The organism is Pseudarthrobacter sp. NPDC080039 (genome assembly GCF_040702335.1).
GTDB classification, from domain to species: Bacteria; Actinomycetota; Actinomycetes; order Actinomycetales; family Micrococcaceae; genus Arthrobacter; species Arthrobacter enclensis_A.
In genome coordinates this window covers 56,678-114,348 of the sequence record NZ_JBFBKY010000003.1, presented here as the reverse complement: position 1 = coordinate 114,348, position 57,671 = coordinate 56,678, and the positions used below count along the sequence as shown (strand labels likewise).

The 57,671-nt window shown below is 66.1% G+C and carries 50 protein-coding genes (2 of these 50 running past the window's edge); 34 read left to right on the top strand and 16 right to left on the bottom strand.

Translation table 11 applies throughout. The features are described from left to right. Both AB0313_RS04425 and AB0313_RS04420 read right to left on the bottom strand, forming a co-directional pair. Positions 1–149: the 5' portion of a Flp family type IVb pilin gene (locus AB0313_RS04425; RefSeq protein WP_366303872.1), read on the bottom strand. 49 nt of this gene lie to the left of the window's left edge; only the first 149 of its 198 coding nucleotides appear in the window; it begins with the start codon at positions 147–149; its stop codon lies beyond the left edge, outside the window. 270 nt (positions 150–419) lie between these two features. Then, positions 420–1,052: a prepilin peptidase gene (locus tag AB0313_RS04420; protein WP_366303870.1), complete on the bottom strand. Its 633-nt coding sequence runs from the start codon at positions 1,050–1,052 to the stop codon at positions 420–422. Positions 1,053–1,379: 327 nt separating this feature from the next. Here AB0313_RS04420 and rplM point away from each other — a divergent pair, with 327 nt between their 5' ends. Together rplM and rpsI are read left to right on the top strand one after the other, a co-directional pair. Next, entirely contained in the window at positions 1,380–1,823 is a 444-nt protein-coding gene (gene rplM / locus AB0313_RS04415) for a 50S ribosomal protein L13 (protein WP_043454696.1), read from the top strand. A 39-nt stretch (positions 1,824–1,862) separates the two neighbouring features. After that, positions 1,863–2,369 (top strand): 30S ribosomal protein S9, encoded by a 507-nt coding sequence (rpsI, locus tag AB0313_RS04410; protein WP_141942595.1) that lies wholly within the window; start codon positions 1,863–1,865, stop codon positions 2,367–2,369. A gap of 50 nt (positions 2,370–2,419) precedes the next feature. Here rpsI and AB0313_RS04405 read toward each other — a convergent pair whose 3' ends face one another. Beyond that, on the bottom strand, positions 2,420–4,351 hold the full coding sequence (locus AB0313_RS04405; RefSeq protein WP_366303867.1) for a glycosyltransferase family 39 protein: 1,932 nt from the start codon (positions 4,349–4,351) through the stop codon (positions 2,420–2,422). Further along, positions 4,348–5,583: a bifunctional glycosyltransferase family 2/GtrA family protein gene (locus AB0313_RS04400; RefSeq protein ID WP_366304248.1), complete on the bottom strand. Its 1,236-nt coding sequence runs from the start codon at positions 5,581–5,583 to the stop codon at positions 4,348–4,350. The genes AB0313_RS04405 and AB0313_RS04400 overlap by 4 nt, the downstream gene beginning before the upstream one ends. Positions 5,584–5,766: 183 nt before the next feature. Between AB0313_RS04400 and glmM the strand changes: the two genes are divergently transcribed. Continuing rightward, complete coding sequence (glmM, locus tag AB0313_RS04395; protein WP_307304245.1) at positions 5,767–7,128, top strand: phosphoglucosamine mutase; 1,362 nt, start codon at positions 5,767–5,769, stop codon at positions 7,126–7,128. A gap of 58 nt (positions 7,129–7,186) precedes the next feature. On the opposite strand, the gene mscL is transcribed toward glmM, so the two are convergent. From mscL to coaA, 3 genes are read right to left on the bottom strand one after another with little or no spacing between them, the layout of a single operon-like run. Further along, positions 7,187–7,588, bottom strand: a complete 402-nt coding sequence (gene mscL / locus AB0313_RS04390) for a large conductance mechanosensitive channel protein MscL (protein ID WP_141942582.1) — start codon at positions 7,586–7,588, stop codon at positions 7,187–7,189. 24 nt (positions 7,589–7,612) lie between these two features. Beyond that, on the bottom strand, positions 7,613–8,473 hold the full coding sequence (locus AB0313_RS04385; protein ID WP_366303865.1) for a M15 family metallopeptidase: 861 nt from the start codon (positions 8,471–8,473) through the stop codon (positions 7,613–7,615). Positions 8,474–8,478: 5 nt separating this feature from the next. Next, complete coding sequence (gene coaA, locus AB0313_RS04380; protein WP_174237603.1) at positions 8,479–9,474, bottom strand: type I pantothenate kinase; 996 nt, start codon at positions 9,472–9,474, stop codon at positions 8,479–8,481. Between the two features lie 117 nt (positions 9,475–9,591). Between coaA and glmS the strand changes: the two genes are divergently transcribed. The 8 genes from glmS (at position 9,592) to AB0313_RS04340 (ending at position 22,423) form a co-directional block, all read left to right on the top strand. Further along, a complete protein-coding gene (gene glmS / locus AB0313_RS04375) occupies positions 9,592–11,484 on the top strand; it encodes a glutamine--fructose-6-phosphate transaminase (isomerizing) (RefSeq protein ID WP_366303863.1) in 1,893 nt (630 codons plus the stop codon). A gap of 175 nt (positions 11,485–11,659) precedes the next feature. Next, positions 11,660–12,007 carry a holo-ACP synthase gene (locus tag AB0313_RS04370; protein ID WP_141942574.1) on the top strand — a complete coding sequence of 116 codons (348 nt, stop codon included), beginning with the start codon at positions 11,660–11,662 and terminating at the stop codon, positions 12,005–12,007. A 15-nt stretch (positions 12,008–12,022) separates the two neighbouring features. Beyond that, positions 12,023–13,618, top strand: coding sequence for an NAD(P)H-hydrate epimerase (locus AB0313_RS04365; protein WP_366303860.1), 1,596 nt, complete (start codon positions 12,023–12,025; stop codon positions 13,616–13,618). Between the two features lie 69 nt (positions 13,619–13,687). After that, the gene (gene glgX, locus AB0313_RS04360) at positions 13,688–15,946 is read left to right on the top strand and encodes a glycogen debranching protein GlgX (protein WP_141942570.1); all 2,259 of its coding nucleotides are present in this window, start codon (positions 13,688–13,690) and stop codon (positions 15,944–15,946) included. Beyond that, on the top strand, positions 15,943–18,270 hold the full coding sequence (gene treY / locus AB0313_RS04355; RefSeq protein WP_366303858.1) for a malto-oligosyltrehalose synthase: 2,328 nt from the start codon (positions 15,943–15,945) through the stop codon (positions 18,268–18,270). Before glgX ends, treY begins: the two co-directional genes overlap by 4 nt. Then, the gene (gene treZ, locus AB0313_RS04350) at positions 18,267–20,033 is read left to right on the top strand and encodes a malto-oligosyltrehalose trehalohydrolase (RefSeq protein WP_366303856.1); all 1,767 of its coding nucleotides are present in this window, start codon (positions 18,267–18,269) and stop codon (positions 20,031–20,033) included. Before treY ends, treZ begins: the two co-directional genes overlap by 4 nt. Positions 20,034–20,134: 101 nt before the next feature. Continuing rightward, positions 20,135–21,175 (top strand): L-glyceraldehyde 3-phosphate reductase, encoded by a 1,041-nt coding sequence (mgrA, locus tag AB0313_RS04345; protein WP_366303854.1) that lies wholly within the window; start codon positions 20,135–20,137, stop codon positions 21,173–21,175. Positions 21,176–21,337: 162 nt separating this feature from the next. Next, complete coding sequence (locus AB0313_RS04340) at positions 21,338–22,423, top strand: inositol-3-phosphate synthase (protein ID WP_331323196.1); 1,086 nt, start codon at positions 21,338–21,340, stop codon at positions 22,421–22,423. 80 nt (positions 22,424–22,503) lie between these two features. Here the strand turns inward: AB0313_RS04340 and AB0313_RS04335 are convergent, their stop codons facing one another. The 4 genes from AB0313_RS04335 to AB0313_RS04320 all read right to left on the bottom strand — a co-directional run bounded on the left by AB0313_RS04335 (position 22,504) and on the right by AB0313_RS04320 (position 28,082). Further along, positions 22,504–23,421, bottom strand: a complete 918-nt coding sequence (locus tag AB0313_RS04335) for an endonuclease domain-containing protein (RefSeq protein ID WP_141942560.1) — start codon at positions 23,419–23,421, stop codon at positions 22,504–22,506. A gap of 124 nt (positions 23,422–23,545) precedes the next feature. Then, positions 23,546–25,222 carry a formate--tetrahydrofolate ligase gene (locus tag AB0313_RS04330; protein WP_307311898.1) on the bottom strand — a complete coding sequence of 559 codons (1,677 nt, stop codon included), beginning with the start codon at positions 25,220–25,222 and terminating at the stop codon, positions 23,546–23,548. A 90-nt stretch (positions 25,223–25,312) separates the two neighbouring features. Beyond that, positions 25,313–26,578: a D-inositol-3-phosphate glycosyltransferase gene (mshA, locus tag AB0313_RS04325; RefSeq protein WP_366303851.1), complete on the bottom strand. Its 1,266-nt coding sequence runs from the start codon at positions 26,576–26,578 to the stop codon at positions 25,313–25,315. A 76-nt stretch (positions 26,579–26,654) separates the two neighbouring features. Continuing rightward, entirely contained in the window at positions 26,655–28,082 is a 1,428-nt protein-coding gene (locus AB0313_RS04320; protein WP_366303849.1) for a 6-phospho-beta-glucosidase, read from the bottom strand. An 80-nt stretch (positions 28,083–28,162) separates the two neighbouring features. Here AB0313_RS04320 and AB0313_RS04315 point away from each other — a divergent pair, with 80 nt between their 5' ends. Genes AB0313_RS04315 through tsaD form a run of 6 tightly spaced genes read left to right on the top strand, consistent with a single transcriptional unit; the run spans position 28,163 to position 33,416 of the window. Beyond that, positions 28,163–29,254 (top strand): carbohydrate kinase family protein, encoded by a 1,092-nt coding sequence (locus AB0313_RS04315; protein ID WP_366303847.1) that lies wholly within the window; start codon positions 28,163–28,165, stop codon positions 29,252–29,254. Positions 29,255–29,307: 53 nt separating this feature from the next. Beyond that, complete coding sequence (gene alr, locus AB0313_RS04310) at positions 29,308–30,546, top strand: alanine racemase (protein WP_141942550.1); 1,239 nt, start codon at positions 29,308–29,310, stop codon at positions 30,544–30,546. Then, positions 30,543–31,148, top strand: coding sequence for a tRNA (adenosine(37)-N6)-threonylcarbamoyltransferase complex ATPase subunit type 1 TsaE (gene tsaE / locus AB0313_RS04305; RefSeq protein WP_366303844.1), 606 nt, complete (start codon positions 30,543–30,545; stop codon positions 31,146–31,148). Before alr ends, tsaE begins: the two co-directional genes overlap by 4 nt. Beyond that, positions 31,142–31,813, top strand: coding sequence for a tRNA (adenosine(37)-N6)-threonylcarbamoyltransferase complex dimerization subunit type 1 TsaB (gene tsaB, locus AB0313_RS04300; protein WP_366303842.1), 672 nt, complete (start codon positions 31,142–31,144; stop codon positions 31,811–31,813). Before tsaE ends, tsaB begins: the two co-directional genes overlap by 7 nt. Continuing rightward, the gene (gene rimI / locus AB0313_RS04295; protein ID WP_307311917.1) at positions 31,810–32,328 is read left to right on the top strand and encodes a ribosomal protein S18-alanine N-acetyltransferase; all 519 of its coding nucleotides are present in this window, start codon (positions 31,810–31,812) and stop codon (positions 32,326–32,328) included. The genes tsaB and rimI overlap by 4 nt, the downstream gene beginning before the upstream one ends. Further along, positions 32,325–33,416 (top strand): tRNA (adenosine(37)-N6)-threonylcarbamoyltransferase complex transferase subunit TsaD, encoded by a 1,092-nt coding sequence (tsaD, locus tag AB0313_RS04290; RefSeq protein WP_141942541.1) that lies wholly within the window; start codon positions 32,325–32,327, stop codon positions 33,414–33,416. The genes rimI and tsaD overlap by 4 nt, the downstream gene beginning before the upstream one ends. Positions 33,417–33,529: 113 nt before the next feature. On the opposite strand, the gene AB0313_RS04285 is transcribed toward tsaD, so the two are convergent. Then, entirely contained in the window at positions 33,530–34,681 is a 1,152-nt protein-coding gene (locus AB0313_RS04285) for a glutamate--cysteine ligase (RefSeq protein WP_141942539.1), read from the bottom strand. A 373-nt stretch (positions 34,682–35,054) separates the two neighbouring features. Here AB0313_RS04285 and AB0313_RS04280 point away from each other — a divergent pair, with 373 nt between their 5' ends. Together AB0313_RS04280 and AB0313_RS04275 are read left to right on the top strand one after the other, a co-directional pair. Beyond that, on the top strand, positions 35,055–36,503 hold the full coding sequence (locus tag AB0313_RS04280; protein WP_366304245.1) for a glycoside hydrolase family 3 N-terminal domain-containing protein: 1,449 nt from the start codon (positions 35,055–35,057) through the stop codon (positions 36,501–36,503). A 63-nt stretch (positions 36,504–36,566) separates the two neighbouring features. Next, the gene (locus tag AB0313_RS04275; protein ID WP_307311943.1) at positions 36,567–37,364 is read left to right on the top strand and encodes a shikimate 5-dehydrogenase; all 798 of its coding nucleotides are present in this window, start codon (positions 36,567–36,569) and stop codon (positions 37,362–37,364) included. On the opposite strand, the gene AB0313_RS04270 is transcribed toward AB0313_RS04275, so the two are convergent. After that, entirely contained in the window at positions 37,348–38,613 is a 1,266-nt protein-coding gene (locus tag AB0313_RS04270; protein WP_366303839.1) for a class I SAM-dependent methyltransferase, read from the bottom strand. The two genes, AB0313_RS04275 and AB0313_RS04270, sit on opposite strands and share 17 nt — an antisense overlap. Positions 38,614–38,665: 52 nt before the next feature. On the opposite strand from AB0313_RS04270, the gene AB0313_RS04265 reads away from it, so the two are divergent. From AB0313_RS04265 to groL, 3 genes are all read left to right on the top strand, one after another. Next, complete coding sequence (locus AB0313_RS04265) at positions 38,666–39,046, top strand: hypothetical protein (RefSeq protein ID WP_366303837.1); 381 nt, start codon at positions 38,666–38,668, stop codon at positions 39,044–39,046. A gap of 255 nt (positions 39,047–39,301) precedes the next feature. Continuing rightward, the gene (gene groES / locus AB0313_RS04260) at positions 39,302–39,595 is read left to right on the top strand and encodes a co-chaperone GroES (protein WP_003805290.1); all 294 of its coding nucleotides are present in this window, start codon (positions 39,302–39,304) and stop codon (positions 39,593–39,595) included. A 78-nt stretch (positions 39,596–39,673) separates the two neighbouring features. Next, positions 39,674–41,284 carry a chaperonin GroEL gene (gene groL, locus AB0313_RS04255; protein WP_307311925.1) on the top strand — a complete coding sequence of 537 codons (1,611 nt, stop codon included), beginning with the start codon at positions 39,674–39,676 and terminating at the stop codon, positions 41,282–41,284. 187 nt (positions 41,285–41,471) lie between these two features. Here the strand turns inward: groL and AB0313_RS04250 are convergent, their stop codons facing one another. Then, entirely contained in the window at positions 41,472–42,074 is a 603-nt protein-coding gene (locus tag AB0313_RS04250) for a dihydrofolate reductase family protein (RefSeq protein ID WP_366303835.1), read from the bottom strand. 57 nt (positions 42,075–42,131) lie between these two features. Between AB0313_RS04250 and AB0313_RS04245 the strand changes: the two genes are divergently transcribed. Beyond that, positions 42,132–43,655, top strand: coding sequence for an ATP-dependent DNA ligase (locus tag AB0313_RS04245; RefSeq protein WP_366303833.1), 1,524 nt, complete (start codon positions 42,132–42,134; stop codon positions 43,653–43,655). A 12-nt stretch (positions 43,656–43,667) separates the two neighbouring features. Here AB0313_RS04245 and AB0313_RS04240 read toward each other — a convergent pair whose 3' ends face one another. Then, positions 43,668–44,636, bottom strand: a complete 969-nt coding sequence (locus tag AB0313_RS04240; protein WP_366303831.1) for a DUF389 domain-containing protein — start codon at positions 44,634–44,636, stop codon at positions 43,668–43,670. Positions 44,637–44,758: 122 nt separating this feature from the next. Here AB0313_RS04240 and AB0313_RS04235 point away from each other — a divergent pair, with 122 nt between their 5' ends. From AB0313_RS04235 to AB0313_RS04210, 6 genes are all read left to right on the top strand, one after another. Continuing rightward, the gene (locus AB0313_RS04235; RefSeq protein ID WP_366304243.1) at positions 44,759–46,831 is read left to right on the top strand and encodes an acyltransferase family protein; all 2,073 of its coding nucleotides are present in this window, start codon (positions 44,759–44,761) and stop codon (positions 46,829–46,831) included. A 213-nt stretch (positions 46,832–47,044) separates the two neighbouring features. Next, positions 47,045–48,556 (top strand): IMP dehydrogenase, encoded by a 1,512-nt coding sequence (gene guaB / locus AB0313_RS04230; RefSeq protein ID WP_141942523.1) that lies wholly within the window; start codon positions 47,045–47,047, stop codon positions 48,554–48,556. A 134-nt stretch (positions 48,557–48,690) separates the two neighbouring features. Beyond that, complete coding sequence (locus AB0313_RS04225) at positions 48,691–49,131, top strand: hypothetical protein (RefSeq protein WP_366303828.1); 441 nt, start codon at positions 48,691–48,693, stop codon at positions 49,129–49,131. 18 nt (positions 49,132–49,149) lie between these two features. After that, on the top strand, positions 49,150–49,467 hold the full coding sequence (locus AB0313_RS04220) for a hypothetical protein (RefSeq protein ID WP_366303826.1): 318 nt from the start codon (positions 49,150–49,152) through the stop codon (positions 49,465–49,467). Positions 49,468–49,509: 42 nt separating this feature from the next. After that, positions 49,510–50,223 carry an HNH endonuclease gene (locus AB0313_RS04215; RefSeq protein ID WP_366304241.1) on the top strand — a complete coding sequence of 238 codons (714 nt, stop codon included), beginning with the start codon at positions 49,510–49,512 and terminating at the stop codon, positions 50,221–50,223. 73 nt (positions 50,224–50,296) lie between these two features. Further along, entirely contained in the window at positions 50,297–52,156 is a 1,860-nt protein-coding gene (locus tag AB0313_RS04210; protein ID WP_141942519.1) for an ABC transporter ATP-binding protein, read from the top strand. Here AB0313_RS04210 and AB0313_RS04205 read toward each other — a convergent pair. Then, positions 52,153–52,758: a hypothetical protein gene (locus AB0313_RS04205; protein ID WP_307311935.1), complete on the bottom strand. Its 606-nt coding sequence runs from the start codon at positions 52,756–52,758 to the stop codon at positions 52,153–52,155. The two genes, AB0313_RS04210 and AB0313_RS04205, sit on opposite strands and share 4 nt — an antisense overlap. Positions 52,759–52,831: 73 nt before the next feature. Here AB0313_RS04205 and AB0313_RS04200 point away from each other — a divergent pair, with 73 nt between their 5' ends. From AB0313_RS04200 to AB0313_RS04180, 5 genes are all read left to right on the top strand, one after another. Then, a complete protein-coding gene (locus AB0313_RS04200; protein WP_366303824.1) occupies positions 52,832–53,968 on the top strand; it encodes a GuaB3 family IMP dehydrogenase-related protein in 1,137 nt (378 codons plus the stop codon). A 101-nt stretch (positions 53,969–54,069) separates the two neighbouring features. After that, positions 54,070–55,809, top strand: a complete 1,740-nt coding sequence (locus AB0313_RS04195) for a glycerol-3-phosphate dehydrogenase/oxidase (protein WP_366303822.1) — start codon at positions 54,070–54,072, stop codon at positions 55,807–55,809. A 56-nt stretch (positions 55,810–55,865) separates the two neighbouring features. Further along, positions 55,866–56,354, top strand: a complete 489-nt coding sequence (locus AB0313_RS04190) for a PTS sugar transporter subunit IIA (RefSeq protein ID WP_366303820.1) — start codon at positions 55,866–55,868, stop codon at positions 56,352–56,354. 64 nt (positions 56,355–56,418) lie between these two features. Next, on the top strand, positions 56,419–57,297 hold the full coding sequence (locus AB0313_RS04185; RefSeq protein WP_141942510.1) for an SURF1 family protein: 879 nt from the start codon (positions 56,419–56,421) through the stop codon (positions 57,295–57,297). Beyond that, positions 57,294–57,671, top strand: partial view of a DUF3817 domain-containing protein gene (locus AB0313_RS04180; RefSeq protein WP_307306500.1) — the 5' portion only. It continues 132 nt past the right edge of the window; the window shows 378 of its 510 coding nt (coding positions 1–378); it begins with the start codon at positions 57,294–57,296; its stop codon lies off the right edge, out of view. Before AB0313_RS04185 ends, AB0313_RS04180 begins: the two co-directional genes overlap by 4 nt.

The window sequence follows — 57,671 nt, the reverse complement described above, 5'->3', positions numbered from 1 at the left end:
CCGAGCGTCGCAACGATAACTACGATCACTGCAGCAATGAGTGCCACCAAGAGGCCGTACTCCACGGCCGTCGCACCCTTTTCATCACGAGTGAAGCGATCCTTGACGCCGGCGACGAAAGCCATCATCGAGACCATAAGAGAAGTCATTTTAGTGTCCTTAATTCGGTGAAATGAATGGATATTTTTATTCCAACGAATTTCCAGCTGCCCCCGTAAATCCTTAGCGGCTGGACTTCGCTAAGAAGAGATTGTCACTGCACGTATATAGCAACAATGCGTAGTAGTACTCGACTTTTAGCGGACGAGGCAAAAGTACGTACTCGAAAGATAGGGGGAGTACTTAGAAAGGTGAGCGGATGCCCTGCCGGCTACTTGGAAGTCGACGCTGGAGGGCCGGGTGGATTGAGGTGAAGGTCCTCAACCGGAGAAGAGTGCAATCGCGGCCAAAGCCCCCAGCATGGAGGGGCCATGCGGCACTTCTGTGGCTTGTTCCCGGCCTTTTCTGCGCAGTACCAGCACTGTGACAGCACCGTTGAGAACGAAGCCCAGTAGGCCCCCGTAGAGCAGTTGGGTCCAACCCAGGTACCCCAAGTAAAGGCCGACCGGTGCGGCTAGCTTCACATCACCCAGGCCAATGCCGCCGGGAGAGATAAGTCCCAAAACAAGGTACGCGGCAAACAAGATGACGGCTCCGAGGGCAGCTCGAAGCAAATGGTCAGGCTGCTTACTAACTACTGCCGGTAGGAATAGTAATAAAAAACCGCCGGCGAGCAGTATCAATACAAGGGGATTGGGCAGCAAGTGGAGCCCCACATCGATCCGGGCAAGCTGCACGCCGACTAACGCAAGGAATATGAAGGCCGGAAGGCTGTAGGTAATTCCAAAATGCAATGTGAAAGCGACGCATGCGGCGCTGGTGAGGGCGGCCGTCGCAGTCCGGACGCGTGGCGAAGGGGCCCGGCCGAGTCGCGGAAGGAGCTGTGCAATCAATGCTTCGGCGATGGGAGAGAGGAGGCCGCCTGCAAGGCCGGCCGCAAGGACCAGGAGCATGTTGCTGGAGTCTCCGTTCCCCGCTGACAACACTGCATCTCCCTACATAGGTTGAGCTGGCACGGCCACAGTGGCCGCTGGCTACCCCATTTTGACCCTGAAGCCCCAGACGCGCTAATCTTGGTAGTCGTTGTGCGTGTCCTGTTCCGATGGTGCGTGCCCGCTTGAGAATCCGGTTGCAGGATAACTACTCAACGTGCACATTCGGAACTTCAGGATGACTGGTTACATAGAGCCCTCACCTCTGTTCCGGTAGCGCGCAGACAGTAGGTGCGCGAGCTAGCGACACCTAAACAAGAACGCCAGAACAAGAACGAGGCAAACACCGTGCGTACGTACACCCCGAAGCCCGGCGATATCAACCGCCAGTGGCACGTCATTGACGCCACCGACGTTGTCCTTGGTCGTCTTGCAAGCCAGACCGCAATCCTGCTGCGCGGCAAGCACAAGGCCACTTTCGCATCCCACATGGACATGGGCGACTTTGTCATCATCATCAACGCTGAGAAGGTAGCCCTGACCGGCGCCAAGCTGGAGCAGAAGCGTGCTTACCGCCACTCCGGCTACCCGGGCGGCCTGACCTCCGTCAACTACGCGGAACTGCTGGAAACCAACCCGGTCCGCGCCGTTGAGAAGGCCATCAAGGGCATGCTCCCCAAAAACTCCCTGGCTGCCCAGCAGCTCGGCAAGCTGAAGGTTTACCGCGGTGCCGAGCACCCGCACGCCGCCCAGCAGCCCAAGACTTTCGAAATCACCCAGGTCGCCCAGTAGTCCTGGCCACCAAACAACTTACTTAATACAAGGAGAATCGTGGCTCAGAACGAAGAACTGACCACCGAGGCCCCCGAGGCCGAGGAAAACCTGACCAGCTACACCTCTGAGAGCTCCGCTGCTGAAGCTGCTCCCAAGAAGGAGCGCCCGGCACTGACCGTTGCCGGCGCTGCTGTTGGCCGCCGCAAGGAAGCTGTTGCACGCGTCCGCGTTGTGCCCGGCACCGGCAAGTGGACCATCAATGGCCGCGAGCTGGCGAACTACTTCCCGAACAAGCTGCACCAGCAGGACGTCAACGAGCCCTTCAAGATCCTCGATCTCGAAGGCGCCTACGACGTCATCGCCCGCATCCACGGTGGCGGCATCTCCGGCCAGGCCGGCGCACTGCGCCTCGGCATCGCCCGTTCGCTGAACGAGATCGACGTCGAAAACAACCGCCCCACCCTGAAGAAGGCCGGTTACCTGTCCCGCGACGCACGTGTCATCGAGCGTAAGAAGGCCGGTCTCAAGAAGGCCCGTAAGGCCCAGCAGTACTCCAAGCGCTAGATCCGCTTACATAGTTGCCCGTCTCGCCCTACGGCGGGGCGGGCAATTTTTTAAGGTTGGGATAGTTGTACTAAGTCGTAGTACTCAGCGTTGCCTATCTGCTCTTTCTTGAAGTTTGATTTGACCCAGTCGAGGATGCGGGCAGATTCTCCCCGGCCTTCCGAAGTCAGAGGCGGCAAGTTTTGAACAACCACTGAGGCGATTTTCTTTTCCTCAACGAGGTTCCTGAACTGTTCTAGAGTCGGGCTGGGATCCGTTCCATCAAAGCCACCAATGGGTAACACTGGACGACCCGTGGCAAGCTGGTAGTTGGCTGCTGATGCCGATCCTACGATTGCCGTGGCCCATGTCCTTGATGGCAGCTTAGTAGAAGTTAAGCGGTCAAGAACTTTGGGCTCGGGTATATCCCCAAGCGCAACTGCCGCAAGACTCTGGGACACGCCAGCCCCCAGTCCAGAGCGTGTCGGATCATCGGACCGTATTCCGTTGATGCTCGGGCCTGCGATAACACCCGCCCCTACATGTGGACTTAAAGCGGTATTTATTGACCAGATAAGGGGACCGGCAATCAGTGTTGAGATCATGAGGATATGCCGGACCTTCCTAAGTGCAGGCGAGGAGTTAGGAACAATTTGCGCCGCTATTGTCAGAGGCCACAGCAGGAGAAATAGCTGGGGCAGGTCTGGAAAGTCGGCTGCGGAGCGGGTCGCCGATACGAATGCGAGAACGGCAGTGCCAACGAGTCCTGCGACAAGAAGCGCGCGATTCCGCCATCCTCCATTGCTTAGTAGGTGGCGAAGGGAGACCGCAGCGAGAACGCTACTCGGTGGAACAGCAGTAAGGGCGTAGTACGGGTGAACAATTCCCGACATATACGCCAGAACTCCGGTCGAAGTTAGGAACCACGATCCGCTGAAGAGAAGAAGAGCACCACGACTCGAGTTTCCTTTCCTTTTAATAAGCCAAACCATGGCTAGACCGAGACCTACGAAGGCAAGTGGAAGGAACCACCCGAACTGTCCTGAGTATTGCGGCTCCAGAAATCTTTGGTATCCCTTGGCAAGTTCGTTGACGCGGCCCCCTGAAGACAATGTTCGGCTAGCATCTTCTCCGGTGAGTCGCTGAAAACCGTTGTAGCCCAGAGCCAATTCAACAGTGCTGTTTTCCCTTGAGCCTCCAATGAATGGCCTGGCTGTTACGTCTGAGAGTTGGACTATGAGAAGCCAAGCGCCGGCAACTGCGGCCGCCGCCATCCCCGCCAATCCAACATGTGCCATCCGCTTGAACCAACTGGCACGGCCGAACACCAAGTACGCAAGTACCAAGCCAGGGATTACGAGGCCGATTTGGAGCTGTTTAGTCAGGAACCCCGCGCCCACCAGGGCGCCAGCTACGATCAGGTCAAGAGGGCGTTGTTTGTCAATTGCTCGAAGGGCATAAAAGCAAGTGGCAACCATGATAAGGATGAGTAGCGCGTCCGGGTTGTTGTAGCGGAACATTACGGTGCTCACCGGGGTTATTGCCATAAAGACGGCTGCAAGCAGTCCGGTGAAAGGTCCAAAGCGTCTGGATACCAAGACATACAACAGAAAGACCGCAAGTACTCCCATGACCGCCTGGGGCAAAAGAATACTCCAACTGCTCAAGCCAAAGAGTCGTACCGAGAGTGCCATCACCCAGAGACTCAAAGGGGGCTTATCGACAGTGATGGCGTTCAGAGGGTCCGAAGAGCCGTAAAAGAAAGCCGTCCAATCCTGTGCCCCGGACATCACCGCCGCTGAGTAGTAGGCGTTTGCCCACCCGTTTATATCCAGGCCCCAGCAATATAAAAGCGCCGTCAGCAGCAGCAGCGACAAAAGGGCGGGCCGTTCCCATGGAGTATGGCCCGAGGTCAGGATCGAGATGACGCGTTCCCTCGCCATGAGGGCGCGCGATGGGGAGGATAAAATTGCGGCTCTGCTCTGTGCCACGTTGGTCCTCATCTGACGGGATTCCTACCAGGGACCAGGGCCCGGCGTGCATGACTGCTGCCGGGTTGCGTGCGGAAGACCCAGAGCCGCAGCAGGACAAACCTCATCAATGTGGCGAGGACGTTCGCCGCGGTCAAGACCAGAAGCTCCACGTTGGGCGCAGCATCGGCGTGCAGCGAGTGGAGTACCACCAACGACGACGACGTGAGGGTCCACGCCAGGAGAAACACTACGAAGCCCTGGAACTGATGCGTGAACAGCTTCTCCGGCCCGCTGATGCCAAACGTGAACCGCCTGTTGGCTGCCGTGTTTCCTACCGCGGTCAGCAGCAGCGCCAGGAAGTTGGCTTCCTGGGACCCGAAGGGCCCCTGCATCATGAGGTAGAGCAGCGCGAAGGCCAAGGTGGAAGCAACCCCGACAAGGCCAAACCGGAGGACCTGGCCAAAAAAACTTGGCCGGCTTAGGGGCGCGAGCGGCCGGCGTCCCAGCTCCGCGTAAATTGCCTGAACGGGTATAACGCCCTTCACCAGCGATCCGGCAACCCGGACCATTCCCTTCAGGTCATCCACGGCTGTCTGCTTGATATCCACACGGCTGTCCGGATCATCGACCCAGTCGACGGGAATCTCGTGAATGCGAAGCCCGGAACGCTCAGCAATTATCAGAAGCTCGGTGTCAAAGAACCAGCAATTGTCCTGAACATGGGGAAGCAGCCGTTTTGCCACATCAGCCCGAATGGCTTTGAACCCGCACTGGGCGTCCGAAAACCGCACCTGCATTGTGCGCCGCAGCAGGAAATTGTAGGACCTGGAAATGAATTCCCGTTTGGGCCCTCGGCTCACCCGGGAACTTTGACCCAAACGCGTGCCGATGGAAATATCGGAATGCCCGGACAGGAGGGGCGCCACCAAAGGTGGAAGTGCTGCCAGATCCGTTGAGAGGTCAACGTCCAGGTAGGCGAGGACTTTGGCATCGGAGGCAGACCAGGCATCCCTTAGCGCGTACCCGCGTCCTTTGACCTCGAGGCGCCGATACTCGACGTTTGGAATGTACCCGCTAAGGCGGGCGGCAATCACCGGTGTCCGGTCGGTGCTTGCATTATCGGCGATGGTGATTTTCCACGTCGACGGCATTTCATTGGTCAGATATTCGGCGAGCCTTGTGATGCTGCGTTCCAGCACCGCTTCTTCGTTGTAGACCGGTACTACAATTTCAAGCGCCAAGCCCCCATAGCTAGGTGTCATGCATGGATCGTAGGGGGCGCCAAATAACCGTGGCGAGGGTTTTGGGCAAAGACAGGTAGCCGCGTATGAAATCAAGTAGTCCCAGTATCCGGCCCCGTCGGGAGACAGGTATCCGACAGGTAGAGCCAGCCCGGAGGCGACGCCTACGCAGGCCCTCCCGCACCCATCCTCTACACTTGACCGGTGTCTAGATTATTTGGAACTGATGGTGTCCGGGGCTTGGCCAACGGCCTGCTGACAGCAGAACTGGCCCTGCAGCTGGCCCAGGCGGCCGCCGTCGTGCTTGGTCATGACCGCAGTGCAAACGGCGCAAGGCCCCGCGCCGTGCTGGCCCGGGACCCGCGTGCCAGCGGTGAATTCATCGCCGCCGCCGTGGAAGCCGGCCTCTCCAGCTCGGGCATCGACGTCTACGATGCCGGCGTCCTGCCCACGCCTGCCGCCGCATACCTGGTGGCGGATCTGGAAGCGGACTTCGGTGTCATGATCTCCGCCTCGCACAACCCGGCGCCGGACAACGGCATCAAGTTCTTCGCCCGCGGCGGCCAGAAGCTCCCCGACGAAGTGGAGGACGCCATCGAAGCCCAGATGAGCAAGGAGGCCGTCCGCCCCACCGGCGCGGACGTCGGCCGCATCCAGCGCTTTTCGGATGCAGAGGACCGTTACATCGTCCACCTGCTCCGCACCCTCCCGCACCGCCTGGACGGGCTCACCGTGGTGCTGGACTGCGCCAACGGCGCAGCCAGCGGCTGCTCGCCCCAGCTTTTCAAGGACGCCGGCGCGGACGTCATCGTGATCGGCGCGGATCCTGACGGCCTCAACATCAACGACGGCGTCGGCTCCACCCACCTCGGCCCGCTCAAGGAAGCCGTCGTCAAGTACGGTGCCGACCTCGGCATCGCCCACGACGGCGACGCCGACCGCTGCCTGGCCGTGGACGACGAGGGCAACGAGGTGGATGGCGACCAGATCATGGCCATCCTCGCCGTCGCGCTCCAGAAGGCCGGCAAACTCAGGGATGACGTCCTTGTGGCCACTGTGATGAGCAACCTCGGGCTCAAGATTGCTCTCCGGGAAGCCGGCATCACCATCGTGGAAACCGCCGTTGGTGACCGCTACGTCCTGGAAGGCATGCGCGACGGCGGCTACAACCTGGGCGGCGAGCAGTCCGGCCACGTCATCTTCTCCGACCACGCGACCACCGGCGACGGCCTGCTCACCGGCCTGCAGCTCGCCGCGCAGGTGGCCTTGACCGGTAAACCGCTCAAGGAACTCGCCACGGTGATGACCAAGCTTCCGCAGGTGCTGATCAACGTCAAGGGCGTGGACCGCAGCAAAGTGGGCAGCAACGACGTCCTGGCCCAGGCCGTGGCAGCTGCCGAAGCGGCATTGGGCGAGACCGGGCGCGTCCTGCTCCGCCCCTCCGGCACCGAGCCCGTGGTCCGGGTGATGGTGGAAGCCGCGGACGAAGAGACGGCCCAGTCCATCGCCGAACACCTCGCCCAGGTGGTCCGGACCGAGCTCGCGCTGGAACTGGCCTCGAACTAGCAGCAACAAAAGTGGCCCGCCTCCCAGCAGGAGGCGGGCCACTTGCAGTTGAGCAGGCTTAGACGCGGTCCTTCAGCGCGTCCCGGATTTCGGTCAGCAGCGCTACCTGCGGGTCCTCCGCAGCGTCCTTCTTCACGCTCTTATCAATCCCCAGCCGGCGGTTGCGGCGCTCGATCATCAGGTTCATCGGCATCACCACCACAAAATAGATGGCCGCGGCGATCAGCAGGAAGTTGACCACAGCCGTCAGCAGCACGCCGAACTCGATGGCGTTGCCGCGCAGCTCCACCCGCGCAAAGCTGTCAAAGTTTGGCGCGCCCACCAGGCCGGAGATGAAGGGCATCAGCACTTTGTTCACCAGCGCCGTCACCACCGATCCGAACGCGGTACCCATGACAACGGCGACGGCAAGGTCAACCACGTTGCCCTTCATGATGAAGTTCTTGAATCCAGTCAGCATGGAAACCAACCTAGCGCACGGGTGTTACAGGTACGCGGGTGCCGCCTCCAGGCCGAAGTATTCCTCCAGCGTGCCGATGCCGCGGTTCAGCATGTCCGTGGCCGCCTCCACGCCCACGTACCGCAGGTGCCATGGCTCGTAGTAGTACCCCGTAATGGGGTGCAGCATCCACGGGTAGCGCACCACGAACCCGAAGCGGTGCCCGTTTGCCTTCGCCCAGGTGGCCGCCGGCTGGTCCGCGAAGCACGGCTGGAAGCTGCATGCGCCTCCGCCGTCGCCGATGTCGAACGCCCACCCCGTCTGGTGCTCCGAATGGCCCGGGCGGGCGCTGGCGGTGTCGGCGTCGGCCTGTCCGCGTGCGGCAACGTAGCCGTTGTAGGTGGTCACCTGCGTGCTGTAGGAGCGGTAGCCGCTCGCCAGCACGATTGCCACGCCGTCCCGTGCGGCCGCTGCGAACATCGCTTCCGCGGCTGCCGCGGTGGTGCTGTTCAGCAACGCCGCCTCACCTGCGGCGGAAATGGCGACGGCGGGACGCACCAGGTCAGCCGGCACATAGTCCGCAGGCTTCAACGGCCGGTGCTTGTTCACGATGACCCACTGGCTCTTGGGGTCGTCAAGCGAAAACTGCCGCGCCAGGGTGGCGGACGGCGAGGGCGTGGGGGACGGCGACTCCGGTGACTGGCTTACCGTGGCGGTTTCCGCCGTCGGGCCCGCTGAAGCCGAAACGGCTGAGGGGGAGGGGGACGGGGAAGGAGCAGCGGACGACGACGGCGCCGCCGCCTTGGGTGCCTCCGGTGTGCAGGCAGCCAGGACCGTCAGCCCGGCACCGGCTGCGAGGAAGCGCGTGAAGCTGCGTCGGCTGGGTGACCCGCATTCGTGGCACACGTGTGCTAAACCTTCCGGAGGAGCATGCGGCGGATGGAGTGGTCCGCCTCTTTGGTCAGCACCAGCTGCGCCCGGCCCCTGGTGGGGAGCACATTCTCCTCCAGGTTGGGCTCGTTGATCCGCTTCCAGATGTCCCGTGCGGTGCTCTCCGCCTCTTCGTCGGACAGGGTGGCGTAGCGGTGGAAGTAGGACTCCGGCTGCGCGAACGCGGTGCTCCGCAGTTTCCGGAACCGGTCCACATACCACTCTTCAATGTATGAGGTCTTGGCATCCACGTAGATGGAGAAGTCGAAGAAGTCGCTCAGCGCCAGGCCCTGGCGGCCATCATGGCGCGGGCGGGCCGGGGCCAGCACGTTCAGGCCCTCCACGATCAGCACGTCCGGGCGGCGGACCACCACTTCCTTGCCCGGCACAATGTCGTAGGTGACGTGGGAGTACCAGGGGGCGCGGACTTCCTCTGCGCCGCTCTTGATCTCGCTCACGAACCGCAGCAGCGCCCGCCGGTCGTAGGACTCCGGGAAACCCTTCCGGTCCAGCAGCTGCCGGCGCTTAAGCTCTGCCAGGGGGTAGAGGAAGCCGTCGGTGGTGATGAGTTCCACGTTGGGGGTGCCGGGCCAGCGGCGCAGCATTTCCCGCAGCACGCGGGCGATGGTGGACTTGCCCACCGCAACGGAACCGGCCACGCCAATCACGAAAGGGGTGCGCTGGGTCTGCTCGCCCAGGAACGTGGTGGTGGCGGCGTGCAGCTGGCCGGCCGCCTCCACGTACAGGTGCAGGAGCCGGGAAAGCGGCAGGTAGACGTCCCGGACTTCCTTAATGTCCAGGGGGTCGCCGAGCCCGCGAAGGCGCAGCACGTCCTCTTCATTAAGGGGCTGTTCCATCTGGGCTGCGAGCCGGGACCAGGTATGCCGGTCCAGCTCCACGAACGGCGAGGCACCCTCCCCGTTCGCTTCATTGCGTTGCGAAGTCACGCTAAAGATTCTGCCCCGCTCCCGGCCCATCGCGAAATGACGCCCCTGCTCAGCGCGGCGGCACCCGTCACGGAAGACCAGCCGCAAGCCCCACACATGGGCCAGCCGGTTTAGAGCAACAGGCACGCTGCCGATAGTCTTGTGGCTATGTGTGGAATCGTGGGATACGTAGGCCGTTCGACTGACGGTGCAATTAACGGTCACAGTGCGCTGGACGTTGTCCTTGAGGGGCTGCGCCGCCTGGAGTACCGCGGTTATGACTCTGCCGGTGTGGCGGTGGTGTCCCAGGGGACCATCGAGTCGCGGAAGAAGTCCGGGAAGCTGAGCAACCTGATCGGTGAGCTGGAGGCGCGTCCGTTGCCTGAGGCAGTGACCGGCATCGGCCACACCCGCTGGGCCACGCACGGCGGCCCGACGGACCGCAACGCGCACCCGCACCTGGCTGACGGCGGCAAGCTCGCCGTCATCCACAACGGCATTATCGAAAACTTCGCCGAGCTCAAGCTCGAGCTGCTCGAAAAGGGTGTGACCTTCCTGTCCGAGACGGACACTGAGGTCGCTGCCGCGCTGCTGGCTGACATCCTGCGGAACAAGTTGGGCGGTGACCCGGCGAACGGCGGCCTGACCCGCGCCATGGAACTGGCCTGCCAGCGCCTTGAGGGCGCCTTCACGTTGCTGGCCGTGCACGCGGACCAGCCCGACGTCGTCGTTGCTGCCCGCCGTAACTCCCCGCTGGTGGTGGGCCTGGGCGACGGCGAGAACTTCCTGGGCTCGGACGTTTCCGGGTTCATCGACTACACGCGCCGTGCCGTGGAGCTGGGCCAGGACCAGATCGTGACGATCACTGCGGACTCGGTGGAGATCACCGATTTCTACGGCAACCCGGCCCAGGGCAAGGAATACCACGTGGACTGGGACCCGGCCTCGGCGGAAAAGGGCGGCTTCTCCTCGTTCATGGAGAAGGAAATCCACGACCAGCCCGACGCCGTGGCCCAGACCCTGCTGGGGCGTTCTGACATCAAGGGCAAGCTGACCCTGGACGAGCTCCGAATCGATCCCGAGCTGCTGAAGCAGGTCAACAAGATCATCGTGCTGGCCTGCGGCACCGCCGCGTACGCGGGCATGGTGGCCAAATACGCCATCGAGAACTGGTGCCGGATTCCCACCGAGGTGGAGCTGGCGCACGAGTTCCGCTACCGCGACCCGATCCTGGACGAGAAGACCCTGGTGGTCTCCATCAGCCAGTCCGGCGAAACCATGGACACCCTGATGGCCGTCCGGTACGCCCGTGAACAGGGCGCCAAGACCATCTCCATCTGCAACACCAACGGCTCCACCATCCCGCGTGAGTCCGACGCCGTGCTGTACACCCACGCAGGCCCCGAGATCGCGGTGGCCTCCACCAAGGCGTTCCTGGCGCAGATCACGGCCGCGTACCTGCTGGGCCTGTACCTGGCCCAGCTGCGCGGAAACATCTTCTCGGGCCAGATCAAGGACGTGCTGGCGGACCTGAACAAGATCCCGGCCAAGATCCAGAAGATCCTGGACAACGCCGAGCCCTTGCGTAAACTGGCCCGCAGCATGGCGGACGAGAAGTCGGTGCTGTTCCTGGGCCGCCACGTCGGCTACCCCGTAGCCCTCGAGGGCGCCCTGAAGCTCAAGGAAATCGCGTATATCCACGCCGAGGGCTTCGCCGCGGGCGAGCTCAAGCACGGCCCCATCGCCCTGATCGATGAAGGCCAGCCGGTGTTCGTGGTGGTCCCGTCCCCGCGCGGCCGCGACTCCCTGCACTCCAAGGTGGTCTCCAACATCCAGGAAGTCCGCGCCCGCGGCGCCCGCACCCTGGTCATCGCGGAGGAAGGCGACGAAGCCGTCAAGGCCTACGCCGAGTACGTCTTCTACGTCCCGGAGACCCCCACCCTGCTCATGCCCCTGCTGACCACCGTGCCGCTGCAGATCTTCGCCGCGGAACTCGCCGCAGCCAAGGGCTACGACGTGGACCAGCCCCGCAACCTCGCCAAGAGCGTCACCGTCGAATAACCGCTCCGCTTGCGGACAGCAGAAGCCCCGGACCTTCACGGTCCGGGGCTTCCTGCGTTAACACTGCCGGCCCAAAAACAAGCCCTTTGCGCTGACGGCGGACAACGACAGTATCCGGCCCAAACGGGGGCGCGGGAGGGCCGCCGGCAGGGACCTCCACCGTAGAATGAACCGCATGATCGTTGGCATTGGGGTAGACGTAGTAGACATCGAGCGGTTCGGCCGCCAGCTGGAGCGCACGCCGGGCCTGAGGGACCGGCTGTTCGTGCCGGCGGAACGGGACCTGAACACCCGTTCCCTGGCTGCCCGGTTTGCCGCCAAGGAAGCCGTGGCCAAGGTCCTCGGTGCCCCGGCCGGCATGAACTGGCAGGACTGCTGGATCGGACTGGACCAGAATGGGCCCACCGTCCAGGTGAAAGGGACTGTCCTGGCAGTGGCCGAGGCCAAGGGCGTCAAGCGCTGGCACCTGTCCATCAGCCACGACGGCGGCATCGCCACCGCCACGGTCCTGGCCGAAGGCTGATCCGGCGGCCGCCGCATGATCACCGCGTACACCGGAACGCAGGTCCGCGCAGCCGAAGAACCCCTCCTGGCCGACGGCCTGGGGGACGTGCTGATGCAGCGCGCCGCCTACGGGCTGGCCGCCGCCGTCGTCAATGAATTGAAGTCCCGCGGCTCACGCCTCAACGGTTCCCGCGTGGTGGTGCTGGTGGGCAAGGGCAACAACGGCGGGGATGGACTGTACGCAGGCGCCTTCCTCGCCGCCCGCGGGATGCGGACGACGGCGGTCCTCACCGGCGATGCCGCCCACCCCGGCGGTCTGGCGGCATTCGAGCGGGCAGGCGGCCGGGTGCAGCGGCTTACCGAGGCAGAGCTTCCGGCCCTCGCCGCCGAAGCCGCCAGGGCGGACGCCGTCATTGATGCCGTCCTGGGAACCGGCGCGAAGGGTGGCCTGCGGGGGAGTGCCGCCGACCTGATCGACGCCATCACGGCTGCACGGGACGCTGAACACCGCGACGGCCTGCTGGTGGCCTGCGACCTTCCCAGCGGCATCGACTCGGACACCGGCGAAGCTGCCGGTCCCGTCCTGCCGGCCGATATCACTGTGACGTTCGGGGGAGCGAAGACCGGCCTGTTGGCCGACCCCGGCGCCGACTACGCAGGCCGCGTCCTGGTCGTGGAGATCGGCATCGAAGAGCACCTTCCGGCGCCCTCCATGCGCCGGCTGGAGGAGGCCGACATGGCCCGACTCCTGCCGCACCCGTCCCGGCGCGCCCAGAAGTACTCACGCGGTGTGCTGGGCGTGGTGGCCGGGTCAGAGAACTACCCGGGGGCTGCAGTCCTCGCCTGCCGGGGTGCGCTGGCCGCCGGGGTGGGCATGGTCCGGTACCTTGGTCCGCCGTCGGTGGCCGACCTGGTCCGCCAGTCCTGTCCCGAGGTGGTCTGCAGCACCGGAACCGTCGCAGAGAACCGCGTCCAGGCCTGGCTGGTGGGCTCCGGCATGGGCCCCCATGACCACGAACAGCTGACCCGCGCCCGCGACGCCATTGCATCGGACCTTCCCGTCGTGGCCGATGCAGGTGCGCTGCCCGCGCTGCCTGCCATGCTTGCGCCGCACGTGGTGCTCACCCCGCACGCCGGTGAGCTCGCATCGCTGTTCCAGCGGCTGGGCCACGGCGAGGACAGGGAAGCCGTGGAAGCCGGTACGCTCGCTGCGGTCCGCCAGGCCGCCGTCCGCACCGGGGCCACCGTCCTGCTCAAAGGCGCCACCACCCTCGTGGCTGCACCCTGGGGCACCACCTTCAGCCAGGCGGACGGTACGCCCTGGCTCGCCACCGCCGGCAGCGGGGACGTCCTGGCCGGGGTCATCGGCGCGCTGCTCGCGCAGGCCGGGGCCGACGTCGGCCGCTTCACGGATCTGGGGATTGAAGGGGACGGACGGTGGGCTGCCATCGCCGCGCTGGGAGCGGCGTTGCACGGCCGGGCAGGGAAGGCTGCATCGGAGGCAGCGTCAGGCGGCCCGATCGCCGCTGGCGGAATTGCGGATGCCCTACCCGAAATCTGGGGTAAAGTCAGCATGCTTAGTAACTATGGAGCCTGGAAACGTAATAGTCACAGCCAACCACTACGGTAGGCATTAGTTCGCACCAGCAGCAGGGGCGTCCCGATGCCGTCTGCTGCTGACCAATAAATGAGGAGCACGATGGAAGTCTGGCCTGGAAATGCCTACCCGCTGGGGGCTACCTTTGACGGCACCGGCACTAATTTCGCCTTGTTCAGCGAACGGGCGGAGCGGGTTGAACTCTGCCTCCTGGCCGACGACTTAACCGAAACCCGGATCGAACTGACCGAAGTGGACGGCTACGTGTGGCACTGCTACCTGCCGCACATCCAGCCGGGCCAGAAGTACGGCTACCGCGTCCACGGACCCTACGATCCCGCCGATGGAAACCGCTTCAACCCCAACAAGCTCCTGATGGACCCCTACGCCAAGGCCATCCAAGGCCAGATTGACTGGGACCCGGCGCTTTTCTCCTACGAATTCGGTGACCCCGACTCCCGCAACGATGCAGACTCTGCGCCGCACACCATGCACGGCGTGGTCATCAACCCGTTCTTCGAATGGGACGGCGACCGCCAGCTGAAGATCCCGTACCACGAGTCCGTCATCTACGAAGCCCACGTCAAGGGCCTCACCGAGCTGCACCCGGAAATCCCCGAAGAGCAGCGCGGCACCTACGCCGGCGTGGCACACCCTGCCGTCATCGAGCACATGAAGAAGCTCGGCGTCACGGCCATCGAGCTCATGCCCGTGCATCAGTTCGTTAACGACGGCACCCTGGTGGAGAAGGGCCTCAACAACTACTGGGGCTACAACACCATCGGGTTCTTCGCCCCCCAGAACACCTACAGCTCCACGGGCGACGTGGGACACCAGGTCCAGGAATTCAAAGCCATGGTCCGCGACCTGCACCGGGCCGGCATCGAAGTGATCCTCGACGTCGTTTACAACCACACCGCAGAAGGCAACCACCTGGGCCCCACCCTGTCCTTCAAGGGCATCGACAACCAGGCCTACTACCGGCTGGTGGACAACGACCTGAAGCACTACATGGACTACACCGGCACGGGCAACTCGCTGAACGTGCGGCACCCCCACTCCCTGCAGCTGCTGATGGATTCCCTGCGCTACTGGGTCACGGAAATGCACGTGGACGGTTTCCGCTTCGACCTCGCCTCCACCCTGGCCCGCGAGTTCTACGACGTGGACAAGCTCTCCACCTTCTTCGAACTCATCCAGCAGGACCCCATCGTTTCGCAGGTCAAGCTCATCGCAGAGCCATGGGACGTTGGCCCCGGCGGCTACCAGGTGGGCAACTTCCCGCCGCAGTGGACGGAATGGAACGGCAAGTACCGCGACACCGTCCGCGACTTCTGGCGCGGCGAGCCCTCCACCCTGGGCGAGTTCGCGTCCCGGCTCACCGGCTCGGCTGACCTCTACGAAAGCTCGGCCCGGCGTCCGGTGGCCTCGATCAACTTTGTCACCGCCCACGACGGCTTCACCATGCGGGACCTCGTCTCCTACAACGAGAAGCACAACGAGGCCAACGGCGAAGGCAACAACGACGGCGAATCCCACAACCGCTCCTGGAACTGCGGCGTGGAGGGAGACACCGACGACGAGAAGGTGCTGACCCTCCGTGCCCGCCAGCAGCGGAACTTCATTGCCACGCTGCTGCTCTCGCAGGGCGTCCCCATGCTGCTGCACGGCGACGAACTGGGCCGCACGCAGCAGGGCAACAACAACACCTACTGCCAGGATTCCGAGCTGAGCTGGGTGCACTGGGAAGCCATGGACCAGCCACTGGTCGAGTTCACGGCATTCGTCAACAAGCTCCGGCACGACCACCCCACGTTCCGCCGCAGCCGCTTCTTCGACGGCCGCCCCGTCCGCCGTGGCGAAGGCGAGAAGCTGCCTGACATCGTCTGGCTCAAGACTGACGGCACGGAAATGTTGCCCGAGGACTGGGGCAGTGGCTTCGGCCGGACCATCGGCGTGTTCTACAACGGCGACGGCATCCAGGAACAGGACTCCCGTGGCCGCCGGATTACCGACGACAGCTTCCTCATGGCTTTTAATGCCCATGACGACGCGGTGGACTTCTGCGTCCCGTCCGACGAGTACTCGCAGTACTGGGAGGTCCTGGTCGACACCGCCGCCCAGGCCGACGCCTACGAACCTCTCAAGGCCGGCGCCACGCTGACCCTGGACGCGAAGTCCATGGTGGTGCTGCGTGCCTACTCCGGCCCCGAGGCTGAGGTGGATACGTCCGCGGCCGCGTCCCTGGCGTCCAGGGTGGAGCACGAGGAGGCCCAGGAGGAGATGGCGGAGGCCCAGGCCAAGGCAGCCGAGGCGAGCGAGGCAAGGGCAACGGGCGCCGACAAGAAAGCCAAAGCATGAGGACTCCGGTCTCCACCTACCGTTTGCAGATCCGCAGCAGTTTCACCCTCTTCGACGCCGCCGAACAGGTCCCCTACCTGAAGGACCTTGGCGTGGACTGGGTGTACCTGTCGCCCATCCTCACCGCGGAGAAGGGCTCGGACCACGGCTACGACGTGACCGATCCTTCCGCCGTGGACCCTGACCGCGGTGGCCCCGAAGGCCTGCTTGCCCTCTCAAAGGCAGCCCGCGAACACGGCATGGGCGTGCTGGTGGACATCGTGCCCAACCACGTGGGCGTGGCCTCCCCGCCGCAGAACCCGTGGTGGTGGTCGCTGCTCAAGGAGGGCCGCGGCTCGCCTTACGCCGAAGCGTTCGACGTCGACTGGGACCTGGGCGGCGGAAAGGTGCGGCTGCCCATGCTGGGCTCGGACGCCGACCTGGACAAGCTGGAGGTCAAGGACGGCGAACTGCGCTACTACGACCACCGGTTCCCGCTGGCCGACGGCACGTACAGCGAGGGTGACTCCCCGCAGGACGTGCACAGCCGGCAGCACTACCAGCTGATGGACTGGCGCCGCGCAGATGCCGAACTGAACTACCGGCGCTTCTTCGCGGTCACCACCTTGGCCGGAATCCGGGTGGAGGAACCGTCCGTGTTTGAGAAGGCCCATGCCGAAGTGGGCCGCTGGTTCACGGAGGGCCTGGTGGACGGGCTGCGCGTGGACCACCCCGACGGACTGGCTGATCCCGCGGGCTATCTCCGCTGGCTCAAGGACCTCAGCGGGGGCGCGTACGTCCTGGTGGAGAAGATCCTGGAGCCGGGCGAAGTGCTGCCGCAGGAGTTTGCCTGCGAGGGCACTACGGGCTATGACGCACTGGCGGACGTGGACCGGGTCTTCGTGGACCCGGCAGGGCAGCAGGCCCTGGACGCCCTGGACGCTTCGCTGCGGGGTACGCCTGAGCCGGCCGACTACGCGGAGATGATCCGCGGCACCAAGCGCATGATCGCCGACGGCATCCTGCGCTCCGAGGTGCTGCGGCTGGCCCGGCTGGTTCCCGAGTCGTACGGGCTCACGGTGGACCAGGCAGCGGACGGCATCGCGGAGATCATCGCGTCCTTCCCCGTCTACCGGTCCTACCTCCCGGTGGGCGCCGACGTCCTCAAGGAGGCGTGCGAGTCCGCCGCGGCGCACCGGCCGGACCTGGAAGTGGCCGTCGGCACCCTCCTGCCGCTGCTGCTGGATCCTGCCAACCCCATCGCCATCCGGTTCCAGCAGACCTCCGGCATGGTCATGGCCAAGGGCGTGGAGGACACCGCGTTCTACCGGTACACCCGGCTGGGCACCCTGACCGAGGTGGGCGCCGAACCCACTGAGTTCGCCGTGGCGCCGGAGGAATTCCACCGGCGGATGCAGCGGCGCCAGCAGGACCTGCCCCTGTCCATGACCACCCTGTCCACCCACGACACCAAGCGAAGCGAGGATGCCCGGGCCCGGATCTCGGTCATCGCCGAACTGCCGGAGGAGTGGGCCAAAACCCTGGAGACGCTCCGGGGCCTGGCGCCGATTCCGGATGGCCCCTACGAGAACCTGCTGTGGCAGGCAATCGTAGGTGCGTGGCCTGCAAGCCGGGAACGGCTGCAGGGCTATGCGGAAAAGGCGGCCCGGGAGGCCGGCAACTCCACCAAGTGGACCGATCCCAATGAGGACTTCGAGTCCAAGGTGAAAGCGGCCGTCGACGCCGTGTTCGACGACGCCGAGGTGGCCAAGGTGGTTGAGGACTTCGTGGCCCGCATCGATGCCTTCTCCGCCGCCAACTCGGTCTCGGCAAAGCTGGTCCAGCTGACCATGCCGGGCGTGCCGGACGTGTACCAGGGCAGCGAATTCTGGGAACGGTCACTCACCGATCCGGACAACCGCCGGCCCGTGGACTTCGCTGAGCGGCAGGCAGAGTTGGCAAAGCTCGACGCCGGGACGTTGCCTGACGCGGGCACGGAAGCAAGCAAGCTTCTGGTCACCTCGCGCGCACTGCGCCTGCGGCGGGACCGCCCGGAGCTGTTCCAGGGATACTCGGCCGTGACGGCCAGCGGAGCCGCCGCTGACCACCTGCTGGCATTCACCCGCGGAACCGACGCCACTTCCGGTGCCCTCACGCTTGCCACCCGGCTCCCCGCCGGACTGGAAGCCGGGGGCGGCTGGCGGGACACCGCCGTCGACCTTTCCACTGCCATGCGCGACGAACTCACCGGAACCAGCCACGGACCCGGCCGGGTTTCGGTGGCGGAGGTCCTGGGTACCTACCCGGTGGCCCTGCTGGCACCTGTGGACGGAGAAAAGGCATGACCCTGGCCAACGTTGGACCCGAACGCTTCGACGTGTGGGCACCGGACGCCAAATCCGTGGTACTGCTGGCCAATGGCCGGCAGTACACCATGCGGACGAAGGAAACGGCGCCAGGCAGCGAAGGATGGTGGACGGCTCCGGACGCTCCGGGCGAGGGTGATGTGGACTACGGCTACCTGCTGGACGGGGACACTACCCCCATCCCGGACCCCCGGTCCCGCCGCCTCCCTGCCGGTGTCCACGAACAGTCCCGCACCTACGATCCCGCCGCCTATGCCTGGCGGGACTCAGCCTGGCGCGGCAAGGACCTGCAGGGGTCGGTGATCTACGAACTCCACGTCGGCACCTTCACGCCCGAAGGAACGCTGGACGCAGCCGTGGACAAACTGGGCTACCTGGTGGACCTCGGCATCGACTTCGTGGAGCTGCTGCCGGTCAACGGCTTCAACGGAACCCACAACTGGGGCTACGACGGCGTCCAGTGGTACACGGTGCATGAAGGCTACGGGGGACCGGCGGCCTACCAGCGGTTTGTGGATGCCGCGCATACCGCGGGGCTGGGCGTCATCCAGGACGTGGTGTACAACCACCTGGGGCCCAGCGGCAACTACCTGCCCAAGTTCGGCCCGTACCTGAAGCAGGGCGACGCCAATACCTGGGGCGACTCCGTCAACCTGGACGGGCCCGGCTCCGACGTGGTCCGGGAGTACATCCTGGACAACGCGGCCCTGTGGCTGCGGGACTACCACGTGGACGGGCTCCGGCTCGATGCCGTGCACGCGCTGCGCGACGAGCGTGCCGTGCACATCCTTGAGGACCTGGGCGCTCTGGGCGACGCCATCTCGGCCGAAACCGGGCTGCCCAAGACCCTCATCGCCGAATCGGACCTCAACAACCCGCGCCTGATCTACCCCCGGGATGCGAACGGCTACGGCCTGGCCGGGCAGTGGAGCGACGACTTCCACCACGCGGTCCACGTGAGCGTCAGCGGCGAAACCACCGGCTACTACTCGGACTTTGAGTCGCTGTCCGTGCTGGCCAAGGTGCTGAAGGACGGATTCCTGCACGACGGCAGCTACTCCAGCTTCCGCGGCCGGCACCACGGCCGTCCCATCAACGCTTCGCTGGTCCACCCCGCGGCATTGGTGGTCTGCAACCAGAACCACGACCAGATCGGCAACCGGGCCACGGGGGACAGGCTCTCGCAGTCCCTGTCATACGGGCAGCTCGCCGTGGCCGCCGTCCTCACGCTGACGTCCCCGTTCACGCCCATGCTGTTCATGGGTGAGGAATACGGGGCTTCCACGCCGTGGCAATTCTTCACCTCGCACCCCGAGCCGGAGCTCGGAAAGGCCACCGCGGAAGGGCGCATCAAGGAATTCGAGCGCATGGGGTGGGATCCCGCCGTCGTGCCCGATCCCCAGGACCCGGAAACCTTCCGCCGGTCCAAGCTGGACTGGGCCGAGGCCGCCACCGGTGACCACGCGCGGCTCCTTGAGCTGTACCGGTCGCTCACGGCGCTGCGCCGCGAGCATCCGGAGCTGGCTTCCCTTGGTTTCGGTGAGACAGAGGTGTCGTTCGACGACGACGCCGGCTGGCTGCGTTTCCGGCGCGGGACCGTCGAGGTGGTGGTCAACGCCTCGGGCTCCAAGGTCCGGCTGGACGGCGCAGGCACAGTCCTCCTCGCAACCGACGAGGGGACCGGGATGGACGACGGTTCGCTTGACCTCGCGCCGTGGAGTGCCGCGATCCTCAAGTCCTGAACCTGGAAGTTGTGCCGCGGGCCTCGCCCGCGGCACAACTTTTTCTGCTGAGCGCTAACATCTCCCGCGTGGCGCAGCTCACAGGTGGCAGGATGGAATGTATGACTTATTCTGCAGCGGAGAACCGCTACGACTCCATGCCCTATCGCCGCGTCGGCCGAAGCGGCCTCAAGCTCCCGGCCGTCTCCCTGGGCCTGTGGCACAACTTCGGGGACGACAAACGGTTCGAGGAGCAGCGCGACATCCTCCGCCGGGCGTTCGATCTCGGGGTGAACCACTTCGACCTCGCCAACAACTACGGTCCCCCGGACGGATCGGCGGAAACAAACTTCGGACGGCACCTGAGGGACGACTTCAAGCCCTACCGGGATGAACTGGTCATCTCCACCAAGGCCGGCTACTACATGTGGCCCGGCCCCTACGGTGAATGGGGCTCCCGCAAGTACCTGATTTCCAGCCTCGACCAATCGCTGCAGCGCATGGGGCTGGACTACGTGGACATCTTCTACAGCCACCGGCCCGATCCGGAAACGCCACTCGAGGAAACGATGGGCGCCCTCGATTACGCCGTCCGGTCCGGGAAGGCGCTGTACGCGGGCATCTCTTCCTACACGCCGGAGCAGACCCTTGAAGCCGCCCGTATCCTCAAGGAACTCGGTACGCCGCTGCTGATCCACCAGCCCAGCTACTCCATGCTCAACCGCTGGACGGAGGACGGCTCGCCCAACCTGTACGAGGTGCTGGACCAGGTGGGCGCGGGCTCCATCGCGTTCTCGCCGCTGGCGCAGGGGATGCTCACGGACCGTTACCTCCATGGCATTCCCGCCGACTCCAGGGCAGCCAAGGCCCGCTTCCTTTCGGAGGACTCCATCACGGAGGAGAAGCTGGACCGGGTCCGCGGGCTGCGGAAGATTGCCGAAGGCCGCGGGCAGTCGCTGGCCCAGATGGCCATCGCCTGGATCCTGCGCGATCAGCCCAAGGGCTCGCCCGTTACGTCCGCCCTGATCGGTGCCTCGAGTGTCCGGCAGTTGGAGGACAGCCTGTCCGCGATCGACAACCTCAGCTTCTCCGCTGACGAGCTGAATGCCATCGATGAATTCGCGGTGGAATCGGACATCAACCTCTGGAAGCAGAACGCCTGACCGGTCTGTTTTCGTTACACGGCGGGACCGGCGGAACAACGGCCGGTCCTGCTGTGTTGGGTACTATGAAAAGGCGCCGCGCGGCGCCGTGCCAGCCGGCCGCCGTCGTCCTCTCTGGGAAGGCTTGTCCGGCCGGCAAACGTTTGTCCCCAAAGGAGTTCTGTGTCTTCACATCCGATCCGTGTTGCAATCGTTGGCGTGGGCAACTGCGCCGCCTCGCTGGTGCAGGGCGTCCAGTACTACAAGGACGCCGATCCCGGTGAGACCATTCCCGGCCTGATGCACGTTGAGTTTGGCCAGTACCACGTGGGTGACGTTGAGTTCGTCGCCGCGTTCGATGTGGACGGCAAGAAGGTCGGCGTAGACCTCTCCGACGCCATCCTGGCCAGCGAGAACAACACCATCAAGATCGCCGACGTTCCGCCCACCGGTGTTACGGTCCAGCGCGGCCACACCCTGGATGGCCTGGGCAAGTACTACCTTGAGACCATCGAGCAGTCCACCGAAGAGCCTGTGGACGTGGTCCAGGCCCTCAAGGACGCCAAGGTCGATGTCATGGTCTGCTACCTGCCGGTCGGTTCCCAGCAGGCTGCCGAGTTCTACGCCCAGGCTGCGATCGACGCCGGGGTTGCGTTCGTGAACGCCCTGCCGGTCTTCATTGCCGGAACCAAGGAATGGGCTGACAAGTTCACTGCCGCGGGTGTTCCCATTGTGGGCGATGACATCAAGAGCCAGATCGGCGCCACCATCACCCACCGTGTGATGGCCAAGCTGTTCGAGGACCGTGGCGTCACCCTGGACCGGACCTACCAGCTGAACGTCGGCGGCAACATGGACTTCAAGAACATGCTGGAGCGTGACCGGCTGGAGTCCAAGAAGATCTCCAAGACCCAGGCCGTGACCTCCAACGTCGAGGCCGAGCTGGCCGCAAAAGACGTGCACATCGGCCCGTCGGACTACGTGCAGTGGCTTGATGACCGCAAGTGGGCCTTCGTGCGCCTTGAAGGCCGCAACTTCGGTGACGCCCCCGTCTCGCTGGAGTACAAGCTGGAGGTCTGGGACTCACCGAACTCCGCCGGTGTGATCATCGACGCCATCCGTGCGGCGAAGATCGGCCTGGACCGCGGCATTGGCGGACCGCTGCTGTCGGCATCGAGCTACTTCATGAAGTCCCCGCCGGAGCAGTTCAACGACGACCTCGCCCGCGAGAAGGTCGAAGCCTTCATCCGCGGCGACGTGGAGCGCTAACCCCTCACCCCTGGTTGCTCTATCAGTTTTGGTCCCTAAACCTACCGGTTAGGGACCAAAACTGATAGAGCAACTGGCGTTTAAGGCTCCCGCAGCGCTGCACGGACCAGACCGGCCGCCCGCCGGAAGTCGTTCGCAAGATCATCAGCGTTGAATTTGAAGTACTGCCAGCCGGCGGAGTGGAAGCATGCGTCCCGGCGGTTGTCGCGGGATTGCTGTTCGCGTGTCAGGTGATGGCCGCCGTCGTACTGGATGCCGATCCTCCGCCGCCTGTAGCCCAGGTCCGCAGCAGGGGAGCGCGGATTACCGGCGTCAACCCGAACCTGTAGCTCAGGTTCCGGCAATCCGGCGTCAACCAGAGCAAGACGCAGAAAGGTTTCGGGTGCTGAATCAGCACCTACACGGATCAGTTCGACGGCGGCCCGAGCTTTCACAATGCCCTGCATCTTTGGATGCCGCTTCAGCATCTCCCGCAGTTCCTGAACCGTTGCCCAGGGCTTGGTCCGAAGCTCAAGTCCGTCGTGCGGCTGTCGGACCAATTGGTCGCCCATTGCCACCACATGTTCCATGGGAAGCCGGCGACAAAGGTCCAGCCACGTCCGTGAGGCTGTCGAGATACGAATGCCCTGCCAATCCATGGTCTCGTCCTTATAGGCCAGCACGGTATGCCCCACGACGCCCATCCGTCGAACCTGCGGCAACGCTCGAGGTTTACTGAGATGGAGGTCCCGGGAGTCCTGGAGCCACGGCGGGAGCCAGAGCCCCAACAATATAGCGGCCGTTGCGTGCGATATCCACGCTCCGGGAGTCGCCGCGGAGAGGGCGCGTGCCATTGCGGGAAGCTCGAAGTCCCGCCCTGCCGGCAGATACAGGAGGCGTCCGGCCGAAGCCAGATCGGAAGAGCGTAATCGACCCCGGCTGAGGTTTGCCGCCCGCGCTTCAGCGACCGTGAAGGGAATGGCTTCGAGGTGGGCCGGCAGCGGTGAAACAAGACGCATGGGGAACATTGTTTACCGGAAGCCGGTTGCCCCGCAGAACTTATCCACAGCTCGCGTTGCTCTATCAGATACGGTTCCCAACCCGGGGTTTTAGGGACCAGATCTGATAGAGCAACGCGTCGTTCTAGGTGAGGCCGATGGGGTTGCCCGCGTCGTCCACGTCCATGCGCAGGGCTGCGGGAACGGCGGGGAGGCCGGGCATGGTCATCACCGCGCCGGTCAGGGCCACGATGAACCCGGCGCCGGTCTTGGGCAGCAGATCCCGGACGTGGATGGTGAAGCCCTTGGGTGCGCCCAGGCGGGAGGCGTCGTCCGTGAAGGAGTATTGGGTTTTGGCCATGCAGACGGGCAGCGAGCTCCAGCCGTTCCGCTCGATGTCGGCAAGCCGCCGAAGGGCCGGCACGGAGAAGTCCACCCCGTCCGCCCCGTAGATCTCCTGCGCAATGGTCCGGATCTTGTCCTCCACAGGCAGTTCCAACGGATACAGGTGCCGAAAGCTGCTCGGCGCCTCCACGGCCTGCGCAACCAGCGCTGCGAGCTCGTCACCGCCGTCGCCACCTCCGCCGCGGCCCCACACATCGGCGACGGCGGCGCGCACTCCCTCGGCGGCACACCACGCCAGCAGCCAATCCAGTTCCTCCCGCGTGTCGGAGGAGAACCTGTTGATGGCCACCACCGGTGTGACCCCGAACTTCTCCACGTTGTGCACGTGCCGGCGCAGGTTGGCCACGCCTGCCTCAAGAGCAGCCAGATCAGGACGGGCCAGCTGGTCCTTGGCAACCCCGCCCTGCATCTTCAGCGCCCGGACAGTGGCCACCACCACGACGGCGGACGGCGCCAGACCTCCGTACCTGGCCTTGATGTCCATGAACTTTTCGGCGCCCAGGTCAGCCCCGAACCCGGCTTCCGTCACAACGATGTCGGCCAGGCGCCGGGCGGTTTGGGTGGCGATGAGCGAATTGCAGCCGTGGGCGATGTTGGCGAACGGGCCGCCGTGCACCAGGGCAGGGGTACCCGCGATGGTCTGCACGAGGTTGGGCTTGACCGCCTCCTTGAGGAGCAACGTAAGCGCCCCCTCCACCCCGAGGTCCGCCACGGTCACGGGTTTCCGATCATAGGTGTAGCCGAACGTGATCCGGCCCAGCCGTGACCGCAGGTCCGCCAGGTCCGTGGCCAGGCAGAAGACGGCCATCACTTCGGATGCCACGGTGATGTCGAACCCGTCCTGGCGCGGCACGCCCTGCGTCGGCCCGCCAAGGCCAATCACCACCTCCCGCAGGGACCGGTCGTTCATGTCCAGCACGCGTTTGAAGGTCATGCGCCGCGGATCGATGTTCAAGGCGTTGCCCTGGTAAATGTGGTTGTCCACCAGGGCCATCAGCGCGTTGTTGGCTGACGTGATCGCGTGGAAATCGCCGGTGAAGTGCAGGTTGATCTCGTCCATGGGCAACACCTGGGACAGGCCGCCGCCCGTGGCACCACCCTTCATGCCCAGGACCGGGCCCAGCGACGGCTCCCGTAACGCGATCATGACTTTGTGCCCGGCGCGCGCCAGCGAGTCCGCCAGCCCGACGGTGGTGGTCGACTTCCCCTCGCCGGCGGGAGTGGGGGACATGGCGGACACCAGCACCACCTTGCCGTGCGGTTCAGGCGCCGCCAGCCGGGCCGGATCAATCTTCGCCTTGTACCGCCCGTACTGTTCCAGGGCGTCGGCATTGACTCCGGCCGCTGCCGCGATCTCGCCGATGGGCCGGATGCGGGCGGCGCGGGCGATTTCAAGATCGGTAGGGAGGGCAGACATCGTTGTCCTTTCCAGCGCAGTCGCGGGCACCGGCCGGCGGCCGGAGACCTGCCCCTAAGCTAACAGGAGCAGGCCCGGGGGCGAAGGACTTCAGGACGCGGGAACCACTGGAGCCAGGCGGCGGCCCACAAAGTTGTCGACGGCGGCATGGTAGCTTTCGAGCGTAATGGCGGCAGTGCGCTGCCAGCCGGAGTTCTGGGCACGGATCGCCGCGGCGCGGCCCAGGTCCTCGCGGGTGGCGGGATCGTCGTGGAGGGCCTCAAGCGCGTCGGCCCAGTCCGCGGCGTGGTGGCCGTCCACCAGGAGCCCGGTCCGGCCGTGGAAAATGGCGCGCGACAGTCCGCCCACCCGGGTTGCGACCACGGGGGTGCCGCAGGCCTGGGCCTCCAGGGCCACCAACCCAAAAGATTCGCTGAAGGAAGGCATCACCACGACGTCGGCCGCGCGGAACCAGGATGCAAGCTCAGGTGCCTTCACCGGCGGAAGCTGCGTGACGACGTCGTCCATCCCCGCCTCCGCAACCAGGCACCGCAGGTTGAATTCCTTGTTGCCGCTAAGGGCGCCCAGGATGGTGACGCGCAGGTCGATGTCCGGCCGGCGCTTCCGCAGCAGCGCGGCGGCCTTGACCAGGACCTGCGGCCCTTTCAGCCGCTGGATCCGGCCTGCGAATACCAGGTGGAAGGTGTCCGGGCTGATGCCGTGCCCGGCCCTGGAGCGGGCCCGGAAGGCGGGGGTGAAGGTGGCCAGGTCCACGCCGGGCGGGGCGATGTCGATCCGGTCGTACGTGGCGCCGTAGTGGGAAACGAGTTCTGCCGCCTCCGAGCTGGTGTTGGCAATCAGACGGGCAGCGCCCTCCACGATCCGGTGCTCGCCCAGTTCCCGCCGCCGGGGTTCCGGTTTTTCGCCGGACTCCAGCAACAGGTTCTTGACCTTGGCCATGGTGTGCATGGTGTGCACCAGCGGCACGCCCCACAGCTCGGACAGCTCAAGCCCGGCGATTCCGGACACCCAATAGTGCGAATGGATCACGTCATACCGCCCATGCGGCTGGCGGGAGCGGATCTGCTCGATCTCGGCAACCATTGCGTGCAGCAGCCCGGGGAGTTCTTCCTTGGGGATCTTCCTGGCCGGGCCGGCCATGACGTTGTGCACGCACACGCCGGGATCGGGATGTTCGACGGCGGGCTGGTCGGCTGAGGTGGCGCGCGTGAAGATCTCCACCTCCACCCCCGCCTCAGCCAGTGCCGACGCGAGTTCGCGGATATAGACATTCATTCCGCCGGCGTCCCCGGAGCCAGGCTGTTCCATGGGGGAGGTGTGGAGGGAGAGCAAAGCAACCCTGCGGATCAGTGCCACGGGACCTCCTTCCGGCTGCCGGCGCGTTTCAGGGGAGCCGGTTCAGTGCGCATTCGATAAAACACTACTCCTTCCCCTAACGCCCACGGCCCTCCCACATCTTCCCCAAATCCGGAAACGCCGCCTCATAGCCGGCCAGGAGCTTTGCCGCCAGTTCCGCGGAATCCACCAGCGGGTGCCGGCCGAAGGCCTCAAGGGCGGCAGCACGGTTCCCGGTGGTGGCGGCACTAACCGTGAGTTGTTCCACGTCCTTGACCCGCTGCAGCAGTTCCAGCTGTGGACCGTCCGGCGGCTGCTGGGGCAGCGGGACGGCGCCGTTGGCCGTGACTGTGCAGGGAACTTCGACGACGGCGTCCGCCGGCAGGCCCGGAATGGCTGGTTGGGCACTGCCGGGGACGGTGGTGGCCGGCGGGCGTGCGGACGGAGTCAGTTTGTCCGGCGGAGGCAGTGAATTGCGGGTATTGAGGATCAGTTGCGTCTCCCCGCCGCCCCCGAGGGCGCGCATCGCCGCCAGGGCCACCCGTTCATAGCCGCCGCCGGCCAGGTCCTCCTCATCGCGGTGCCCGCCGTCGCTCCGGGCCTCCGCCAGATACCCCTCTTCGCGGGAACGCCGGGCTTCCTCCCACAGCCTGTACGCATCCGGTCCGGCAGCGGCGAGCCGCGGGTACAGCTCCAGCTGCTGTCCGTGAATGGTCTCGCCGCGGGTCTGGGCCATGGCCCGAATCGCCTGCCGTGCGTCACCTGACCGGTAGTAGTAATACAGGTACTCGTTGGGCAGCAGGCCCAGCCTGGCCAGGAAGGGTTGCGGGAAGAGCCTGCCTTCCTCGAACGACTGCAGTGCTGCCGGGTCCGCCAAAAGCCCGGGCAGCACGTCCCGGCCGCCGGACTCCAGCCGGTACAGCCAGCCCAGGTGGTTCAGCCCGTAGTAGCCCACGCCGTCGAGATGTCCCTCCCGCAGGGGGACGCCGGCAGCGCGGGCTGCCCGGTGTACCAGGCCGCCCGCCGAGTCGCAGATCCCGATGACCCGGTGCCCCAGGACCGGAAGCAGCGCCTCGGTGACCATGCCTACAGGATTGGTGAAGTTGATCAGCCACGCGTCCGGGCACTGTTCCCGCATCCGCCGGGCCAGGCGAAGCATATGGGGAATGGTCCGCAGGGCGTAGGAGATCCCGCCGGCCCCGGTGGTTTCCTGGCCCAGCAGCCCCAGGTCGCGGGCCACTTTCTCGTCGGCCACCCGCCCGCCTGTCCCGGCCGGCCGGATGGCGGCGAACACGATGCCGGCCCCGGCCAGGGCTTTGGCGGGATCGGTGGCGGCGCTGACCCGAAGTGGCGCACCGTGGCTCCCGGGCATACTCTTCAGCACCGCGGTGACGGCATCCAGGCGGGCAGGATCGACGTCGTACAGCACCAGTTCGGTGACCAGCCCGGAAAAGCTCCCGGACACCAACGCCCGGTATATCAGCGGCACCCGGAAACCCCCGCCGCCGGCAATCAGAAGCCGCATGGATGCAGTCTAGGACCGCCCTCCGACAACGTGTCCATACCCCCTACCGCAGGGCTGCGGCCCGGCGTATCCTGCGCACTATGGACGCGATGCCAGCCCGCCCCTTCGATCCGCTGGCGGCCGTCCGCTCACCGGCCGAGCCGGGATTCGACCTCCTGCTGGCCGGAACCGTGTTCCAGGACATCATCTTCACCGGCCTTCCCCACGGGCCGGAACCGGGCACCGAGATCTGGAGCGACGGCATGGGCAGCTGTCCCGGCGGGGTGGCGAACCAGGCGATCGCCGCCGCGAGGCTGGGCCTGCGCACCGGGCTGGCGGCAGCGTTCGGGGATGACGGGTACGGGGACTTCAACTGGAAAATCCTCTCCAGCCAGGAACACGTGGACCTCAGCCTCTCCCGCCGCGTCCCGGGATGGCACTCACCGGTCACTGTGTCCCTGTGCGTGGACCAGGACCGCTCGCTGGTCACCCACGGGCACTCCGCTCCTGTGACCAACTCCGAGCTCATTGGAAAGCCGCCCAAAGCGCTCGCCGGCATAGCCGAGCTGGGCCTGGAGATGGAAACCTGGGCCCGGGCCGCGCATGCGTCCGGGGTGAAGCTGTTTGGGGACGTGGGCTGGGATCCCAGCGGGGAGTGGGCGCCGGTGCGGCTCGAAAACCTGAAGTACTTCTACGCGTTCCTGCCCAACCAGCGCGAGGCAATGGCCTTCACGGGCAAGGACAATCCGTGGAGCGCCCTCTATGCGCTGGCGGACCGGGTGCCCGTGGCCGTGGTGACCCTCGGAGCGCAGGGCGCCATGGCCGTGGACTCGGAAACCGGTGAGGAGGAGTGGGTGCCGTCCCTTCCGGTCAAGGCCCATGACCCCACGGGAGCCGGGGACTGTTTTGACGCGGCGTTCATCGTGGGAACCCTGGCTGGCTGGCCGCTGGGGGACAGGCTGCGGTTCGCCAACCTGTGCGCGTCGCTGGCGGTGCAGGAGGTGGGCGGATCCCTGGCCGCTCCGGGCTGGGGGGACATTGCCGACTGGTGGAAACGCGCCAATGCGCGCCCGGAACGGCAGACCAGCCAGTGGCTTAGGCGCTTCGGGTTCCTCGCGGACATCATCGAAGACGTGCCGCTGGCTGCCCAGCGCAGGGCGGCGGCAACCATCGCGCACCTGTCGGACGCCTGAGCGGCGCGGCCCCTGATTATTCGGCGTGAAGTGCCCGCACTAGAATCAATCAGGTGACCTACCCCGCAACAACCGGTGAATTCAGTGCTGCCTCCGGGCCGGACCCCCGCCACGAGCGGTCCGCCGTGATCGACCTGGACGCCATCCGGCACAACGTCCGCCGGTTGGCCGACGCAGCTTCCCCAGCGAAAGTCATGGCCGTCGTCAAGGCCGATGCCTACGGGCACGGGGCCGTCCCGGTGGCCCGCGCCGCCCTGCAGGCCGGTGCCTCCTGGCTGGGCGTTGCCCACATTTCCGAGGCCCTCGGGCTGCGGGCCGCCGGCATCGACGCCCCTCTTCTCGCCTGGCTGCACACCACCGACAGCAACTTCGGCGCCGCCGTGGCTGCCGGCGTCGACATCGGCTGCTCGGGGTGGGAGCTGGAACGCATTGTTGCCGCCGCCCGTGAGCAGGAACGCCCTGCCCGCATTCACCTCAAGGTGGACACCGGACTGGGCCGCAATGGCGCAACTCCGGAGACCTGGGACCGCCTGGTGGGGGAGGCCGTGGAGTACCAGGACCAGGGCCTGCTGCGCGTGGTGGGCATCTTCTCCCACCTGGCCGTGGCCGATGAACCGGAGCGGCCCGAAACGGACCAGCAGGTGGCGGCATTCCGCGAGGCACTGGCCATCGCGGAGGATGCAGGCGTTGACCCGGAAGTCCGGCATCTGGCCAACACCCCCGCCACCCTGTCCCGGCCGGACACGCACTTCGACCTGGTGCGGGTGGGCCTCGGAATGTACGGGCTCTCGCCCTTTGAGGGGCAGACGTCCGCCGAGCTGGGACTTCGCCCTGCCATGACCCTGCGCACGCTGGTCTCGCAGTGCAAGGAGGTGCCCGCGGGACAGGGTGTCTCCTACGGCCTGCACTACCGCACCAGGGAGGCCAGCACCCTGGCGCTGATCCCCATGGGCTATGCCGACGGCGTTCCCCGCGTCGCCACGGGCGGCCCAGTCCGCGTCGCCGGTAAGACCTATCCGGTGGTGGGGCGGATCGCCATGGACCAGATGGTCATCGACCTCGGGCCGGAGGCCTCAGGAGCGGGCCTGCACGGGGCGGAAGCGGAACTGTTCGGTGACGGGTCCGACGGCGGCCCCACGGCTGACGACTGGGCACGCGCCGCCGGGACCATCAACTACGAAATCGTCACCAGGATCAGCCCCCGCGTACCCCGCCGCTTCATCAACGAGGACGAACCGGCACGCAACGACACCGGCCTGGTTGCCGTCCCCGGCAAGGCGGGCACCCCGTGAGCGCGCTTGAAGAGCCAGTTGCCAATTGGGAAAAGACCTTCACGGCGACGACGGCGGACCAGACGCACGCTTTCGGCGCGCGTCTGGCGGAGGTACTGCAGGCCGGGGACCTGCTGGTGCTGTCCGGCGAGCTGGGTGCCGGGAAGACCACGTTCACCCAGGGCCTGGGCGAGGGTCTGGGCGTCCGGCCAGGCATCATTTCCCCTACCTTCGTCCTGGTCCGGATCCACCCCAACCTGCCGGACGGCCCCCGTCCCGGCGGCCCCGACCTGGTCCACGTTGACGCCTACCGGCTGGGCTCCGCGGCTGAAATCGACGACATCGACCTTGAAAACACCATGGACTCCTCCGTCACCGTGGTGGAGTGGGGGCATGAGCGGGTGGAGCACCTGAGCGAGAGCCGGCTGGAGATCGATCTGCACCGGGCCATCGGGCTGGGGGCCGGCGGCCTGGCTGCTGCCGGGAGTTCCGGACCGGCCGTGAACCTGGACTTCGATGGCGAAGACACGGACGAACCCCGCACCCTTGTGATGCGCGGATACGGGCCCCGGTGGGCCACCGCCCCCGAACTCGGAGGCTTCGAAGGGGGCACGGGATGCTGATCCTTGCCATCGATACGTCGGCGGTCGCCAGCGCAGCCCTGGTATCCGATGACGCACCGGAAAGCGTGCTGGCCAGCTTTGCCACGGAGGACACCCGGAGCCACGCCGAGGTGCTCGCCCCGGGAATCAGGGCCATGCTGTCCGGGGCCGGTGTCAGGGGCCAGGACGTTGACGCCGTGGTGGTGGGCGTGGGACCCGGCCCGTTCACGGGCCTGCGCTCGGGCATTGCCACCGCCCGCACCTTCTCGTTTGTCTGGGGCAAACCCCTGCACGGGGTGATGAGCCTGGATGCCGTCGCGCTGGAAGTCGCCGAGTCCACGGCCGCCGTTCCCGAGTTCCTGGTGGTGACCGATGCCCGCCGCAAGGAGGTCTACTGGGCCCGCTACAGCCTCTCGGATGACCAGCTTCCCCTGCTGGAGGACGGTCCGCACGTAGGATTCGCGGCCGACCTGCCGGACCTGCCGGCATTCGGGGCAGGTGCCGGACTGTACGGGGACGTGCTCAAGGCCCATCCTGACTTTGCCGGGGAGCAGCCCGACGCCCTGTACCTGGGCCAGTTTGCGCTGGCCCGGTTGGCTTCCGGCGCCGAACTGCTGGACTCCACCCCCCTGTACCTGCGCGAGTCCGACGCGCAGGTACCCGGACCACGGAAGCGGGCACTGTGAACACCGTCCCGCACCTCCGCCTGGCAGGAATCACCATCCGGGACATGACTCTGGACGACATCCCCGCCGTCGGGGTGTTGGAACATAAGCTTTTCCCCATCGACGCGTGGCCCGTGCAGATGTTCCTGGACGAGCTGTCTCAGCCGGAGACCCGCCGCTACCTCGTGGCGGAAACGGACGAAGGCATCGTGGGCTACGCCGGCCTGATGTGCATCGAGCCGATCGCGGACGTCCAGACGATCGCCGTCGTCCCCGACCATGAGGGCCGCGGCATCGGCAGCGCCCTGCTCACGCAACTGATCGATGAGGCCCGGCACCGCGGCGCCGCCGACGTCCTGCTCGAGGTCCGTGCCGACAACCCGCGGGCGCAGGACCTGTACGTGCGGTTCGGCTTTGAACAGATCCATGTCCGGCCGCGCTACTACCGCGACGGCGTGGATGCCCTCATCATGCGGCTCCAGCTGGCCGCATCACACCCTGAAGGACACGAAGCAACGGAGGCAGGCCAGGCATGAACCGCACCCAGCCCCTGGTACTGGGCATCGAATCATCCTGCGACGAAACCGGCGTCGGCATCGTCCGCGGGACGTCCCTCCTGACCAACACCGTCTCCTCCTCGATGGACGAGCACGTCCGCTTCGGCGGCGTGATTCCCGAGATCGCGTCCCGCGCCCACCTGGACGCCTTCGTCCCCACCCTCGACCAGGCACTTGCTGACGCCGGCGTCACCCTGGACGACGTGGACGCCATCGCCGTCACTTCCGGGCCCGGGCTGGCCGGCGCGCTCATGGTGGGCGTGTGCGCCGCCAAGGCGCTCGCCGTCGCCACCGGAAAACCGCTGTACGCGATCAACCACCTGGTGGCGCACGTCGGCGTGGGACTGCTGGACGACCGCGCCAGCGGCCGGAAGCAGGAACTGCCGGAAAACCTGGGCGCCCTGCTGGTGTCCGGGGGCCACACCGAGATCCTGCGGATCAAGAGCATTACCGGCGACGTTGAACTCCTGGGCTCCACCATCGACGACGCCGCCGGAGAAGCCTACGACAAAGTGGCGCGGATCCTGGGGCTGGGCTATCCGGGCGGCCCGGCCATCGACAAGATGGCCCGCAATGGCAACCCCAAGGCAATCCGCTTCCCCCGCGGCTTGACCCAGCCCAAGTACATGGGCACCGCCGACGAACCCGGGCCGCACCGGTACGACTGGTCCTTCAGCGGACTCAAGACCGCCGTGGCCCGGTGCGTGGAGCAGTTCGAGGCACGCGGCGAAGAGCTCCCGGTTGCCGACATTGCGGCCGCTTTCCAGGAGGCCGTGGTGGACGTGATTTCATCCAAGGCGGTCCTGGCCTGCCGCGAGCAGGGCATCAAGGACGTCCTGCTGGGCGGGGGAGTGGCGGCCAACTCACGGCTCCGCGAACTGACCGGGCAGCGATGCGCGTCCGCCGGCATCCGGCTGCACGTCCCGCCCCTGGATCTCTGCACGGACAACGGCGCCATGGTGGCCGCCCTCGGCGCGCAGCTGGTGATGGCAGGCGTGGAGCCAAGCGGAATTGGGTTCGCCCCGGATTCGTCAATGCCGGTCACCTCGGTATCCCTTCCGGCCTGACCCCAGCCCTGGCTCCGGGGAGCCGTCGCGGGGCACTTCGGGGGCTCCGCGACGGACATCACGACGGCGGCCGGCGTGTCCGTGTCGAAGTGCCCCGTTTCGGGGCGGACCACTCAGGCGGTGGGGCCGTTGCGCATCTGCTTCACCAGGTCCAGCACCACGGCCTGGAGGTTCCCGCCGTTCTCGGCTGCCACCCGGCGCTGCCGCTGGTAGCCGGCGCCACGGCGGATGATCTTCTCGACGTCGGCAAGTTCGTCAGCGCAGCGCAGCTTGGCCGCGACAGGTTCCAAGCGGTTCAGCGTCTCCAGCAGGTGGTCGGTCACCAGCTGCTCGCGCCCCGCGGCGTCCAGGATGATGATGGCGTCCATGCCGTAGCGGGCTGCGCGCCACTTGTTCTCCTGCACATGCCAGGGCGGCATGGTGGGGATGGTGCCGCCGTTGTCCAGGATGGTGGAGAACTCGTCCACCAGGCACTGGGTGAGGGCCGCGATGGCGCCCACTTCCTCCAGTGTGGCCAGGCCGTCGCAGATGCGCATTTCGATGGTGCCGAGGGCGGGCACGGGCCGGATGTCCCAGCGGATCTCCGAGATGGTGTCGATGACACCCGTGGTGAACATGTCCTGGACGTAGGACTCGTACTCCTCCCAGGATTTGAACTGGAAGGGCAGTCCGGCGGTGGGGAGTTGCTGGAACATCAGCGCCCGCTGGGAGGCGTAGCCCGTGTCCTCGCCGCCCCAGAACGGGCTGGACGCAGAGAGCGCCTGGAAGTGCGGAAAGTAGTTGACCAGGCCGTCCAGCACGGGAAGCGCCTTGTCCCGGCGGTCCAGGCCCACATGCACGTGCACCCCGTAAATGACCATCTGCCGGCCCCACCACTGGGTCCGGTCGATGAGCTTCGCGTAGCGCGCCTTGTCCGTCACGGGCTGCAGCTGCGGCGGGCTGAACGGATGGCTGCCGGCACAGAACAGTTCGACGCCCATGGGATCGGTGATTTCGCGGACAGCGGCCACGGACCGGTTCAGGTCTTCCTTTGCTTCTGCGGCGGTCTCGCAAATACCGGTGACCAGCTCCACGGTGTTCAGCAGCAGTTCCTGCTTGATGTGCGGATGTTCGTCGTCTTCGTTGAGTTCGGGATGGCGCGCGGCCACACCGCGGAGCACCTGGTTGGCAACGGATGCGAGTTCGCCCGTCTTCCCGTCCACCAGTGCAAGCTCCCACTCAACACCGAGGGTTGACTGCCTCGATGGGGCGAAGTCGATCTTCACACGCTTCCTTACTGTCCGGTTGCCGCTGGCTGATGCCGCTCACAGGCTGCAGCCGGCAGGCGAACGGGTGGTTCAAGTCTAGTGCAGGGGTAGCATCGTAGTGATGGCACCGTTCCCCTTGCATCACAAGCCCGCCACGTCCTTCCCCCTTCTTCTGGCCTTGTCCGCCCTGGCGCTGGCCTCCTGTTCCGCCTCCCCAAGCCCGGCCCCGCCGTCGTCTTCTGCTGCCCCAACGGAGGCGGCTCCTTCAGCATCAGCAAGTACGACGACGGCGCCCCCTTCCGCTTCTCCCGCACCGGACCCGGGTTCCCGGCCTCTGGGGTGGGGCCCGGAGCAGCGGGACCAGGATGCCGCCGTGGCGGCCGTGGCGGCGATGTCGCCGGAGCAAAAGGCCGGGCAGGTCCTGCTTCCGTTCTTCAAGGGCAACCAGGTGGAGGCACATGCCGCGCTCATCCAGCGCCTGCACCTGGCGGGGTCCATCATCATGGGCGACAACGTGCCGCGCGATCCGCAGGGGCGGGTGGACCTGGGCGCCATGGGCGCCGTGAACCAGCGGCTTCTGCAGGCTGTTGCCGCTGATGGCCGGCCGTGGCCCGGCATCATCGCCGTGGACCAGGAAGGAGGTGCGGTGGCGCGCGTCGGGGCGCCCCTCACGGAGTGGCCGATGCCCATGAGCTACGGTGCCGCCGGCAATCCGGACCTGACGCGCCAGGCCGGTAAAGGCCTGGCCGGGGAACTGCTGCCGCTGGGTTTCGACCTCGACTTCGCCCCTGACACCGATGTGACCATTGGCCCGAGCGACCCCACCATCGGGGCGCGTTCCATGTCAGCAGACCCGGCGGCCGCGGCAGCCCATGGAGTGGCTTTTTCCCAAGGCATGCTGGACGCCGGCGTGCTGCCCACCGTCAAGCACTTTCCGGGGCACGGCTCGGTCACCACGGATTCCCACCTCAGCCTTCCCGTGCAGCCGGCGAGCCTTGATGAGCTCCGGGGCCGCGACTGGAAGCCGTTCCAGGCCGCCATCGCAGCCGGCCTCCCGATCGTGATGACCGGGCACATCGCCGTGCCCGCGCTGGAGCCCGGCGTGCCGTCGTCGCTCTCTGCCGCAAGCTACGCGGCGCTCAGGCAACTGGGCTTCAAGGGGGTTGCCGTCACTGACGCCCTCAACATGGGTGCGGTGGACAACCAGTACCCTGCGGGCGCCGCAGCGGTGAAGGCCCTCGCCGCAGGCGCGGACCTGCTGCTGATGCCTGCCGATGTGTCACAGGCACACGCCGCCATCCTCCAGGCCCTGGCGGCCGGCACCTTACCGGCGGCGCGCCTGGACGAGGCCGCGCAGCGGGTGGCCACCATGATGATCTGGCGTGCACGCACCGCGCCCGCTCCCGGAGCAGCGGGTGCGGGCGCTCCGGCCGGAAGTGCTGCGGCCTTGTCTGCCCAGGTCTCGGCGTCGGCCGTCACGGTTGTTTCCGGTCCCTGCAGCGGCCCTCTGGTGCCCGGTTCGGTACGCGTGGCCGGCGGGGGACCGGGGGACCGGGAGCGCTTCGAAGCCGCTGCCGCCCGGGCCGGGCTCACGGTGGGATCAGGACCACTGGTGAGCCTGATCGGGTTCGGCGGAAAACCAGCCGGCGGCGACATCGCGGTGGCCCTGGATGCCCCCTGGCCGCTCCAGGGCTCCACAGCGCCGGTGAAGCTGGCGCTGTACGGCCGCACGGACGCGGCCTTCGACGCGCTGGCAGCCGTGCTTGCCGGCAAGGCGCCGGCGCCGGGGAAGCTGCCCGCCGCCGTCGGGCCTTTCCCGGCCGGGACCGGCTGCCCCTGATGCCGGAACGCGCACGGGGGCCGGAGCGCGTTTAATGGTCTGGTGCCCATTCTGAATAAAGACATGACCCTCTGCATCTCGCTCTCTGCCCGGCCCAGCAACAACGGAACCCGGTTCCACAACCACCTGTACGAACAGCTGGACCTGAACTGGATCTACAAAGCGTTTGCGCCCACCAACCTTGAACAGGCCATCGCCGGCGTGCGCGGGCTGGGCATCCGCGGCTGCGCCATCTCCATGCCGTACAAGGAAGACGTCATCGCCCTGGTTGACGAGATGGATCCTTCAGCAAAGGCCATCGATTCGGTGAACACCATCGTGAACACCGACGGGCACCTCAAGGCGTACAACACCGACTACACCGCCATTGAGCAGCTCCTGGCTTCCAACGAGGTTCCGACGGACTATTCCGTGCTGGTCCAGGGCGCCGGCGGCATGGCCAAGGCCACTGTGGCGGCCCTCCGGGACGGCGGCTTCACCGACGTCACCGTCATCGCCAGGAACGAAACAGCCGGGCGCGCGCTTGCGGACCAGTACGGCTTCCAGTGGCGTCCAGCGCTCGACGGCGGGACGGCTGACCTGATCATCAACGTCACCCCGATCGGCATGGCGGGAGGCGCCGAAGCTGAAACCCTGTCCTTCCCTGCCGAAGCCATTGATGCGGCGCAGGTGGTTTTCGACGTGGTGGCGCTGCCGGCCGAGACCCCGCTGATCAAGGCGGCCCGCGCTGCCGGCAAACCGGTCATCACGGGAGCTGAAGTGGCCACCATCCAGGCGCTGGAGCAGTTCGTCCTCTACACCGGCGTGCGGCCGACGGCGGAACAGGTGCGGGCGGCCGAGGAGTTCATGCGCGCCCAGTAGCTGCAGCTAAAACGGGTTCCACCACAATGGCCACCCGGTCCTCGCCGATGCGGGTCAGGACCAGGGTGGCCGTTTTGCCGGACCCCTTTTTGGCATTCTTTCCACCGGGCAGCAGCTGCTTCCGCAGCTCTTCCGGCGTCACCGCGGTGCCGCGTTTCTTGATGTCCAGCACGGTGATGCCCTCCTGCTTCACCCAGGCCTTGAGCGCCTTAACGTTGTAAGGCATGACCCGCAGGACCTTGTAGGCCCGGGCGAAGGGAGTGTCCAGGAGTTCCGGAGCGCAGATGTAGGCGATGTGCTCGTCCACCAAGTGGCCGCCGAGCTGCAGGGCAACGTCCGCCACCAGTCCGGCGCGGATGACGGCGCCGTCCGGTTCGTACAGGTAGCCTTCCACGGGTCCCACCGGGGCGCTCGGGCCGGCATTGAAATCCTCCGTGCTGGTCAGCTCGGCCGGCCCCTGCGGACCCAGGAGCAGGGCAGCGCGGCGCACCCCCGGCCGGCGGACGGCATTGAACCAGAGGGTCACTTCGGTGACATCTCCGCCCACCGATACCCACTGCGCCTCGCAGTCCGCGGGGACGGACTCGTGCGGCATGCCCGGGCCCATCTTGACGCCCACTGCCTTGCCCTGCGCCGCCAACGACTCCACGAAGGACAGCGGCGGGGAGAACGCCTCGGGATCCCAGATCCGCTTGGTGCCTGATGTGGAGGTGACCCGCCGCGCAGGATCCAGCCAGACCCCGTCGATCCCCTCCAGCGGCACCGACGCCGCATCCGAGTGGACCACCGTGGCATTGGGGAATGGGATGAGGTTCACCGTGGCGCAGGCCGCGGTGGTTTCGTGCATTTCGACGGCGGTGACATTGAGATCCAGGGAAGCGAGGGCGAGCGAGTCGGCTCCGAGGCCGCAGCCCAAATCCGCCACCTGGCCGATCCCCGCGGCAGCGAAGCGCTGCGCGTGGTGGGCGGCCACGTTCAGGCGCGTGGCCTGCTCCAGTCCGGCCTGCGTAAAGAGCATTTGGCGGGCGAATTCCCCGAATTTGGCTTCGGCCCTTGTGCGCAGCCTTGACTGGGTGAGGACTGCTGAGACCAGTTCGGCAGGATGGCCGGCCTTCCGGAGGGCGGAATTGAGTTCGAAGGAGTCCTCGTCCCGGTAAGGGCCCAGGGATGCGAGCAAATCCCAGCCTTCGGGCGTCAACAGCGGTGCGATCTGGTCCTGTGCAGTCTGGTCCTGGGGAGCGTGAGCCATGGGTTCCAGCCTAATGGAGGAGGACATGCCGGGATGCGGATACTGTTGAAACATGGATGAGAGCGCAGCACCCACAGAGAACGGCGACCAGGAACCAGGGAAGCGCGGTGCGGCCAGGTTTGCCCGTCCTGTACTGATCGCGGCCGCCCTTATTGCCGTGGTGTGCATTGCCCTGCTGGTGATCATTTTCCTGCTTGATTCGTTCAATGCCACGGTCTACTCCGTGGGCGGCAATGACATCCATGACAACACCCAGGAGTCGCGGGACATCCGCGGGCTGTACGACGGCGCGCGTGCCGGGAGCATCGTCTTCCTCGTCATTTCACTGCTCGCCGCAGCAGTGTCCGGCTGGGTCCTGTACCGGGGACGGCAGCAGGGCGGCAGTGACAACGACGGCGGCGAGGACGTGGACTTCGAAGAGCTGGGCCGCTAGCCGTACCCTCGCCTTCCCGGCCGGCCGCCCGGCGTCGTGCATGCCCGAACGGTGTACGCCCACGACGAAACGTTGGCACTCACCTTGACCGAGTGCTAACCCTTACATAGAGTCTGTATTAGCACTCTCCCTAGGAGGGTGCTAATACATGAAGAGCTGCCAGCCAGGCTGCTGCCGGCACCGCGACGACGGTTTGCCAGCTACGGCGGAAAGCTTTCCAGTCCACGAATTTGCTGACGAAAAGGAGAGGTCCGAGTGTCGGTCTCTATTAAGCCTCTTGAGGATCGTATCGTTGTCCGCCCGCTCGAAGCCGAGCAGACCACGGCTTCCGGCCTGGTCATCCCGGACTCCGCGCAGGAGAAGCCGCAGGAAGGCGAAGTTGTTGCAGTAGGCCCCGGCCGCTTCGAAGACGGCAACCGTGTTCCCGTTGATGTTGCCGTTGGTGACGTCGTCATCTACTCCAAGTACGGCGGAACCGAAGTCAAGACCGGCGGCACAGAGTACCTCGTGCTGTCCGCCCGCGACGTCCTGGCAATCGTCGTCAAGTAACTCTTCCGGATCCCCGTGCTGCCGGCCATGCTCACGCTGGCCGGCAGTGCGGGGTTCTGTCTTTGAAAGGACAAAACCATGGCAAAGCAGCTTGCGTTTAATGACGCTGCCCGCCGGTCCCTTGAGGCCGGCATCGATAAGCTCGCGAACACCGTCAAGGTGACGCTCGGCCCCCGCGGCCGCAACGTCGTCCTGGACAAGAAGTGGGGCGCCCCCACCATCACGAACGACGGCGTCACCATCGCCCGCGAAGTGGAACTGGACGACCCCTACGAGAACCTTGGCGCACAGCTGGCCAAGGAAGTAGCCACCAAGACCAACGATGTTGCCGGCGACGGCACCACCACCGCGACGGTCCTGGCCCAGGCACTGGTCAAGGAAGGCCTGCGCAACGTGGCAGCGGGCGCTGCCCCGGGCCAGATCAAGCGCGGCATCGAGGTTGCGGTTGAAGCCGTGGCCGCCCGCCTGCTGGAAAACGCACGTCCGGTCGAGGGCACCCAGGTGGCGAACGTCGCCGCCATCTCCGCACAGAGCGACGAAATCGGCGAGCTGCTCGCCGAGGCTTTCGGCAAAGTGGGCAAGGATGGTGTCATCACCATCGAAGAGTCCTCCACCACCCAGACCGAACTGGTCCTCACCGAGGGCATGCAGTTCGACAAGGGCTACCTGTCCCCGTACTTCGTTACCGACGCGGAGCGCCAGGAAGCAGTCCTTGAGGACGCGCTCATCCTGATCAACCAGGGCAAGATCTCCTCGATCCAGGAGTTCCTGCCGCTGCTTGAGAAGGCTCTGCAGGCTTCCAAGCCGCTGTTCATCATCGCCGAGGACGTTGAGGGCGAGGCCCTGTCCACGCTGATCGTCAACCGTATCCGCGGCACCCTGAACGTCGTTGCCGTCAAGGCTCCGGGCTTCGGTGACCGCCGCAAGGCCATGCTGCAGGACATCGCCACCCTCACCGGGGCGCAGGTTGTCTCCCCGGAGCTGGGCCTGAGCCTGGACTCCGTGGGCCTGGAGGTGCTGGGTACAGCCCGCCGCATCACCGTCACCAAGGACAACACCACCATCGTGGACGGCGCCGGTTCGGCCGAGGACGTGGCTGCACGGGTTGCCCAGCTGCGCGCTGAGCTGACCCGCACCGACTCCGACTGGGACCGCGAAAAGCTCCAGGAACGCCTGGCCAAGCTGGCCGGCGGCATCGGCGTCATCAAGGTCGGAGCTGCCACCGAGGTTGAGCTGAAGGAAAAGAAGCACCGCATCGAGGACGCGGTGTCCTCCACCCGCGCTGCCCTGGAAGAAGGCATCGTGGCCGGCGGCGGTTCCGCCCTGATCCACGCCCTCAAGGCACTGGATGAGGACGCCTCCGTCAAGGCGCTCGAAGGCGACGCCGCCGCTGCGGTGGGCATCGTCCGCCGCGCCCTGGTCCAGCCGCTGCGCTGGATCGCCCAGAACGCCGGGTTCGACGGCTACGTGGTCACCTCCAAGGTGGCCGAGCTCGAGACCAACAACGGCTTCAACGCCAAGTCCGGCGAGTACGAGGACCTGATCGGCGCGGGCGTCATCGACCCCGTCAAGGTCACCCGTGCAGCCCTCCGCAACGCGGCCTCCATCGCCGCCCTGGTTCTCACCACCGAGACCCTGGTAGTGGAGAAGCCGGCCGAAGAGGACGAGCACGCAGGCCACAGCCACTAATCCCCGCCGGCGAGGGCCCAACAAAAGGCCGGTCCAGCATCCGCTGGGCCGGTTTTTTGTATGCCTGGGTGGGCCCACGCCGTGAGCGTTCCCTGGACGAGCGAAGCGAGGTTAGGGGGGACGGTGGGTGGGCCCACGCCGGCCGGGTTCCCTGGCCGAGCGAAGCGAGGTTAGGGGACGGTGGGGACTAGGTGGCCGCCATCTCCTGAGTCTCCACTCCTCCTGCGGGCTCGTACACCAGCGATACTGCACCTTTCGGGAAGCTGCGTGCCGGCTCGGCGAGCCGGAACGTGGAAGGGACGGTCCCGGCGTCGAACAGGCGCTTGCCCTGCCCAAGCGTGACCGGGTACAGCCAGAGGTGCAGGCGGTCCAGCATGCCAGCGGCCAGCAGGGAACGGATCAGCACGCCGCTGCCGAACATGTGCACCTGGCCATAGTCCTCGCGCAGGGCGCCGGCCGCCAGCGCGTCCGGCAGGACAGTGCTGCCTTCCCAGCCCGGGTCGGCCAGCGTGCCCGAGACGACGAACTTGGGGACCCGGTTCAGGGCGTCGGCAATGACACCCGACTGGTGGGGCCAGTAGGACGCAAAGATGTCAAAGGTCTTCCGGCCCAGGAGCAGTGCATCCATCCGGTTGATCGCGTCCGCGATCGATGCGCCGCCCTCGTCGTCGGACACCGGTGCCTGCCATCCGCCGAAGTCGAACGCACCCTCGGTGTCTTCCTCACGGCCGCCCGGCGCCTGGTACACGCCGTCCAGGGTCATGAACAGGTTCGCCACGATGATCCCCACGCGGACATTGTGGACCTGCCCCCGGCTACTGTCCAGCGCCCGTGGCAGGATGGTGCCATGCTGCTCCTTGAGCTCGTGGAAACCACGCAAACCGTCGCATCGACCCGGTCCCGGCTGGCCAAGGTGGATGCCCTGGCGAACCTCCTGCGCCGTCTTGATCCCGCGGAAATCCCGACGGCGGTCGGCTTGCTCAGTGCTAAGCCGCGCCAGGGGCGCGTGGGCGTCGGGTGGAGCGCGGTGGCTGCGGCCAAGGAGGAGCCCGCCGCGAAGCCAAGCCTGACAGTGGCGGACCTCGATGCTGCCCTGGACCGCCTGCTGGCGACTGCGGGCACAGGATCGGGGGCGGAGCGGGCCGCCACCCTGAGGAAACTGATGGCCGCGGCCACCGCGCCCGAACAGTCCTTCATCGCGGGCGTCCTGCTCGGCGAGCTTCGCACCGGTGCCCTGGAAGGAGTGCTGACGGACGCCGTTGCCCGCGCTTCAGGCAGACCGGTTGACGCCGTACGCCGGGCAGCCATGCTGTCCGGAGACCTCGGTGGAACTGCCATGCTGGCGCTGACCGGCACCGGGGCTGAGCTTGATGCTGTGGGCCTGGTGGTCGGGCGCCCCGTGCTGCCCATGCTTGCCGCTACCGCAGCCAGTCCCGGCGCGGCGGTGGAGTCGACGGGGGAGGCCTCGGTGGAATACAAGCTCGACGGCGCCCGCATCCAGGTCCACCGCGCCGGCGACGACGTCAGTATCTTCACCCGCAACCTCGCCGATGTGACCCACAGGCTTCCCGAGGTGGTGGAGGTGGTGCGCAGCCTTCCCGTGCAGGACGTCATTCTCGACGGCGAAACCCTGGCCCTTGACGAGGAAGGCGCGCCCCGGCCATTCCAGGAAACCATGTCCCGGTTCGGGGCGGACGCTGTCCGGGAAACAGTGCTCCATCCCTGGTTCTTCGACGTCCTGCATATCGATGGGCGGGACCTGCTGGACGAGCCGCTGTCCGCCCGGATCGGCGTGCTGGAGCGCATTGCCCCGGCCCACCGGATACCCGGGGAGGTCACGGCTGATCCTGCCGCGGCTGAACGTGTGTCGCAGGAGGCCCTGGCCGCCGGCCACGAGGGCGTCGTGGTGAAAGCGATCGGATCCACCTATGCAGCCGGCCGGCGCGGGTCCAACTGGGTGAAGGTGAAGCCGGTACACACCTACGACCTGGTGGTGCTCGCCTGCGAATGGGGGTCCGGCCGGCGCACCGGGATGCTCTCGAACCTGCACCTTGGCGCCCTTGACCCCACGGGAGAATTCGGCGAGCCCGGCAGCTATGTGATGGTGGGCAAGACCTTCAAGGGGCTCACCGATGAACTGCTGAGGTGGCAAACCGAACGGTTCCAGGAGATCGAGGTGCGGCGCGCTGCCGGCACGGTCTGGGTTGAGCCCGTCACCGTCGTCGAAATTGCCATCGACGGCGTGCAGCAGTCCCCTCGGTACCCCGGCGGGATCGCGCTGAGGTTTGCGCGCGTCAAGCGCTACCGCGACGACAAGGCACCAGCCGACGCGGACACCATCCAAACTTTGCGCGCCCTCCTGCGCCACTAGCGCACACGCAAGCTAGCGGCGCGTTCCGCTCCGCTGGTTCTTCAGGCTTCGCGCCTCCCGGTCCGGCAGCCGCCTGGCGACCATCCGGTAAAACAGCAAAACTGCCAGTGCGGCCACCACGATGCCCACAAGGTTGAGCAGCAGCTGGAGGGCCGAACCCGTGGCCTTCTGGTATTCGCCCAGCACCAGGGCCACCGCCACATATCCTGCCGCTGGCACCGTGGTCACGGAGATGAAGACGCCAATCAGTGCTGCCGAACGGCGGCCAATAATGGACAGCATTCCGGCGATCCCGGCCAGGACGGCGACGATCAGCGAATAAGGGCCGGGGTGGTAGATGAATTCCACTGCCGAGCCCTTGTCCAGGGCGTCGCGGGGGAACAGGCCCAGCGGCACCGAAAGCCATGCCGTCAGGGCCGCCAAAAGCATGGCCACTGGAAAGCCCACGCCCAGCGCAATGGCCGCGCGCCGCCCAAGCTTCCACTGCCGGGTGGCAAGCGACACGGCGAGGGCGGCCAATGGCCCAAACTCAGGGCCCACGGCCATGGCGCCCACAATCGCGATGGGGGAGTCGGTCACGATGCCGATTCCAGCGAGCTGGGTCGCCAGCACCAGGAACGCAAGGAAGTTCCACGTCAGCCGGGAGTCCTCGCCGGTTTGCCGTGTCACGTCGTCCCAGATCACCGCGTCGGCGCCGTCCCCGGGCGCGGCACGCTCCGCCCGGTCCACGTTCCTGGACAAAACGAACTCCGGCGTGGACATGGCGATGGAGCCTGCGTCCCGGATTTTCAGGACGTCCAGCTTCTCCAGCAATTCCTCTACTGCCTCCCGGGCAACCAGGACCTCGATCACATCGCCCTGCGGCACCACGGCAGCCCCCGGAACCAGGACCAGCTCTGCCGCCCCCCGCTGGTCGCGGCAGGTCTTCAGGGTCACAGCGGACAGCTCTCCGGGCACACAGATCCGCAACTGGACAACCATGCCCGCTCCCTTCCACGGTTGGGCCCAGCATAGTCTGAACGCGCGGGCTGATTGGCTGATGAAGACGGCGCTGGCTACGCTTGATGCTTTGGCTGGTGGGCGTCCTGAGGGGTTTTGTGTCGATAACGGAGAGCCCGCAGGCACCTAATCCCGAACCTGGGGCAGCTTCCAGGCACCGCAAAGCCACCTTCCGCCCCGAGGTCCAGGGGCTCCGCGCCCTGGCCGTCCTGATGGTGGTCACCTACCACGTATGGCTGGGCCGCGTGTCCGGCGGCGTGGACATCTTCCTGCTGGTCTCGGCTTTCCTGCTGACCCTGTCCTTCGTGCGCAAGGCAGAATCAGGGACCCCCTTCCGGCTGCTGGCGCACTGGCTGCACCTGTTCAAGCGCCTCCTGCCCGCCGCCGTCGTTGTAATCCTCGGCGTGCTGGCCGGCACATGGCTGATCCTGCCGCAGGGACGCTGGCCCGAGGTGCTCGACCAAGCCTGGGCTTCGCTGCTGTACCGCCAGAACTGGCTGCTGGCGGACGCCGCGGTGGACTATTACGCGCAGGACCACGCCGGCGCCAGTCCGCTCCAGCACTTCTGGTCGTTGTCCATCCAGGGCCAGGTGTTCATCCTGTGGCCGCTGGCCTTTGCCGCTTCCGCTGCCGTCCTGACGGGGCTGCGCCGAGTTCCCCGGCTCCACTGGGTAACCTACCGCGCGCTGCTGGCCATGGTGTTCGGTGCGGTATTCACCGTGTCCCTGGTGTATTCCATTGACCAGACCGGCACGAACCAGGCCTACGCCTACTTCGACACACGGGCACGGCTGTGGGAGTTTGCGCTCGGGTCGTTGCTGGCCCTGGCGCTGCCGTACCTGAAACCCGGACGCGCCCTGCGGGTGGGCCTGGGCTGGCTGGGGCTTGCCGCAATGGTCTCCTGCGGCTTGGTCCTGACCGTTGACCGCTCCTTCCCCGGTTACGCTGCACTCTGGCCCACCCTTGCGGCAGCCGCGATCATCGTCGCCGGGCAGACCGGCAGCCGGTTCGGCGTGGACCGCCTCCTCAGCAGCCGGCCCGCGGTGGCTCTGGGAGACAACTCCTACGCCCTGTACCTCTGGCACTGGCCCGTCTTGGTGCTGGCGCTCGCGGCCACCGGCGTGGAAATGCCAAACCTGAGGCAGGGCCTGGGTATCGTCGGGGCCTCCATCGTGCTTGCCGTCCTGACCACCCGCTTTGTGGAAAGGCCGCTGCGGGAATGGCGCTGGCCCAAGCTGCGCACCTGGCGCACCGCCGTCGTCGTCGTTTCCTGCGGGGCCGTGCTGGCCGGCCCCGTGGCTGTCTGGCAGACATCGCTCACGGCGGAGGAAAGCGCGACGGCGGCACAACCCCGCGAGCTTACCCCCGGGGCGCTGGCACTTGCCCCGGAAAGCGGGAACACTCCCGCGCCCCGGGCCCGGACCATTCCGGGACCGACCGCGTTGGACAACGACTGGGCCGGCATCACCTCACCCTGCACGGGCTCCAACGCCACGATCGATCCAATCCTGGAGGGCTGCCGGCAGGAGCTGCCCGGGGAACCGGCCACCAAGCGCGTCGTGGTGCTGGGTGATTCCCACGCCCAGCAGTACCTCGCCGCCCTGGAACCCGTGGCAGCGGCCCGTGGCTGGGAACTGGTGACGCTGCTGATGCCGGCGTGCCGGTTCGGCGCCGAATCGGAGGCCCGGAACGCCGAGTGCAACGCCTACAACAAGGCAAGTTCCGTGTATGTCCTGGAACACCGGCCGGACGCCGTGTTCACCGTGGCCTCGCTGACCCACGAAGACGCCCCGTTCGAAACGGAGGTGCCGGGCTACCTGGACGGCGTGAAGCCATTCGCGGACGCGGGAATCGAGATTGTGGGCATCCGTGACAACCCGCGGTTCACGTTCAACATGCCGCAGTGCGCCCAGCGGCACGGCGCCGATGCGCCCGCCTGCAACCCACCCATGTCAGAGTCCCTGGTGGAACCATCGCCCCTGGAAAATTACAGGGGCAAATTGCCGGGCCTGCACCTCATGGACATGAGCGACTTCATCTGTGCACGGGGCGTCTGCCCGGCCGTGGTGGGAAACGTGTACGTGTACAAGGACGACAACCATCTCGCCAGGACCTATGTGCAGACCATGATCCCCATGTTCGAGCAGCGGCTTCTGGCGGCAACGGGCTGGAGCTGATCACTTGGAGGGTGCCGTTGCTCACATTGGCGGCGTGGAATAGGGGGATCGGCGCCGAGGTTCTAATATTTACTCAACACTTTCTGCCCCCGGAACGCCGTATCCCACGGTGGTCCCGCAGGATCTTCTGCACAGGCCAGTTCCGTAATAACGGGCTGGTCATCGGCTGCAACCCCTACCCGTGACCCAGCAACCAAGGTAAGAGGCGCACTCATGACCGAGCCCCAACACGATCCCTTTGGCTTCATTGGCCTGACCTACGATGACGTCCTTCTCCTGCCGGGCCACACCGACGTCATCCCGTCCGAAGCCGACACCTCTTCACGGATTTCCAAGCGGATCAGCGTGCAGACCCCGCTGCTTTCCGCCGCGATGGATACCGTCACCGAGTCCCGCATGGCCATAGCCATGGCCCGCCAGGGCGGACTTGGCGTGGTGCACCGCAACCTCTCCATTGCCGACCAGGCTGACCAGGTGGACCGGGTCAAGCGCAGCGAGTCGGGCATGATCACCAACCCGCTCACCATCCGCCCCGAGGCCACGCTGCGGGAGCTGGACGACCTCTGCGCTCACTACCGCGTCTCCGGCCTGCCCGTGGTGGACGAGGACAACCGCCTGCTGGGCATCGTCACCAACCGCGACACCCGGTTCGTGCCGGAGTCCGACTTCCCACTGCGGCTGGTCAGCGACGTCATGACCAAGATGCCCCTGGTCACCGGGCACGTGGGCATCAGCCGCGAGGAAGCCTCGCACAAGCTGGCCACCAACAAGATCGAAAAGCTTCCCCTCGTTGACGACCAGGGCCGGCTCAAGGGCCTGATCACCACCAAGGACTTCACCAAGGCCGAGCAGTACCCGCTGGCCACCAAGGACGACGAAGGACGGCTCCGGGTCGGTGCCGCCATCGGCTTTTTCGGCGACGGCTGGGAGCGCGCCATGACCCTGGTGGACGCCGGCGTGGACGCCCTGTTCGTGGATACCGCCAACGGCCACTCCCAGGGTGTGCTGGACATGATCCGCAGGCTTAAGTCCGAGCCCGCCGCCGCGCACGTGGACATCATCGGCGGCCAGGCTGCCACCCGCGAAGGCGCCCAGGCGCTGATCGACGCCGGCGCCGACGGCATCAAGGTGGGCGTGGGCCCCGGCTCCATCTGCACCACACGCGTGGTGGCCGGGGTGGGTGTCCCGCAGATCACCGCCATTTACGAATCCGCCAAGGCTGCCATTCCGGCCGGTGTGCCGCTGATTGCCGACGGCGGCCTGCAGTACTCCGGCGACATCGGCAAGGCGCTGGTTGCCGGAGCCGACACCGTCATGCTCGGCTCCCTCCTGGCCGGCTGCGACGAGTCCCCGGGCGAGCTGATCTTCGTCAACGGCAAGCAGTTCAAGTCCTACCGCGGCATGGGCTCCCTCGGGGCCATGCAGTCGCGCGGCAAGAACACCTCCTACTCCAAGGACCGCTACTTCCAGGCCGATGTCTCCGGCGACGACAAGCTGATCCCGGAGGGCATCGAAGGCCGGGTGGCATACCGCGGTCCGTTGTCCTCCGTGGCGTACCAGCTGGTCGGTGGCCTCCGCCAGACCATGTTCTACACCGGAGCGCCCACCATTCCCGAACTGAAGGCCCGCGGCAAGTTCGTCCGCATCACCTCCGCCGGCCTGAAGGAATCGCACCCGCACGACATCCAGATGACTGTTGAGGCGCCGAACTACGGTTCGCGCTAGGCATCCGAGTGACCAAAGGAGGCAAGGTTTCGGCCTTGCCTCCTTTGTTTTCCCTTCGCAGTCTTCCCTGCGAATGCATCCACCCGGCGGAGCTGCCGGACGTGCCTGTCAGACCCCCGTTGGATGATGTGGGTATGGGAGTCAGCGCGGGTGTTGGAGCGGAGTTGGGCGGTGTCCATGCCTCTGTTGCTGCCCTTGGTGCGCTGTTCCTTGAGGACGCTCGCCTGGAGTCTGCGGGGGTCGGTGCTGGGCCTGGTGCCGGGTCAGATGTTGATGTGTTGCAGCGGCGGTATGAGGTCCGGCTGGAACGGCTGGAGGTGGTGTCCCGGCTGGAGGGCCAGCTCGCCGCGATGAAAGCCCGCGATGTTGCCGACGCCGTTGAGTTCCAGAGCGCGATGCTTGCTCCGGACGCCCCTGTGCATGAGCGCACTTATGCGGAGATGTCGGTGGTGGAGGAGATCGCCGGGGTCCTGACCGTCAGCTCCGCAGCCGCAAGTGGTTTCGTGGACCAGTCCCGCCGGGTCTGTTCGCTGCCGCCGGTCCTGGATGCGTTGGCCGCCGGGGACATGTCCTGACAGCACGCGAAGATCGTTGTGGACGAAACTGAGGGCCTCGATGCGGCTGGTGCTGCGGCATTGGTGGCGCACTTCTTCGACCCCGACGCCCCCAACCGGGCCCGCGGCGCCGCCCCCGGTGAGCTCGTGCCGTCGCGTTTCCGGGCGAAGGTCCGTGGCTGGCGGGAACGTCACCACCCCGACTCCATCGGGAAACGCCACGCCAAAGGTGTGGCGGACCGGCGGATGGAATACAGCCCGGACCGGGACGGCATGGCCTGGCTCTCGCTCTACCTCCCCGGGCACACCGCGTCGGCGATCTGGAACCGCACCACCGCCACCGCCCGCGGCCTCTAAGGACCCGACGAGGCCCGCACCCTCACCCAACTCCGCCCCGACATCGCCGCCTCCCTGCTGCTCGGCGCCGGAACTGCCACTGAGTTCAGCAAAGTCCCCACGCCGCGGGCCGATGTCCTGGTCACCGTGCCGGTGTTCTCCCTGCTCGGCCTCACCGACGAATCCGCAGCACTGGAGGGGTTCGGCCCGATCCCCGCGTCGATGGCGCGGAAGCTGGTGGCAGACGGGGCTGACTCGTTCTATCGGGTCCTGGTCGACCCCCGCGACGGGGCACCACTGGAAATCGGACGCACCCGCTACCGGCTCACGGAGGCCATCAAACGCTGGATCAGGATGCGCGACAGGAAATGCACTTTCCCTGGCTGCACCAACCGCACTCCCGACAACGACACCGACCACCTCACCGCCTGGCACCGCGGCGGCACCACCGGAACCAGCAACCTGGCCCAGCTCTGCCCCAAGCACCACCGACTCAAACACCACAGCAGGTGGACACCAGACCCCGCAACCAACCACCACCCACCCGGCTGGACCTCACCCACCGGCCGCTACTACAAACCCGAACACCCCAACCCCGAACCACCACAGTGGCCACAATGGCTGACGTCCACATCCAACCAGTGCGTCGACGCCAGCCCCGAAGACCTCCCACCGTGGGAACCGGACGACGAAGCCCTCATCGACCTCGACGACCTGTCACCGGAGGACCCCGTGTGGGCGGATTTCTTCGCGAGGCCGTTCGTGCCGTTGGTCTGACCCGTGCCTCCCGTCTGTCGGCGGATCGTCCGGCGCTGCCCTTTTAGCCCTGGGCCAGCACTAGGCTGATTCCATGTCCCACCCGCGCCATCCGGCGGAACTGACCCCCAAACGCGACCCGCAAAAGCGGCTTGCCGTGCGCCCCTATGCCAAGGCCGTGGCCCAGGTACTTCGAGTGAGCTTCCGGGCATCGCCCGGCGCCGTGATCATGAAGGTGCTGGGTTCCCTGATCTCCGCAGTGTTGCCGCTGGTCACCACGTTCTTCGCCTCCCTCACCACCACGGCACTGGCAGCGGCCTACGCAGGAGACGGCGCGGCCGGCCGCCTTGCCGTCATCTACGTGATTGTCACTGCTGCCCTCGGCCTCTTTTGGGGCGCCTTCAACAGCGTGGACCGCTACATCCAGCAGCTGATGAGCTTTAAGGTGGGCGCCATCGTGGGGGACCAGATGTACGAGCGCTTCCTTGCGCTCGAATTCTGGCGCTACGACGACAAGGAGACGGTGGACCTGTACGACCGCGCCAAGCGGTTCTCCGATTCCTATGCCCGCGTCCTGGACCGGATTGCCGCCATTTTCACGCAGTTGGTCTCGGTGCTCCTGGCCATCGGTGCCCTGCTGCTGGTCAGCTGGTGGATCGCCGTCATCGTATTGGTGGCCATCGTGCCCAGTGTGTATCTGCAGTTCAAGCTGTCCCGGGAACAGATCGCACACTGGAACACGCAGGTGGACTCCCGCCGCCAGCGCCGCATGATCGAAACCAACCTGCTCCGGCCGCAGCACATTGCCGAGATGCGGCTTTACGGCATCGTCGGTTTCCTCATGGACCTGCGTTCCCGCCTTCGCGACGCGGACGAACGCCGGCGCCTCGACTACCAGCGGCGCTACATTCCAAAACAACTCGCTGCGGATGCCCTGCAGTACGGCGCTGAGGTGGTCTCCCTGATCTGGGTGGTGGGCCGGATCATTGCCCGCGCAGCCCCGGTTGGCCAGTTCCTCTACGTGCAGCAGATCGTCAGCCGCGCCCTTTCCACGGCCAACAATCTGGTCTCGTCCCTGAGTTCCATCGATGAAGACCTCGCCAACCTGACGGACTACGAGCTGTTCATGGCGCTGCCCCTGCATGCTGAACACGCACCGCCGTTGATGGAAGCGCCAAGGGAAGTCGAGCTGCAGGACATCCGCTTCACGTACACGGGCAGCGACATCGAAGTCATCAGGGGCATCAGCCTCACCATCCGCCAGGGCCAGCATATTGCCGTTGTGGGGGAAAACGGTGCCGGCAAGTCCACGCTCATCCGCATCCTCGCGGGCCTCTACCGCCCCGACTCAGGCCAGGTACTGCTCGACGGCGTGGACCTCGCCGCCGTCGACGTCACCTCCTGGCACCGGCACCTGGCAGTGCTCAGCCAGGAGTTCCTGAAGTACGAGTTCGCCACCGCCGCGGAAAACATCTATTTCGGGGATGTGCAGAATCCGCGCGACGATGACCGCGTCCGCAAGGCGGCCGCCGATGCCGAGGCGCTCGACTTCATCAACAAACTGCCCAACGGCCTGGAGAACCACGTCAGCAACTGGATGGAGGACCCCCGCGGACGCAAGGGCAGCGGCCTGTCCGGAGGCCAGTGGCAGCGCCTGGCGATGGCCCGGAATTTTTATCGGGATGCGTCCTTCATGGTGATGGACGAGCCCACCTCGGCTATTGACGCGTTGGCCGAGCACAGGATATTCACCCGTCTCTTCGCTGACCGCAGCAGCACCATCATTGCCATCAGCCACCGCCTGGCCACCATCGAAAAGGCCGATGTGGTGTACATGCTGGAAGATGGGCGCATCGTGGAGCAGGGAACGCACAAGGAACTGGTGGCCCTCCGCGGGCGCTACTTCCGCATGTTCGAATCCCAGCTTTCCGTGGAGGAGCCCACCGGTTCCTAGCCCTCCACCACGGTGGTGCGGACACGGGCCACGCTGGGCCGCGGCGGGACGCTGCTGAACCCGAACGTAACCGCGGGACGGATGGGCGCCAGCACTCCGGCGTCGCCCCCTTCCCAGCTAACGACGGCGGCGGTCACGTGGTGGAGGTCGCTCACCCCATAGAACTCCGTCCTTCCGCTGCCGGCAGTTCCGTAAGTGCGGGCGCCGGGTGCCGCAAGGGCAGCGAGCGGATTGACCGCGGCGAGCCAGCGGGGATGGACTGCAAGGCGCCGGGGCAGTGACCGCAGTGCCGAGCCAAGGAAAGTCCTGGAGCCGGTGACGGCCTTGATTTCCAGGGGGCCGGCGTCGACATTCAACGTCCCGTCCGCCAGCCGGGCACAGACTTCCACCACCCGCACTTCGTCAAAGCTGTATGTGGCGGCAATGAATTCGGCGACGTGTGGTGTGGGTGCCAGCAGTATGCGGTGCCCGGAAGGTTCCTGGACCATAACGTCGGAGAAGGGCCCAAAAGCGGAGTCCTGCCACATGCCTACCACGGCGCGCAGCCCGGAGGCAGTGCCAACACCGGCGATGTGCCCATCGAATATCCATCGTCTGCCCATCACGCCACTGTAACCAACCGGCGGCGCATCGCGGCTGGGCGGGCGCGATGAGCCACTGGGATAACCTAGAGCAGTGACTTATGAGATCGAGATCGGCCGTGGCAAGCGTGGGCGTCGTGCCTACTCCCTGGATGACATTGCAATCATCCCCAACCGTCGCACCCGCGACCCCAAGGACGTCTCGGTCTCCTGGCAAATAGACGCGTACCAGTTCGACATGCCGGTGATCGCAGCCCCGATGGACTCGGCCATGTCCCCGGCCACCGCCATTGCCCTGGGCAAGCTGGGCGGCCTCGGGGTGCTGGACCTCGAAGGCCTGTGGACCCGCTATGAGGATCCGCAGCCGGTGCTCGACGAAATCGCTGCCTTGGAGGATGAAACCAACAGCCCGGCCGTGACCGGACGGATGCAGGAGCTGTACCTCGCACCCATCCAGCCCGAACTCATCACGTACCGCCTGGCCGAGATCCGCGAGGCCGGCGTCACCGTGGCCGGGTCCCTGACCCCGCAGCGCACCCAGGAACACTACAAGACGGTCGTGGCCGCCGGCGTCGACATCTTCGTCATCCGTGGCACCACCGTGTCAGCTGAGCACGTCTCCAAGAACCACGAGCCGCTGAACCTGAAGCAGTTCATCTATGAACTCGACGTCCCCGTCATCGTCGGCGGCGCCGCCGGCTACACGCCCGCCCTTCACCTGATGCGCACCGGTGCGGCGGGGGTGCTGGTGGGCTTCGGCGGCGGCGCAACCACCACCACACGCCGCGCCCTGGGCATCCACTCACCCATGGCGTCAGCCATCTCAGACGTCGCCGCGGCACGCCGCGACTATATGGACGAATCCGGCGGCCGCTACGTCCACGTGATTGCCGACGGCGGCATGGGCACCTCGGGTGACATCGTCAAGGCAATCGCCATGGGCGCCGACGCCGTCATGCTGGGCAGTGCGCTGGCCAGGGCCGAGGAGGCGCCGGGCAAGGGCTGGCACTGGGGCCAGGAGGCGCACCACACGGAGCTGCCCCGCGGAGACCGCGCCAACGTCGGCACTGTCGGCCCGCTGGAGGAGGTCCTCTTCGGGCCCGGACACCACACCAACGGCACGTCCAACCTCATCGGTGCGCTGCGCCGTTCCATGGCGACCACCGGCTACTCGGACCTGAAGGAATTCCAGCGGGTCGACGTCGTCGTTTCGCCTTACGAGGGGAACTGACCCGGAGGCAGGGCAGCGCGGTCCGCGCTGCCCTGCCCAAAGGCCACCGGTTGCAAGTAATGTGGGCTTACTGGCGGCACTAGAGGCACTGGAGGCGTTCAATGAAGAGTGTTCCTGTAAACGGCGGGGTTCTCGGACCCGAAGCCCGGGAAGCGGCAATCGAGCGGCTGCGGGCCACCACCGAACCGGGCCAGGAACTGGACATCCTGATCGTCGGCGGCGGCATCGTTGGTACAGGAGCAGCGCTGGACGCCGTGACGCGCGGATTGAGCGTTGGCATCGTCGAGGCGAGCGACTGGGCGGCGGGCACCTCTTCACGCTCTTCGAAACTGATTCACGGTGGCCTCCGATACCTGGAAATGCTGGACTTCGCCCTGGTCAAGGAAGCCCTTCAGGAACGCGGGCTCCTGCTTTCCGAGATCGCCCCCCATCTGGCACGGCCAGTGCCCTTCCTGTATCCGCTCACCAAGCCGTTCATCGAACGGCCCTACGTGGGCGCCGGCATCGCGCTGTATGACGCCATGTCCATCTCCAGCGGGCACAGCCGGGGCGTCCCATTCCATAAGCACCTGAGCAAGCGCGGCACCCTCCGCGCCGCCCCCAGCCTGAAAGATGATGCCTTCGTAGGGTCCATCCGGTACTACGACGGCCAGGTGGACGACGCCAAGTATGTGGCAAACCTGATACGTACGGCTGCCTATTACGGAGCCCACGCGGTGAACCAGATGAAGGTGGTGGACTTCCTGCGCGAGGGTGAGCGGGTGGTTGGGGCCAAGGTTGAAAACCGTGAGGACGGCAGCCAATTCAACGTCCGGGCCAAGCAGGTGATCAATGCCACGGGCGTCTGGACGGATGAAACCCAGGCCATGGTGACCGAGCGCGGCCAGCTGAAAGTCCGCGCCTCCAAGGGGATCCACCTGGTAGTTCCCCGGGACCGTTTCCAATCCACCGTGGGGCTGATCCTGCGCACCGAGAAATCCGTGCTGTTCGTCATCCCGTGGGGACGCCACTGGATCATCGGCACCACTGACACCGACTGGCACCTGGACAAGGCCCACCCCGCCGCTTCCAGCAAGGACATCGACTACGTACTGGAACACGTGAACCAGGTGCTTAAACGCCCCCTCACCAGGGAAGACGTTGAAGGTGTCTATGCCGGGCTGCGGCCGCTGCTCGCGGGCGAGAACGACTCCACCGCCAAGCTTTCCCGGGAGCACGTGGTAGCACACCCGGTCCCCGGCCTGGTGGTGGTGGCGGGAGGCAAATGGACCACCTACCGGGTCATGGCCAAGGACGCGGTGGACGAGGCCACCCGCACCATGGACGAACGAGTGCCGCCGAGCTGCACGGAGACCATCCCGCTGCTGGGTGCCAGTGGTTTCCGGGCAGCCTGGAACCGCCGGAACCGCACGGCGGAGGAATCCGGAGTGCATGTGGCGCGGATCGAGCACCTGCTCAACCGTTATGGGTCCATGACTCCCGAGGTCCTGGCCATCATTGAGCAGAATCCCGAACTGGCCAAGCCCATCCCGGGTGCGGATGACTATCTGCAGGCAGAAGCCGTCTATGCCGCCACCCACGAGGCCGCCCGCCATGTGCAGGACGTCCTGACGCGGCGGACACGGATCTCCATTGAAGCGTGGGACCGCGGCGTGTCGGCGGCCCCTGTTGTCGCTAAACTGATGGGTGACGTCCTTGGCTGGAGTGAGACACAGCGCGAAAACGAAGTCCGCCACTACCTTGCCCGAGTGGAGGCCGAACGCCTAAGCCAGCAACAGCCGGACGACGAATCCGCAGACGCCGCCCGCCTGGGCGCGGAAGACATCGTGCCCTTGCGTTGAGGGGCCGTTCTGCGTGGAGCGGCTGGCCGCCCCACTGCTGACTGAAGGGATACGCCTTGGCGGAACCACTGGACCCGTATGACGCCCACCTGACAACCGCCGAGATGGTGATCCTGGAAATGGAGGCGAAGGACAAGACCGACGCCACCACCCAACTGGCAGAGCGGCTGTATGCCGCCGGGCGGATATCGGATCTTGACGGGTTCCTGAAGAACGTCAATGCCCGGGAGCACCAGCTGGCTACGGGGCTCCCGGGAGGCATCGGGCTGCCACATGCACGCAGCGAGTTCGTTTCCCAGACCTCCATCGCGGTCGGGATTGCCAAGTACGGGCATGCATTGGACTTCGGTGCCGCTGATGGCCCGGCCTCGGTCATACTGTTGATTGCCACGCCGGCCGGCTCCTTTTCGGACCACCTGGAGGTGCTGGCCACGCTGGCCCGGTCGCTCTCGAAGGAATCCTTCCGCGAATCACTTCGGCGTGCCTACGACGCCGAAGTGATCGCGGAGCTCATCAATTCCAGCCTGGTGTTCTTCGACCACTAGGCAGGCCGGGGGGCGGAAGCCCCGCGTTTAGTTGTTCTACAGAAGTACGAAGTACGGTTAAGACGTGTGGAAAACAGCCCTTAAGCCCCGATGGATCGCTGGCTTTGTCTTGGCGATCGTTCTCTCCGGGGTGTTCGTGCTGCTGAGCCAGTGGCAGTTCGGCCGCTCCACGCAACCCGAGGTCCCGGTGAATCCGGCGTCCGAGCAGGTCCAGCCGCTCACCGGCACCCTGCAGCCCGGCGAGTTTTTCCATGGCAGCGTTGCTGACCAGATGGTCACTGCGCAGGGAACGTACAGTCCCGACAAGCAAGTGCTGATACCAGGCAGGCTCCACGACGGGAAGACCGGCTACTGGGTCGTGAGCGCCTTCGCCGTCAGCGGCGCGCCCGCGCTGACGGGAGCCGGCGCCTCACCACAAACCTGGATCCCCGTGGCCCGCGGTTGGGTGGCCGAACCCGGGGATGCGGCAGCACCGCCGTCGGGCGCTGTTCAACTGACCGGGCGCCTGCTGCCCTCCGAAGCCCCCGTGGGCGGGAAAGACCCCAAGCCCGGAGAAGCTTCAGCCGTTTCCGTGGCGGAGCTCATCAACGATTGGGAGGTGAGCAGCTACCCCGGCTTCGTGTCAGCCACCGCAGAGGTGGTGGGCGGCCAGGACGTCAGTGCCGCCGCAGCACCGGGGAAGCTCCAGCCCCTGAATATCGGGCCGCAGCCGCCAGGACAGCACATCAACTGGCTCAACCTCTTCTACTCCATCGAGTGGGTGGTCTTCGCGGGCTTCGCCTTCTTTATCTGGTGGCGGCTGGTCAAAGACGATTACCACCGCGACCTGGAGGAAGCCCTCGAGGATGAAGGCGCCCCCACCTCCGAACAGCACCAGCACGAAACGCCGCAGACCGGACAGCACCAGCAGCCCGGTCCGCACGAACAAAAGGTACAGCCATGATTGATCCGAAACCCGCCACCCCGTCCCCGCAGGCCCGCGGCGGCCAGGCTTCCGGCAAGAAGCGCCGCTTCGGCGGTACCGAGGCGCAGATCCGGTCAGCCCTGAAGTTCTACAAAGTCATGGCCTACCTCACCGGCACCATGCTGCTCCTGCTGTGCGCCGAACTGGTTGTCCGGTACGGCTTCGGCCAGTACCTGTTCGCCGGCGGCACGGACGCCCTCACCGGGCAGCCGTTCGGCTTCGGGTTCGCCGGCGCCGAGCCGCCGGCGGTGCTGAACGGCGTCAACGTGTCCGTGACCGTGCTGATCGTGCACGGCTGGATGTACGTGGTCTACCTGGTGTCCAACTTCCGGCTGTGGTCGCTGATGCGCTGG

Bases quoted from the DNA above. Each gene is read 5' to 3' on its own strand.
- AB0313_RS04420 (WP_366303870.1), bottom strand. From the start codon at position 1,052: ATGCTCCTGGTCCTTGCGGCCGGCCTTGCAGGCGGCCTCCTCTCTCCC.
- AB0313_RS04405 (WP_366303867.1), bottom strand. From the start codon at position 4,351: ATGAGGACCAACGTGGCACAGAGCAGAGCCGCAATTTTATCCTCCCCA.
- AB0313_RS04400 (WP_366304248.1), bottom strand. From the start codon at position 5,583: ATGACACCTAGCTATGGGGGCTTGGCGCTTGAAATTGTAGTACCGGTC.
- mscL (WP_141942582.1), bottom strand. From the start codon at position 7,588: ATGCTGACTGGATTCAAGAACTTCATCATGAAGGGCAACGTGGTTGAC.
- coaA (WP_174237603.1), bottom strand. From the start codon at position 9,474: ATGGGCCGGGAGCGGGGCAGAATCTTTAGCGTGACTTCGCAACGCAAT.
- glmS (WP_366303863.1), top strand. From the start codon at position 9,592: ATGTGTGGAATCGTGGGATACGTAGGCCGTTCGACTGACGGTGCAATT.
- AB0313_RS04370 (WP_141942574.1), top strand. From the start codon at position 11,660: ATGATCGTTGGCATTGGGGTAGACGTAGTAGACATCGAGCGGTTCGGC.
- AB0313_RS04365 (WP_366303860.1), top strand. From the start codon at position 12,023: ATGATCACCGCGTACACCGGAACGCAGGTCCGCGCAGCCGAAGAACCC.
- glgX (WP_141942570.1), top strand. From the start codon at position 13,688: ATGGAAGTCTGGCCTGGAAATGCCTACCCGCTGGGGGCTACCTTTGAC.
- treY (WP_366303858.1), top strand. From the start codon at position 15,943: ATGAGGACTCCGGTCTCCACCTACCGTTTGCAGATCCGCAGCAGTTTC.
- treZ (WP_366303856.1), top strand. From the start codon at position 18,267: ATGACCCTGGCCAACGTTGGACCCGAACGCTTCGACGTGTGGGCACCG.
- mgrA (WP_366303854.1), top strand. From the start codon at position 20,135: ATGACTTATTCTGCAGCGGAGAACCGCTACGACTCCATGCCCTATCGC.
- AB0313_RS04335 (WP_141942560.1), bottom strand. From the start codon at position 23,421: ATGCGTCTTGTTTCACCGCTGCCGGCCCACCTCGAAGCCATTCCCTTC.
- AB0313_RS04330 (WP_307311898.1), bottom strand. From the start codon at position 25,222: ATGTCTGCCCTCCCTACCGATCTTGAAATCGCCCGCGCCGCCCGCATC.
- AB0313_RS04320 (WP_366303849.1), bottom strand. From the start codon at position 28,082: ATGCGGCTTCTGATTGCCGGCGGCGGGGGTTTCCGGGTGCCGCTGATA.
- AB0313_RS04315 (WP_366303847.1), top strand. From the start codon at position 28,163: ATGGACGCGATGCCAGCCCGCCCCTTCGATCCGCTGGCGGCCGTCCGC.
- tsaB (WP_366303842.1), top strand. From the start codon at position 31,142: ATGCTGATCCTTGCCATCGATACGTCGGCGGTCGCCAGCGCAGCCCTG.
- tsaD (WP_141942541.1), top strand. From the start codon at position 32,325: ATGAACCGCACCCAGCCCCTGGTACTGGGCATCGAATCATCCTGCGAC.
- AB0313_RS04280 (WP_366304245.1), top strand. From the start codon at position 35,055: ATGTCGCCGGAGCAAAAGGCCGGGCAGGTCCTGCTTCCGTTCTTCAAG.
- AB0313_RS04275 (WP_307311943.1), top strand. From the start codon at position 36,567: ATGACCCTCTGCATCTCGCTCTCTGCCCGGCCCAGCAACAACGGAACC.
- AB0313_RS04270 (WP_366303839.1), bottom strand. From the start codon at position 38,613: ATGGCTCACGCTCCCCAGGACCAGACTGCACAGGACCAGATCGCACCG.
- AB0313_RS04265 (WP_366303837.1), top strand. From the start codon at position 38,666: ATGGATGAGAGCGCAGCACCCACAGAGAACGGCGACCAGGAACCAGGG.
- groL (WP_307311925.1), top strand. From the start codon at position 39,674: ATGGCAAAGCAGCTTGCGTTTAATGACGCTGCCCGCCGGTCCCTTGAG.
- AB0313_RS04245 (WP_366303833.1), top strand. From the start codon at position 42,132: ATGCTGCTCCTTGAGCTCGTGGAAACCACGCAAACCGTCGCATCGACC.
- AB0313_RS04240 (WP_366303831.1), bottom strand. From the start codon at position 44,636: ATGGTTGTCCAGTTGCGGATCTGTGTGCCCGGAGAGCTGTCCGCTGTG.
- guaB (WP_141942523.1), top strand. From the start codon at position 47,045: ATGACCGAGCCCCAACACGATCCCTTTGGCTTCATTGGCCTGACCTAC.
- AB0313_RS04225 (WP_366303828.1), top strand. From the start codon at position 48,691: ATGGGAGTCAGCGCGGGTGTTGGAGCGGAGTTGGGCGGTGTCCATGCC.
- AB0313_RS04210 (WP_141942519.1), top strand. From the start codon at position 50,297: ATGTCCCACCCGCGCCATCCGGCGGAACTGACCCCCAAACGCGACCCG.
- AB0313_RS04205 (WP_307311935.1), bottom strand. From the start codon at position 52,758: ATGGGCAGACGATGGATATTCGATGGGCACATCGCCGGTGTTGGCACT.
- AB0313_RS04195 (WP_366303822.1), top strand. From the start codon at position 54,070: ATGAAGAGTGTTCCTGTAAACGGCGGGGTTCTCGGACCCGAAGCCCGG.